This is a genomic window from Xanthomonas hortorum pv. pelargonii (assembly GCF_024499015.1).
Classification (GTDB): Bacteria; Pseudomonadota; Gammaproteobacteria; order Xanthomonadales; family Xanthomonadaceae; genus Xanthomonas; species Xanthomonas hortorum_B.
Genome location: NZ_CP098604.1, coordinates 2,760,498 through 2,817,003, shown reverse-complemented (window position 1 = coordinate 2,817,003; position 56,506 = coordinate 2,760,498). Strand labels below are relative to the sequence as shown.

49 protein-coding genes and 4 pseudogenes (2 of these 53 only partly in view) are annotated in these 56,506 nt (G+C 64.2%); 26 read left to right on the top strand and 27 right to left on the bottom strand.

The annotated features are described in order from the left end of the window. Positions 1-119, top strand: the final stretch of a protein-coding gene (locus NDY25_RS12330; protein ID WP_168958574.1) for a DUF2884 family protein. 724 nt of this gene lie to the left of the window's left edge; 119 of the gene's 843 nt are visible here — the last part of the coding sequence; the start codon falls outside the window, past its left edge; its stop codon occupies positions 117-119. Between the two features lie 9 nt (positions 120-128). On the opposite strand, the gene NDY25_RS12325 is transcribed toward NDY25_RS12330, so the two are convergent. From NDY25_RS12325 to NDY25_RS12315, 3 genes are all read right to left on the bottom strand, one after another. Further along, entirely contained in the window at positions 129-830 is a 702-nt protein-coding gene (locus NDY25_RS12325) for an alpha/beta fold hydrolase (RefSeq protein WP_168958575.1), read from the bottom strand. Between the two features lie 164 nt (positions 831-994). Beyond that, complete coding sequence (locus tag NDY25_RS12320) at positions 995-1,423, bottom strand: organic hydroperoxide resistance protein (RefSeq protein WP_023902199.1); 429 nt, start codon at positions 1,421-1,423, stop codon at positions 995-997. Between the two features lie 106 nt (positions 1,424-1,529). Continuing rightward, a complete protein-coding gene (locus NDY25_RS12315; protein WP_168958576.1) occupies positions 1,530-1,991 on the bottom strand; it encodes a MarR family winged helix-turn-helix transcriptional regulator in 462 nt (153 codons plus the stop codon). Positions 1,992-2,134: 143 nt separating this feature from the next. On the opposite strand from NDY25_RS12315, the gene NDY25_RS12310 reads away from it, so the two are divergent. Both NDY25_RS12310 and NDY25_RS12305 read left to right on the top strand, forming a co-directional pair. Then, entirely contained in the window at positions 2,135-2,671 is a 537-nt protein-coding gene (locus NDY25_RS12310; RefSeq protein ID WP_168958577.1) for a hypothetical protein, read from the top strand. After that, positions 2,668-2,952: a hypothetical protein gene (locus tag NDY25_RS12305; protein WP_168958578.1), complete on the top strand. Its 285-nt coding sequence runs from the start codon at positions 2,668-2,670 to the stop codon at positions 2,950-2,952. The genes NDY25_RS12310 and NDY25_RS12305 overlap by 4 nt, the downstream gene beginning before the upstream one ends. Before the next feature lie 165 nt (positions 2,953-3,117). Here the strand turns inward: NDY25_RS12305 and zapE are convergent, their stop codons facing one another. Together zapE and NDY25_RS12295 are read right to left on the bottom strand one after the other, a co-directional pair. Then, complete coding sequence (gene zapE / locus NDY25_RS12300) at positions 3,118-4,212, bottom strand: cell division protein ZapE (RefSeq protein ID WP_168958579.1); 1,095 nt, start codon at positions 4,210-4,212, stop codon at positions 3,118-3,120. An 85-nt stretch (positions 4,213-4,297) separates the two neighbouring features. Next, positions 4,298-4,960, bottom strand: coding sequence for an alpha/beta hydrolase (locus tag NDY25_RS12295; RefSeq protein ID WP_168958580.1), 663 nt, complete (start codon positions 4,958-4,960; stop codon positions 4,298-4,300). Positions 4,961-5,026: 66 nt separating this feature from the next. Here NDY25_RS12295 and NDY25_RS12290 point away from each other — a divergent pair, with 66 nt between their 5' ends. The 3 genes from NDY25_RS12290 to NDY25_RS12280 all read left to right on the top strand — a co-directional run bounded on the left by NDY25_RS12290 (position 5,027) and on the right by NDY25_RS12280 (position 8,126). Next, positions 5,027-5,899, top strand: coding sequence for a hypothetical protein (locus NDY25_RS12290; protein ID WP_168958643.1), 873 nt, complete (start codon positions 5,027-5,029; stop codon positions 5,897-5,899). A gap of 432 nt (positions 5,900-6,331) precedes the next feature. Then, entirely contained in the window at positions 6,332-6,778 is a 447-nt protein-coding gene (locus NDY25_RS12285; protein ID WP_251754777.1) for a hypothetical protein, read from the top strand. A 229-nt stretch (positions 6,779-7,007) separates the two neighbouring features. Beyond that, entirely contained in the window at positions 7,008-8,126 is a 1,119-nt protein-coding gene (locus NDY25_RS12280; protein ID WP_168958582.1) for a type III secretions system protein XopR, read from the top strand. A gap of 195 nt (positions 8,127-8,321) precedes the next feature. Here NDY25_RS12280 and NDY25_RS12275 read toward each other — a convergent pair whose 3' ends face one another. Further along, positions 8,322-9,647 carry a GTP-binding protein gene (locus NDY25_RS12275; RefSeq protein WP_168958583.1) on the bottom strand — a complete coding sequence of 442 codons (1,326 nt, stop codon included), beginning with the start codon at positions 9,645-9,647 and terminating at the stop codon, positions 8,322-8,324. 61 nt (positions 9,648-9,708) lie between these two features. Here NDY25_RS12275 and NDY25_RS12270 point away from each other — a divergent pair, with 61 nt between their 5' ends. After that, positions 9,709-10,095: a MerC domain-containing protein gene (locus NDY25_RS12270; protein WP_168958584.1), complete on the top strand. Its 387-nt coding sequence runs from the start codon at positions 9,709-9,711 to the stop codon at positions 10,093-10,095. Positions 10,096-10,218: 123 nt separating this feature from the next. Here the strand turns inward: NDY25_RS12270 and NDY25_RS12265 are convergent, their stop codons facing one another. After that, positions 10,219-11,937, bottom strand: a complete 1,719-nt coding sequence (locus NDY25_RS12265; RefSeq protein ID WP_251754776.1) for an ExeM/NucH family extracellular endonuclease — start codon at positions 11,935-11,937, stop codon at positions 10,219-10,221. Between the two features lie 139 nt (positions 11,938-12,076). Beyond that, a complete protein-coding gene (locus NDY25_RS12260) occupies positions 12,077-12,595 on the bottom strand; it encodes a c-type cytochrome (RefSeq protein ID WP_074058609.1) in 519 nt (172 codons plus the stop codon). Between the two features lie 371 nt (positions 12,596-12,966). Between NDY25_RS12260 and NDY25_RS12255 the strand changes: the two genes are divergently transcribed. From NDY25_RS12255 to NDY25_RS12240, 4 genes are read left to right on the top strand one after another with little or no spacing between them, the layout of a single operon-like run. After that, positions 12,967-13,611 (top strand): DUF4198 domain-containing protein, encoded by a 645-nt coding sequence (locus tag NDY25_RS12255; RefSeq protein ID WP_168958586.1) that lies wholly within the window; start codon positions 12,967-12,969, stop codon positions 13,609-13,611. Between the two features lie 25 nt (positions 13,612-13,636). Beyond that, positions 13,637-13,948 carry a DUF3649 domain-containing protein gene (locus NDY25_RS12250; protein WP_128417191.1) on the top strand — a complete coding sequence of 104 codons (312 nt, stop codon included), beginning with the start codon at positions 13,637-13,639 and terminating at the stop codon, positions 13,946-13,948. Beyond that, positions 13,945-15,555: a PepSY-associated TM helix domain-containing protein gene (locus NDY25_RS12245; protein ID WP_168958587.1), complete on the top strand. Its 1,611-nt coding sequence runs from the start codon at positions 13,945-13,947 to the stop codon at positions 15,553-15,555. Before NDY25_RS12250 ends, NDY25_RS12245 begins: the two co-directional genes overlap by 4 nt. Next, the gene (locus tag NDY25_RS12240; RefSeq protein ID WP_168958588.1) at positions 15,552-15,887 is read left to right on the top strand and encodes a DUF3325 domain-containing protein; all 336 of its coding nucleotides are present in this window, start codon (positions 15,552-15,554) and stop codon (positions 15,885-15,887) included. Before NDY25_RS12245 ends, NDY25_RS12240 begins: the two co-directional genes overlap by 4 nt. 39 nt (positions 15,888-15,926) lie before the next feature. Here NDY25_RS12240 and NDY25_RS12235 read toward each other — a convergent pair whose 3' ends face one another. From NDY25_RS12235 to NDY25_RS12225, 3 genes are all read right to left on the bottom strand, one after another. After that, the gene (locus tag NDY25_RS12235) at positions 15,927-16,454 is read right to left on the bottom strand and encodes an RES family NAD+ phosphorylase (RefSeq protein WP_168958589.1); all 528 of its coding nucleotides are present in this window, start codon (positions 16,452-16,454) and stop codon (positions 15,927-15,929) included. Then, positions 16,451-16,825, bottom strand: a complete 375-nt coding sequence (locus tag NDY25_RS12230) for a DNA-binding protein (RefSeq protein WP_104591888.1) — start codon at positions 16,823-16,825, stop codon at positions 16,451-16,453. The genes NDY25_RS12235 and NDY25_RS12230 overlap by 4 nt, the downstream gene beginning before the upstream one ends. A gap of 85 nt (positions 16,826-16,910) precedes the next feature. Beyond that, positions 16,911-17,531, bottom strand: coding sequence for a TetR/AcrR family transcriptional regulator (locus NDY25_RS12225; protein ID WP_168958590.1), 621 nt, complete (start codon positions 17,529-17,531; stop codon positions 16,911-16,913). A 128-nt stretch (positions 17,532-17,659) separates the two neighbouring features. On the opposite strand from NDY25_RS12225, the gene NDY25_RS12220 reads away from it, so the two are divergent. The 4 genes and pseudogenes from NDY25_RS12220 (at position 17,660) to NDY25_RS12205 (ending at position 24,729) form a co-directional block, all read left to right on the top strand. Further along, a complete protein-coding gene (locus NDY25_RS12220; protein ID WP_168958591.1) occupies positions 17,660-18,823 on the top strand; it encodes an isovaleryl-CoA dehydrogenase in 1,164 nt (387 codons plus the stop codon). Between the two features lie 10 nt (positions 18,824-18,833). After that, a complete protein-coding gene (locus NDY25_RS12215) occupies positions 18,834-20,444 on the top strand; it encodes a carboxyl transferase domain-containing protein (RefSeq protein WP_256627472.1) in 1,611 nt (536 codons plus the stop codon). A gap of 65 nt (positions 20,445-20,509) precedes the next feature. Then, positions 20,510-22,525 (top strand): annotated as a pseudogene (locus NDY25_RS12210) (acetyl/propionyl/methylcrotonyl-CoA carboxylase subunit alpha); the annotation flags it as partial. Positions 22,526-22,644: 119 nt separating this feature from the next. Then, positions 22,645-24,729, top strand: a complete 2,085-nt coding sequence (locus NDY25_RS12205) for a S9 family peptidase (protein WP_168958594.1) — start codon at positions 22,645-22,647, stop codon at positions 24,727-24,729. 173 nt (positions 24,730-24,902) lie between these two features. On the opposite strand, the gene NDY25_RS12200 is transcribed toward NDY25_RS12205, so the two are convergent. Beyond that, a complete protein-coding gene (locus tag NDY25_RS12200) occupies positions 24,903-26,111 on the bottom strand; it encodes a putative peptide maturation dehydrogenase (RefSeq protein WP_168958595.1) in 1,209 nt (402 codons plus the stop codon). A 93-nt stretch (positions 26,112-26,204) separates the two neighbouring features. On the opposite strand from NDY25_RS12200, the gene NDY25_RS12195 reads away from it, so the two are divergent. Beyond that, on the top strand, positions 26,205-26,543 hold the full coding sequence (locus NDY25_RS12195) for an NHLP-related RiPP peptide (protein WP_168958596.1): 339 nt from the start codon (positions 26,205-26,207) through the stop codon (positions 26,541-26,543). On the opposite strand, the gene NDY25_RS12190 is transcribed toward NDY25_RS12195, so the two are convergent. The 4 genes from NDY25_RS12190 to aceB form a co-directional block, all read right to left on the bottom strand. Then, positions 26,483-29,134 carry a putative peptide modification system cyclase gene (locus NDY25_RS12190; protein WP_168958597.1) on the bottom strand — a complete coding sequence of 884 codons (2,652 nt, stop codon included), beginning with the start codon at positions 29,132-29,134 and terminating at the stop codon, positions 26,483-26,485. The two genes, NDY25_RS12195 and NDY25_RS12190, sit on opposite strands and share 61 nt — an antisense overlap. Positions 29,135-29,137: 3 nt before the next feature. Then, complete coding sequence (locus tag NDY25_RS12185; protein WP_168958598.1) at positions 29,138-30,214, bottom strand: GGDEF domain-containing protein; 1,077 nt, start codon at positions 30,212-30,214, stop codon at positions 29,138-29,140. Positions 30,215-30,468: 254 nt separating this feature from the next. Then, a complete protein-coding gene (aceA, locus tag NDY25_RS12180) occupies positions 30,469-31,764 on the bottom strand; it encodes an isocitrate lyase (RefSeq protein ID WP_168958599.1) in 1,296 nt (431 codons plus the stop codon). A 192-nt stretch (positions 31,765-31,956) separates the two neighbouring features. Then, entirely contained in the window at positions 31,957-33,573 is a 1,617-nt protein-coding gene (aceB, locus tag NDY25_RS12175) for a malate synthase A (protein WP_168958600.1), read from the bottom strand. Between the two features lie 117 nt (positions 33,574-33,690). Here aceB and NDY25_RS12170 point away from each other — a divergent pair, with 117 nt between their 5' ends. The 4 genes and pseudogenes from NDY25_RS12170 (at position 33,691) to NDY25_RS12155 (ending at position 37,479) form a co-directional block, all read left to right on the top strand. Then, entirely contained in the window at positions 33,691-34,647 is a 957-nt protein-coding gene (locus NDY25_RS12170) for a LysR family transcriptional regulator (protein ID WP_168958601.1), read from the top strand. A gap of 393 nt (positions 34,648-35,040) precedes the next feature. Further along, positions 35,041-36,303: a cation:proton antiporter gene (locus NDY25_RS12165; protein WP_168958602.1), complete on the top strand. Its 1,263-nt coding sequence runs from the start codon at positions 35,041-35,043 to the stop codon at positions 36,301-36,303. Between the two features lie 154 nt (positions 36,304-36,457). Beyond that, positions 36,458-37,059, top strand: a pseudogene (locus NDY25_RS12160) (helix-turn-helix domain-containing protein). Positions 37,060-37,128: 69 nt separating this feature from the next. Beyond that, a complete protein-coding gene (locus NDY25_RS12155) occupies positions 37,129-37,479 on the top strand; it encodes a VOC family protein (protein WP_168958603.1) in 351 nt (116 codons plus the stop codon). A gap of 19 nt (positions 37,480-37,498) precedes the next feature. On the opposite strand, the gene NDY25_RS12150 is transcribed toward NDY25_RS12155, so the two are convergent. Then, positions 37,499-38,131 carry a TetR/AcrR family transcriptional regulator gene (locus NDY25_RS12150; protein ID WP_168958604.1) on the bottom strand — a complete coding sequence of 211 codons (633 nt, stop codon included), beginning with the start codon at positions 38,129-38,131 and terminating at the stop codon, positions 37,499-37,501. A gap of 230 nt (positions 38,132-38,361) precedes the next feature. Here NDY25_RS12150 and NDY25_RS12145 point away from each other — a divergent pair, with 230 nt between their 5' ends. Both NDY25_RS12145 and xopN read left to right on the top strand, forming a co-directional pair. Continuing rightward, complete coding sequence (locus tag NDY25_RS12145) at positions 38,362-39,417, top strand: MBL fold metallo-hydrolase (protein ID WP_168958605.1); 1,056 nt, start codon at positions 38,362-38,364, stop codon at positions 39,415-39,417. 410 nt (positions 39,418-39,827) lie between these two features. Next, a pseudogene (gene xopN / locus NDY25_RS12140) lies at positions 39,828-41,986 on the top strand (type III secretion system effector XopN). A gap of 114 nt (positions 41,987-42,100) precedes the next feature. Here the strand turns inward: xopN and dcp are convergent. The 4 genes and pseudogenes from dcp to arfB form a co-directional block, all read right to left on the bottom strand. Beyond that, positions 42,101-44,193: pseudogene (gene dcp, locus NDY25_RS12135) on the bottom strand (peptidyl-dipeptidase Dcp). Positions 44,194-44,235: 42 nt separating this feature from the next. Continuing rightward, entirely contained in the window at positions 44,236-45,252 is a 1,017-nt protein-coding gene (locus NDY25_RS12130; RefSeq protein WP_168958607.1) for an isoaspartyl peptidase/L-asparaginase family protein, read from the bottom strand. Positions 45,253-45,350: 98 nt separating this feature from the next. Beyond that, positions 45,351-45,980 (bottom strand): lysophosphatidylcholine acyltransferase, encoded by a 630-nt coding sequence (locus tag NDY25_RS12125; RefSeq protein WP_168958608.1) that lies wholly within the window; start codon positions 45,978-45,980, stop codon positions 45,351-45,353. A 2-nt stretch (positions 45,981-45,982) separates the two neighbouring features. Next, positions 45,983-46,414, bottom strand: a complete 432-nt coding sequence (gene arfB, locus NDY25_RS12120) for an alternative ribosome rescue aminoacyl-tRNA hydrolase ArfB (protein ID WP_006449817.1) — start codon at positions 46,412-46,414, stop codon at positions 45,983-45,985. 55 nt (positions 46,415-46,469) lie between these two features. Here arfB and NDY25_RS12115 point away from each other — a divergent pair, with 55 nt between their 5' ends. Continuing rightward, on the top strand, positions 46,470-47,048 hold the full coding sequence (locus NDY25_RS12115; RefSeq protein WP_256627991.1) for a DUF2059 domain-containing protein: 579 nt from the start codon (positions 46,470-46,472) through the stop codon (positions 47,046-47,048). A gap of 398 nt (positions 47,049-47,446) precedes the next feature. Here the strand turns inward: NDY25_RS12115 and NDY25_RS12110 are convergent, their stop codons facing one another. From NDY25_RS12110 to NDY25_RS12100, 3 genes are all read right to left on the bottom strand, one after another. Beyond that, positions 47,447-48,220 carry a pseudouridine synthase gene (locus NDY25_RS12110; RefSeq protein ID WP_168958610.1) on the bottom strand — a complete coding sequence of 258 codons (774 nt, stop codon included), beginning with the start codon at positions 48,218-48,220 and terminating at the stop codon, positions 47,447-47,449. A 96-nt stretch (positions 48,221-48,316) separates the two neighbouring features. Further along, a complete protein-coding gene (gene ubiB / locus NDY25_RS12105) occupies positions 48,317-49,990 on the bottom strand; it encodes a ubiquinone biosynthesis regulatory protein kinase UbiB (RefSeq protein ID WP_168958611.1) in 1,674 nt (557 codons plus the stop codon). Next, positions 49,987-50,631, bottom strand: coding sequence for a ubiquinone biosynthesis accessory factor UbiJ (locus tag NDY25_RS12100; protein WP_168958612.1), 645 nt, complete (start codon positions 50,629-50,631; stop codon positions 49,987-49,989). The genes ubiB and NDY25_RS12100 overlap by 4 nt, the downstream gene beginning before the upstream one ends. A gap of 194 nt (positions 50,632-50,825) precedes the next feature. Here NDY25_RS12100 and ddlA point away from each other — a divergent pair, with 194 nt between their 5' ends. Both ddlA and NDY25_RS12090 read left to right on the top strand, forming a co-directional pair. Beyond that, on the top strand, positions 50,826-51,929 hold the full coding sequence (ddlA, locus tag NDY25_RS12095) for a D-alanine--D-alanine ligase (RefSeq protein ID WP_168958613.1): 1,104 nt from the start codon (positions 50,826-50,828) through the stop codon (positions 51,927-51,929). Next, positions 51,929-52,411, top strand: a complete 483-nt coding sequence (locus tag NDY25_RS12090) for a GNAT family N-acetyltransferase (RefSeq protein ID WP_168958614.1) — start codon at positions 51,929-51,931, stop codon at positions 52,409-52,411. The genes ddlA and NDY25_RS12090 overlap by 1 nt, the downstream gene beginning before the upstream one ends. 118 nt (positions 52,412-52,529) lie before the next feature. On the opposite strand, the gene NDY25_RS12085 is transcribed toward NDY25_RS12090, so the two are convergent. Together NDY25_RS12085 and oleD are read right to left on the bottom strand one after the other, a co-directional pair. Beyond that, positions 52,530-52,688 carry a DUF1328 domain-containing protein gene (locus NDY25_RS12085; RefSeq protein ID WP_003468167.1) on the bottom strand — a complete coding sequence of 53 codons (159 nt, stop codon included), beginning with the start codon at positions 52,686-52,688 and terminating at the stop codon, positions 52,530-52,532. Between the two features lie 64 nt (positions 52,689-52,752). Continuing rightward, positions 52,753-53,763: a 2-alkyl-3-oxoalkanoate reductase gene (gene oleD, locus NDY25_RS12080; protein ID WP_168958615.1), complete on the bottom strand. Its 1,011-nt coding sequence runs from the start codon at positions 53,761-53,763 to the stop codon at positions 52,753-52,755. A gap of 459 nt (positions 53,764-54,222) precedes the next feature. Here oleD and NDY25_RS12075 point away from each other — a divergent pair, with 459 nt between their 5' ends. Continuing rightward, the gene (locus NDY25_RS12075; protein ID WP_180336555.1) at positions 54,223-55,203 is read left to right on the top strand and encodes a serine hydrolase domain-containing protein; all 981 of its coding nucleotides are present in this window, start codon (positions 54,223-54,225) and stop codon (positions 55,201-55,203) included. Positions 55,204-55,863: 660 nt separating this feature from the next. On the opposite strand, the gene NDY25_RS12070 is transcribed toward NDY25_RS12075, so the two are convergent. Continuing rightward, positions 55,864-56,506: the final stretch of a winged helix-turn-helix transcriptional regulator gene (locus NDY25_RS12070; protein ID WP_256627470.1), read on the bottom strand. The gene runs 911 nt beyond the window's last position; 643 of the gene's 1,554 nt are visible here — the last part of the coding sequence; the start codon falls outside the window, past its right edge — the gene reads right to left on this strand; it ends in the stop codon at positions 55,864-55,866.

Here is a 56,506-nt window from a genome sequence, read left to right as displayed (position 1 = left end):
CGCTGGACTATCGCTTTCACGGCGAGCGTTTGCAGATGCTGGAGCTCAAGACGCATCAGCAAAACGAGCAAGACGATGCGCCGGCTTCCAACAGCGTGGTGGTGACGGCTGCGCACTGAGAGCGCGTATCAGGCCAGCAGCCATTCCCGCAGCGCATCCGATACCGCCTGTGGCTGCTCCAATGGCGACAGATGGCCACACGCAGGTATTTGCACCAACTGCGCCTGCACGGCGAGCGCAGCCATTTCCTCGTGCAACGTAGGCGGGGTGATCGTATCGTCCTGGCCGCATAGCACCAACACAGGACCGGTGTAAGCGCGTAGCAACGCGCGACCATCTTCCCGCTCCAGCCGGTTCTGGCGCACGAAGACCTCCACCCCGAGGCGCTGGGTCATGCCGCGCACGCGTTCCAGCAAGGCCGCGTCCTGCCAGCGCGATGGATGCACGTAATGCCGCATCAGCCGTTCGCCGAATCCAAGAAACGTCTTTCCGCCACGCACGCTCGCTTCCTGCGCGCGCCGTTGCGCGACACGCTCGGGCGAATCGGCACGTGCGGAGGTATCCAGCAAGGCCAGGCGCTCCACACGCTCGGGCGCGATGCGCAGGATTTCCTGCGCCACATAGCCGCCCAACGAGAAACCGGCCAATGCAAAACGCGGCGGCATCTGCGCCAGCACCTGCGTCGCCAGCGCGCGCATGTTCTCGCCCTGGGTGATGTCGCCGACCACGCACTCGGCAACGTCGGCCAATGCCACGCGCTGCGCGTGCCACAGCTGCGCATCGTTGAGCAGGCCCGGCAGCAGCAACAAGGTGGGACGCGGCGCGCTCATGCGCAGAAGATTCCGGTCGGCGCCGGCGAAACAAGCACTGTCATCGCCGTAGTGTGCCGCGCGACTGCGGGCATCGCCAGCACGTCCAAACGAACGCGGCCCGACGCATGCGCCGGGCCGCTTCTGACACTGCTACGCGATATGCGCGGCAGCACTGGCGTGGATCAGGCCAGGGTCAGGGTGACGTCGATGTTCCCGCGCGTGGCGTTGGAGTACGGGCAGACCTGGTGGGCCTTGTCGACCAGCGCCTGCAGTTCGGCCTTGTCCATGCCCGGCACCGCGATGCGCAGCTCCACCGCAATACCGAAGCCACCCGGAATCTGGCCGATGCCGACGCTGCTGTCGATGCTCACTTCGCCCGGCAGCTTGAGCTTGTCCTGACCTGCAACGGCCTTCATCGCGCCGATGAAGCAGGCCGCATAACCGGCAGCGAACAGCTGCTCCGGGTTGGTGCCGTCGCCGCCAGCGCCGCCCAGCTCGCGCGGGGTGGACAGCTTGGCGTCCAGCGCCTTGTCCGAGGATACGGCGCGGCCTTCGCGGCCGCCGGTTGCGGTGGCGTGGGCGGTGTAGAGGATCTTTTCAGGTGAGGCCATGGTGGTTCTCCAGAGTGAGCGCTCTCGGCGCAGGATGTAGTTGAATCGTTGACGATTGAATCGTGTGCGACATGTAAATTAAAACCGTAGGCACGGGTGGATCGACTCACGCCGCGCCGAGGCTGGAGCGTAGCTTTTCCAGTTCCTGCTTGAGTTGACGCAGTTCGTCCAGCGAGCACGCCGACGCGCAGAACACCTGCTCCGGCACCGCGCCCGCCTTGCCGCGCAAGGCGCGACCGGCGTCGGTCAGCCCGATGATCACCTGACGCTCGTCGCTGACGGCACGCGTGCGGGTGACCAGGCCAGCGGCCTGCAGGCGCTTGAGCAGCGGCGTCAGCGTGGCCGAGTCCAGGTACAGGCGCTCGCCGATCTCCGACACGCTACGGCCGTCGGTCTCCCACAGCACCAGCATCACCAGGTACTGCGGATAGGTCAGGTCCAGCGCCTTCAGCAGCCCGCGGTAGAGCTTGTGCATCGCCAGGTTGGCCGAATACAGCGCAAAGCACAGCTGGTTGTCGAGCTGCAGCAGCGCGTTGGTCCGGGCGGTAGTGGCTGTGGCGGTGTCCATGGCTGCAATTTACATAGCGAACTATTTAATTGCAAGCGATTTTATTCGCCATTGAAAAATTTCCGCAATTTGCTGTGGCCGTGCAGCTGACGGCCGCCTGAGTTATAAGTAATCGGGAACCCTGCTCGTATCGCCAGAATCGTATGTCCGACCTCACAGCTGTCCTCCGATCACTTCACCTGAAGGGCAAAACATCGCCTCTGGTGAAAGACATGCCGGCCGTAAAGCTGGCGGCGGCCAAAGACCTGGTAGCAGCCGGCGTCATGTCAGACGCGATCGTGCTCGGAGCCGACGATGGCTATGCGGTGCAACTGCTTGCGCGCGACCATAGCCGGCGCCTGCTCATCTCCAAATTGGGAGAGCCGCGCACCTTTGCCGGGATCGAGGCTGCTGCCAAAGCGTTGCACCAGATCGGTATCCACAGCTACCGCGTCGACAATACCCAGAAAGCGGATCCGGCAAACAACGTCCGCATCAAATTGCGCAAGCGCGCAGATCAGCAGAGCCGCATCGCGGGCGTGCACAAGGACGCTGCGTATCTGCGGTTTTTGACAGACCGCACGCGCTCTGCCGTGGAGGCCGCCGATGCCAATCCGGCTGACTCGCTGACAGGCCAACACGCACGTGATCGCTTGCAGGCATTGAAGCAGCAGGCCAGGAAACACATCGCCAAGAGATGACCGTGTACTGGACGCTACGCGCGGACGAAGCCAGGGTCGAGTACTGGGTCGGTTGCGTGGAGGCGACCAACGAAGACACCGCAGATGCACAGGATCTGCGGATCTACGACAAGGGTCAGACCCTTGATGGCGTCATGACCCATCGCAAAGGCGTGCAATCAGGAACCTATCTGGCACCCGCCTGCAGCGGAAAATTCACGCTGATCTATCGCCGATTTCCCAACGGCGATGCCGAAATCCTCGACGTTGTCCCTAGCCGCAGCAACTGGGAAAGTCCCTGACGGCCAAGAGCCACTGACAAACTACTGCGCGGCCGTCAGGTAGGCACTCGCTACGTTTTTAGTCGCTCTAAGGTGCGCAACGATGACGCGGCTGCACCAAGATCCGCCGACCAACAAAGCAATCCGTGCAGTGCGCCTTTGGCTTACGCATGTCACGCATCCAACTCACGCCCGATGCGCGGTTGCCAGATACTCGGCGCTCTGCATCTCGATCAAACGCGAGGCGGTGCGCTCGAAGGCGCCGGCCAGCCGCTGTCCGCTGTACAACGCCGGCGGGGCGTCCTGTGCGGTGCAGACCAGATTGACGTGGCGGTCGTACAGCTCGTCGATCAGATTGACGAAGCGGCGCGCCGCGTCCTCGTTCATGCGGTCGAAGTGCGGAATGCCACCCAGCAGCACCGTGGTGAATTCGCGCGCGATCTCGATGTAGTCGCCCGGGCCGCGCGGGCCTTCGCACAGCGCAGCGAAGTCGAACCAGGCGATGCTTTTGCCGCGCGCACGCACTGCAATCTTGCGCGCCTCGATTTCGATATTGCCGCCACGTGCCTCGGCATTTCCGCTCAATTCGCTCCAGCGCTGGCTGAGCCACTCACCAGACTGCGCATCCAGCGGCGCGCGATACACCGGCGAGCGCGTCAATGCGCGCATGCGGTAATCCTCGGTGCCTTCGGCATACAGCTCGACGCAGAATTTCTGCAGCAAGCCGATCGCCGGCATGAAGCTATCGCGCTGCAAACCATTGGCGTACAGATTTTCCGGCGCGGTGTTGGAGGTGGTCACCAGGGTCACACCTTCGGCGAACAAACGTTCCAGCAGGCGCGCCAGCAACATCGCATCGCCGATGTCGGTGACGAAGAATTCGTCCAGCACCAGCACGCGCAGATTTTCGCGCCACTGCTGCGCGATCTTGGCCAGCGGGTCGCTTTGCCCGGCATGCTCGCGCAATTGCTCGTGCACGCCGCGCATGAACCTGTGGAAATGTGTGCGGTATTTCTGCTTGATCGGCAGCCCGTCGTAGAACAGGTCGACCAGGAAGGTCTTGCCGCGCCCCACGCCACCCCAGAAATACAGGCCGCGCACCGGCTCGGGCTTTTTCCAGAAGGCCGACAGCCGGTCCAGCCAGCCATCCTGCGCGCTGTCCACCAAGGCCTCGTGGATACGGTCCAGCTCCGCCAACGCCGCCTGCTGCGCAGGATCGGCGCGCCAGTCGCCGCGTTGTACGCCGGCGGCGTAACGCTGCGACGGGGTAATCTCAGTCATCGTGTTCTCCGCGGGCCGGCTGCTGCCAAGCCTGCTTAACGGCGCATCGCGGAGCGATACGCCTATGCGTGGGGCCATGCCGCGGTCAGACTGCGGCCGGCAACCAGCGCCGGACAACATGCTGGATCGCACCGCGCAGGTCGATCAATTTGCGGTGGAAGAAGTGGCTGGTGTCGGGCATGCGCACCAGCTCGGGTTGCTGCTCCAACGTATCCAGCCAGTCGTAGACCGCCTGCGGGTCGACGATTTCGTCGGCATCGCCCTGAATCACCAACCAGTGCGCAGGCGGCTGCATGTCGCTGAAATCCCAGCGCCCGGCCGGCGGCGCGATCGAGATCAACACCTGCGGTTCGAGCGAGCCGGCAGCACGTAACGACACGTAGGCGCCGAAGCTGAAACCGGCCAGCCACAGCGTGTCGCCCGGGCGTTGGCTGCGCACCCACGCGGCAACCGCGCGCAGATCGTCCTGCTCGCCTTCGCCCTGATCGAAGCTGCCGGCCGAGCTGCCGACACTGCGGAAATTGAAGCGCACCACGGTGATGCCCAGCTCGCGCAACGCGCGCGCGGCCATGGTGACGACCTTGTTGTGCATGCTGCCGCCCTCGGTGGAGAGCGGATGGCAGACGATGGCGGTGACCGGTTGCACAGCGACGTCCGGCTCGGGCAGATCGACCGCGATATCGAGCGGGCCGACCGGCCCATCCAACGTCAACGCAGCCGATTCGGTGGGGAATGGGAGATTGGACATGCCCTCATAATAGCCGCCCCGCCGGCCGCGTTCATCGCCCTGCCTGCACACTTCGTTGCGTTGCCTATGTATTTCCTGCTGTTTGCCGTTGTTTGCAGTGTCCTGGTGTCGGTGCTTCTCAAGTTGGTGCCGCGCTATCGCCTGGATGCTGCCCAGACCATCACCTGGAACTACGCCACCGCTGCCGTCCTGGCGTGGCTGTTGCTGGATCCTGCGTTGGACACGTTGCATGCGCCGTCCACACCGTGGGCAGCATTGCTGGCGCTTTCGGTTGCGCTGCCGTCGATCTTCATGGTGCTGGCGCGCGCCGTGACCACCGCCGGCATCGTGCGTACCGAGATGGCACAACGTTTGTCGTTGCTGCTGTCGTTGGCGGCGGCTTTCACCCTGTTCGGCGAGCCGTTCAACGGATGGAAGCTGACTGGACTGGGCATGGGCCTGCTGGCCATCGTATGCATCGTGCAACGCGCAGATCCGCGCGACCGCGCTGCGTCGGCTCCCCCGGCTGCGTGGCTGTGGCTACTGGGTGTGTGGATGGGCTTTGCACTGATCGATCTGTTGCTCAAGACCATCGCGCAGGCCGGTACGTCGTCGCTGACCTCGCTGACGCTGTGCTTCGCCATCGCCTTCGTCCTGATGTCGCTGCTGCAGGGGCTGCGCTGGACACGCGGCGTGCGGATGGACGGCCGCAACGTCGTGGCCGGCGTGCTGCTGGGCATGCTCAATTTCGGCAACATCTTTTGCTATGTGCGCGCCCATCAAGCATTGCCGCACAGCCCCGCTACGGTCTTTGCAAGCATGAACATCGGCGTGGTCGTCCTTGGCGTGCTGGTGGGCGCGCTCGGGTTCAAGGAGCGTATCGGTACACGCGTACGCGTGGGTCTGCTGCTGGCGGTCCCGGCGATCGCCGCCATTGCATGGGGCATGTACACCGCTTGAAAACATCAGCCGTTCGGTTAGTGGGCCGTTTGTTCGCAGCGTACCGGGTTCGGTAAAACAAGCTCGATACCGTAGCGACCACACACAGGGCTTGTCGTCCGGTTGGAGTGGGTCATGCGGCTGAATCCCTGGTTGAAAGAACGGCAGGCAACGAGCGCTGCCGCAGATGCAACCGGTGCCTCCGGCTCAGGCGCATCGCGGCTGTTTGCCCAACCGCGCAGGCTGCCTGCGGCGGCTGGCGGCGTAAATTTGCGGCATGCGGCTGCCGCACGACAGGAGCAAGCACCTGCCTGCATGCTTCAACGGACGCAGCAACAGGCAGCGCAGGCCTGGTTTCCATCATCGCCGTGCTTGGCTGGTGTTGCGTCCCACGCATCACCGCCAGGCGCTGTACGATTGCCGCGCGCTGGAATGCGGTCGCTGTTGCAAGGCATGAACCGCCGCCTGATCCAACTCAATACGCAATACCACGCCAGCACCACGCGCTTGTTTCTTGAGGAGCGCCAGGCGATGCCGCAGGAACAACGCGTGCTCGATCAACGCAATCGTCTATTGGCGCGGCGCAATCAGGTACGCGACAGTCAATTGGAGTTTCTGCTGCAGGCACTTGCACCGTTGGAGCAAGTGGATGCCCCGACCACGACAGCCGACCTGCTGACGAATACGCACAACGATGCGATGCATCGCGCTCACGTGCGCTCGCTGGCATTGAACGCGATGGCTCGCTCGACCTGCCTGGCCGAGGTCTTCAGGCATGCCGAAGTGCAGCTGGATGGCTTGCAGGAAAGCGCTGCGCCGTGCGAGCGGATCCTGAAACTGCAACGGCTCATGCAACGCTACCGCACCCTGGCGGCTAGGACTGTCGGCTCCGATAAATGACCTGAAGGAAGTCTGCCAACAGCGGAAGCAAGGCGACGGACATGCATGACCACGTTGTTGGATACCTCGACGCCGAGCGGAAGGCGGCACCTGCAAGCGCGGCGATCGCCTGCGGCGTGCGCATCGATTGAGATTGACATTTCGGCTTGCGCGACGCCGGTTCGCAGCCTGCATCACGCCATCGGACGCGGTCGCTACTGTGGGCGCATACGACCGACAGGAGTTCGTTATGCGCCTGAAACCGTTTTCGAGCAGCCGCAGTCAGATTGCTCCAGAACCGCTCAGCCCCGCCTCGACCACCACTACAAAGCACATTGAGACGACCACGCAGCATCCGCTGTCTCAAGCGCACAAGCGCAGCAAACCGCAGGGCACGGCGAAAACGTCTACTCAAGCCCTTCTTGCGTCCGCGCGCAAATCATTCGAGTCCTTGCGCAAGCAGCTGCCGTCAATGCACATGAGTTCCTCAGCGCTACGGCCAACGCGCACCTCAGCTGCGCCCAGGCCTTATGTGACGCAGGTGGCCACGCCAGCTCGCCCACCGCAAAGGCATGGCGCGCAGCCCGTTGTCGATGCACGCCGGCAGCAGCCTGCTCCACAGGCCACCGGGCCGGCACGCGCCAAAGGACCGGAACCACAGCGGACTGTCTCGATACCGCGGCCAGCTCCGATCAAGCAGGCACCTATCCCGATAGTTTCTCCGCCACAGGCCAGGCAACGGCGCTCATTGCAGAGTTTGAATGAAGAGATTGCGCTGCTGGACAAACGCTGCAGTGAAATCAGCAAGCGTTTGTTCATGGACGATGGCGAAGCAACCGAGCAAGAGCAGCGGCTATTTGACCTGCGGACAGATCTGATCGCGCAGCGCAATCAGATCCGCGACAGTCAGCCCCCTAGTCGTCAGACCGGCCACAGGCAACTCGATGCGACGCTGCATGCACTGGCGCCACTGGAACATGTACGCGCACCGAGCACCACGACCAGCCAGCTGGCCATGGTCCAGAGCGAGGTCATTCACTCCAACCGCAACGCGCTGCTGGAAGCACGCCGTCGGCTTGGCAACACGTCCGATCTCGCCAAGCACCATGACCTCGCCAGGCGACACCTGGCTAAGTTGAGGGCCAGTGGCGCAGACCCCGGCCAGGCAAAACGGCTTGAGCGCATGATGAAGGGCTACGAAAACCTGCTGGAACTCGAAGACATCGTCAAACGTACCGACGACCAGTTGGAAAGGATGGGCGGTCCACGCTTGATGGACAGCATCCCCACCACGCCACAGGAGCGCCGACAACGCCATCGAGACGAAGTGGACGCCCATCAGGAAGCGATCGACAACGGTTACCTCTGACTGTCTCCCATGTCGGCACAGCACGCAGTGCACGGCGCAGCCTGCAGCTGCGACGTATTCGGCGTGAGTGCGTATCGCGTGCAGCTCTTTGCCGTCTCCAGCGTCTTTCCCGCATGTATCAATGCACGGTGCCACCCCGGGTCGGGTGCAGATCACGTGCAGGCTGATGCAGGCCGGTCGCGCGCTTGCGCGAACTCAACGCTCCCAATGCGGAAACGGATCGTCCAGCAGTTGCCATTGCGCCGGGCCCTGGCGCAGTTCGTGATCGCTGAGAAGGCACGCGTCCAGCGCAGCGCGCGTGCCCGGTGCATCCATGTCCACGCCGATTACCGCCAGCTCCTGGCGGCGGTCGCCCCATAGCGGATGCCATAGCCGCTGCATCGCGGCGTATTCGCTGGCATCGCCTACTTCGTGCAATTGCGGCAGCGGCGCGGTCCAGCACTGGGTCTGCTGACGCTGCCAGCCAATGTCGGTGTACGGCAGCGGGGTGATGCTGGTCTGCAGCGGCTCGCCGATCGCGTGTGCATCCACGCGATGGCGTGCGGCAAACCAGAAGCCGGCGGCATTGGTTTGCGTGGCACCGCCCACGCTGGACAACTCGCCCACCCAATCCATGCGACTGGCCAGCCAGAAAAAGCCCTTGCTGCGAATCACTTGCGGCAGACCGCTGTGCACCATCCGCGCGAAGCGCTGCGGATGGAACGGCCGGCGCGCGCGGTACACGAAACTGCTGATGCCGTATTCCTCGGTCTCCGGCGTGTGCTGGCCGCGCAACTCCTGCATCCAGCCCGGCGCCAGCTGCGCACGGGTGAAATCGAAGCGCCCGGTATCGAGCAAGCTGCGCAGCGGCACCTCGCCATGCGTGGCATCCACAATCGCCGCCTCGCGATTGAGCGCACGCAATACCGCGCGCAGCCGCATCAGTTGCTGCGTATCGATACGGTCGCACTTGCTGATCACCAGCACGTCGGCGAACTCCACCTGTTCGCCCAGCAACTGCACCAGCCCGCGCGTATCGTCCGGGCCGGCTTGCTGACCAAGTTCGGCCAACGTGGCGGCCGAGCCGAAATCCTGCAGAAAGCGGCTGCCGTCCACCACCGTCACCATGGTGTCGAGCCGGGCGATATCCGACAGGCTGAAGCCATCGGCATCGCGCACCGCGAAGGTGGCCGCCACCGGCATCGGCTCGGCGATGCCGGTCGATTCGATCAACAGATAGTCGTAGCGCTTCTGTTCGGCCAGCCGCCGCACTTCCTGCAGCAGGTCGTCGCGCAGCGTGCAGCAGATGCAGCCGTTGCTGAATTCCACCAGCGTCTCTTCGGTGCGTCGCAAGGCCGCGCCGCCGTCGCGTACCAGCTGCGCGTCGATGTTGACCTCGCTCATGTCGTTGACGATCACCGCTACGCGCAGGCCGTCGCGGTTATGCAGGATGCGGTTGAGCAAGGTGGTCTTGCCGGCACCGAGGAAGCCGGACAACACGGTGACGGGAAGACGTGAATCGCGCTTGGGGGACAGGGACATCCTGACAGCCTGGCTGGAGTGAAGTGTTACTATATAACACTTACTCGACAGGGCACGCTCCATGCGCGTTACCGCTTCTGTGCTGGATCGCTCGGCCATCGCGCTGTCCAGCCTGTGTCTGTTGCACTGTCTGGCCCTGCCGCTGCTGGCCGCCGCACTCCCGCTGCTAGGCGCCTGGAGCCGGGCCGAATGGGTGCATCTGGTGTTCGCCACCGCCGCCGTGCCGCTGAGCGGCTACGCGCTGTGGAGCAGCCATCGCCGACACGCACTGCCCGCGCCGGTGTGGGCATTGGCGGCCTTCGGACTGGCCGGCCTGGTGCTCGGCGCAAGCGGGGTGGCCGGTGGCGCGCTGGAAACCCCGATCACGGTGACCGGCAGCCTGCTGCTGGCCAGCACGCATCTGGTCAATCTGCGGCTACGTCGCCGCGCGGGGCATTGCGCGAGCTAGGTGCAAGCCCCGCGTGCGCTCGCGGCCTGCTTTTTCCATGGCAGCGCAGCGGCGCGCAAAAACATGTTGCAGACAACACGTATCACGCACGCGCCTGCAGCGGGATTCGAACGCCAGCTTGCGCTACAGCGAAAAGCCCAGCAGCACCGGGTCGTGGTCGGAACTGCGCCACGGACCGGCCAGATTGCGCTTGGCGTAACCGGCATCGTCCATGACATCGGCGTTGATATGCCATTCCACCGCGCCGCGCAGTTGCTTGGCCATCGCTGGGCTTAGCAAGGCGTGGTCCAGCCGCCCGCTCATGCCATCGTAGACGTAGCTGTAAGGCTGTTTCACTCCGGCCACTGCGAACGCGTCCTGCCAGCCGCTGGCGCGCAGGCTGCGCATCGGGCTCTCCATGGCGTAGGCGTTGAAGTCGCCCAGCAGCACGGCAAGTTTGGTCTGCGCGCCGGTGGGGTCGGTCTGCAACCACTGGTGCAGGCGCTTGGCCGACTCGGTGCGGGTGGCGTTCCAGCAAGCCTGGCCGTCGCGCTGGTCGGCATCGGCGCCGCTGGCGGTGCCGCACCCCTTGGACTTGAAGTGGTTGGCAACCAACACGAAGGTCGCGCCGCGGGTGCTGCGAAACGCCTGCGCCAACGGCACACGGCTGTGGCTGTCGAACGGCCCGCCGGTCAAAGTGGCCGGCTTGCCGACCGGGGTGACCTGGGTGCTGCGATAGACGATGCCGACCCGGATCGCATCATCACCCGGGCCGCTGCCGGTGTCGACGAACTGCCAGTCCTTGTCCTTGCCGGCGGCATTGAGCGCGGCCACCAGTTGCGCCACTGCGGCATCGGCACCGTTGCCGTCGTTTTCCAGCTCCATCAACGCGGCTACGTCGGCGCGCAACGGCACGATGGTGGACACCAGCTTGGCCAGCTGCGCCTGGAACTGCTCATGCGTGCGCGCACCGCGCTTGGTCGGAAACCCGCCGCCGCGGCCATTGCCGTTGAAGAAGTTCTCCAGGTTGAACGAGGCAATGCGCAGATCGCCGCCGACCTGCGGCGCCACCGCAGTCGGCATGGCTGGCAGCGTCAGCGGATTCAGCACCTGGATGCGGTAGTTGCCGTCGTAGCGCTGGTCGACGATGCCATCGACCGACTTGAGCAGGCTGCCGGCGCGCAACACCGCATCTGCCGGCAGATAGGCCACCGTCTTGGGGCTGCGGCCATTGCGTGCATCGTCCAGCAGCACCCGGCGGCGTGCGTTCTCCGCCTCCAGCTGCGTGAAAGCCGCAGTGCCGGTCGCGGCCACTTCGCTCGGCTGCCACAAGCGCCCACCGAAGGCGGCGACCAGCTCGCCATAAGTCTCCAGGCGATCGCTGCCGTTGAGCGTCAGCGCAGCGATGCGCACATGCTCGCCTTCGAGCGCTTCCCAGTTGGCCGGCGGCCCGCTGAGCATGCGCACCGGTACCGGCTGGCCGCTGGCGAGCCGCTCGATGCTGCTGGCATCCACCGTGGTCAGGCTCGCCTCGCCGCCTGCCGACACTTCGCGCACCGTGCCGATGATGCGCACGCGATCACCCGCTGCCACCTCGGCATCGCCGGCGCCGGTGACGAACAGGCCGTGCGAGCGCCGCGGCTCAAACCCGGGCTGCTGCACGAACAGGCCGGCAAGGCCGATGCGGGTATCGGCAGTGACGATACCTTCCACCTCCACCACGCGGCCGTCGTAAGGGCTACGCGTGTCTTCGCCCTGCACATCGGCGATCGACAGGCGTTGCGGCGCGCCATCGGCGGCACTGCCCAGCAGCGGAGCCAGCAGACCGATCACACCGAGCACAACAAGCGAGCAACGCGACATCGACACACTCCAGAAAGACGTAGACCAAAATGCAAGCGCCGCCCGGAAGGCGGCGCATGAGCAGCTGAGCGTTGCAACAGGCTAACAAACCGCTGCGAACTGCGACCAGATGGTGCGTGGAGGCGCTTGTTTCAGGCGCCTACTTCAGATTGCCCAGCATCCAATCGACCGTGGCACGGACCTGTTCTTCGGTCAGCGCCGGGTTGCCGCCCTTGGCCGGCATGATGCCGCCGTCCGGGCCGGTGTAGCCCTCGATCGCGTGCTTGTACAAGGTGTCCTTGCCCTGGGCGATGCGCGCGTCCCAATGCGAATGATCCAACGTCGGCGCCTTGCCTACGCCGGTGGTATGGCAGGCGGTGCACAGATTGTCGAAGATGGTCTTGCCATCGGTGCTGCCGCCATAGGCAGACTGCGAGGAGGCCTTGGCCAGTGCTGCTGCCTGAGCCGCCGCTTGTGCGGATGCGCCGGTGGTGCCGGCATATACCGCACCGGCCGGTGCGATGCGTTGCTGCACGCGTTTGGCCGCAGTGGGCGAGACTTCGTCGGGAATGGCGCGTTGCAAATAGGCTGCCAGGGCGATCAGGCCCAGGGTGATCACTACAAGTAGTCCGATCACCATCGAGAATTTTTTCAGGAACTCGAGGTCGTAATTCCGCACGCGCTCACCCCTGGCTGTTGGTCGAAGACCTCTGCTAGCGCCGGAGTATAGAGCACAGTTCGCGCCAGTCTGGCCACTGTGCATGACAGTTATCGCCGCGATGCGTCCTGCAGCTTGGCGGGCTGTACGTCTTGTGTGTAGCCACCTCGCGTGCCGCTGGCAAATTGCCGCGATGCCGCATGACGGAGCCGCTTGGCACTACCCCTTCCGCAGCAGAACCCGCTTGCCCGCGTGATGACCAGGCGCTGGTCGAACCCCGCAGGTCCCGGATGGCGCGTTGGTCTCGTTTCGTGGAATTGCGTATCATTCCCATCAACCCACGGTGACGCGGTTCTCGCTTCGCCCGGTCCCGCTTACGAGGAGTCGCCGCGATGAAGTCCTTTCTGCTGTCCTGCCTGGCCTTGGCCAGCATCAGTCTGTCTGCCCAGGCCCATGAAATCTGGATCGAGCGCGACGGCAGCGGCCCGGTGCGCATCTACTTCGGCGAGCCGGCGCAGGACACCCTCGACCACGGCGAAGACGAGATCAAGCGCGTGGTCAAGCCGACCGTGTTCGGCACGGCCGGCAAGGCCGGTGCGTTACAGCGCGGCAGCGAGTTCCTCACCGCGCCGCTGTCCGGCACCGGCGATGCCTGGTTGAGCGACGACAGCGTATTCGAGCCTTGGAAGGGCGAAGCCGGCGGTTTCGAGACGGTGAGCTATTACGCCCGCGCCGGCCGCGCCACGCCCGCGGCCAAGCTCGATTTCGAACTGGTGCCCACTGCCGCCAACAGCAACACGCTAACCGTGCTCTATCGCAACAAGCCGCTGCCCAAGGTCGAGGTGACGGTGATCGATCCGCAGAAGTGGCAGAAGACGCTGACCTCCGATGCCAAGGGCCAGGTGACCTTGCCCAAGCTGCGCGCCGGCCGCCACATCCTGGTCGCCACCAACAAGGAGCCGGTGAAGCGCGAGATCGCCGGCAAGCAGGTGGCGATGATCCACCACATCAGCACGTTGACCTTCCTGGCCGAGTAAGTCGGCCGCACATGCAGCACAGCTGATGTCTACCGCACCGCCCCTGTCGCTTCCCTGGTTCAGGCGCCCCTGGCTGGGCGTGCTTGCGCGCACGCTGGCCGCGATCTTTGGCGGCTATGCATTGGCCAGCGCCACCAATCTGTTGCTGGCGCTGGTACTGCCGATGCCGCCCAGCGAAGCGGTGCTGACCAGCATGCTGGTCGGCATCGTGGTGTGCGCGTGTGCCCCGCTGTGGGCCTTTGCCACCGCCAGCGTGTGGCGGGCGTGGGCAGGCATCGCGGTGCCGGCGGCGCTGATGTTTGCGCTGGCCGCATGGCTGCAACGGAGCGTGGCATGAAGCAGGGATTCCGCCAGTCGATGGCGTGGCTGCACACCTGGACCGGCCTGCTGGTCGGCTGGGTGTTGCTGCTGATCTTCATGGGCGGCACGGCGAGTTATTACCGCGACGAAATCAGTCGCTGGATGCGCCCGGAACTGCCCACCACCACGGTGAGCAACGCGACCGCACTGCGCAGTGCCGAACAGTATCTGCAAGCGCATGCGGCCGATGCGCAGAGCTGGAACATCACCTTGCCGGACACGCGCAATCCGGTGGTGAGCATGTACTGGCAAAATCCTGCGCCGGCCGATGGCAAACCGGCCAGCCGCCGCGAGATGTATGGCAATGCCATCATCGACCCGGCCACCAGCAAGGAGATCGCCGCACGCGACACCCTGGGCGGCGACTTCTTCTATCGGCTGCATTTCGATCTGCATTATCTGCCGGTGATGTGGTCGCGCTATATCGTGGGTTTCTGCGCGATGTTCATGCTGGTGGCGATCATCAGCGGGGTGATCACGCACAAGAAGATCTTCAAGGATTTCTTTACCTTTCGCCCGGGCAAGGGCCTGCGCTCGTGGCTGGATTTCCACAATGTCAGCGCGGTGACCGCGTTGCCGTACCACGCGATGATCACCTACACCGGCATCGTGACCTTGATGTTCATGTACCTGCCGTGGGGCATCAAAGCGCAGTACCCCGACAACGAAATGCGTTTCTACGAAGAATCCGCCAACCGGGTTGCCGATACGCGGAAGGCATCGGGCACACCGGCGCGCATGCTGCCGCTGGAACAGTTCATGGCGCGTGCGCGCAGCGACTGGCGCGGTGGCGAGATCGGCAACGTGGCGGTGTCGCTTCCCAACGATGCGCATGCCGCGGTCGGCGTGACTCAGGTGGCCGGCAGTCTCTCGACCGATGCGCCGTCCATTCTGTTCGATGCGATCAGCGGCCAGCGCCTGCAGCGTAGCGGCGCGCCAGGCGGTGCCAGCCAGACGCGCGGCACGATGGTGGGCCTGCATATCGCCCACTTTGCCGGGCCATGGATGCGCGCGCTGTTCTTCGGCTCCGGTTTGCTCGGTTATTTGATGGTGGCCAGCGGTGTGGTGATGTGGGCGGTGAAAGAACGCCCCAAACATCTCAAAGCCGGGCGCATCGGCTTCGGGCTGCGTCTGGTGGATGCGCTCAACATCGGCGCGGTTGCCGGCTTGCCGATCGCCTTTGCCAGTTTCTTCTGGGCCAACCGATTGCTACCGGTGACGTTGGACGCACGCGCGGCGATGGAGGCCAATCTGTTTTTCGCTGCATGGGCCACCGCATTGCTGGCCGCCTTCGTCTGGCCACGGCGCGCGATGTGGAGCTGGCAGCTGTATCTGGGCGCAGCCTTGTTCGCGCTGGTGCCGCTGCTCAATGCGATTACCACCGATGTGCATCTGGGCGTGACGTTGCCGGCCGGGCAATGGGCGCTGGCCGGTGTCGATCTGGTGTGCCTGTTCCTTGGCGTGTGTCTGGGGATCGCAGGTTGGCGTTTGCAGCATTGGAAGGCCCCGCAATCGGCATCTGCGCGACGCGCGCGCGCCGCTGCGCCTGCGCAGAACAGCGTGCCGATACAGGAAAGCGCATGAGTGTATTGCTGTTGCTGGCACTGAATTTTTCGGGATTCGCTGCGTTATGCCTGGCGATGGACAAGCATCAGCAGGAGATACGCGGCCGCATGCTGGGCGCTGCGCGCTCGCGGCAACTGCGCGTGCTGGGTTGGCTGCTGTTGCTGCTCACCTTTGGCCTGGCGGTGCACGCGCAGGGCTGGGGCATCGGTTCGGTGTTGTGGATTGGCACCTTGACCGGTGCTGCGGCGTTGCTGTCGCTGTGGTTGCTGCCGTATCGGCGTGGATTGATTCTGCCGACAGCTGTGGCCGCGCCAGTGCTGGCCGGTGTGGTGCAGCTGTTGGTTGGTTGAAAATTCGAGCGTGGCGTCATGTCTCGCGCGCGCAACCCGTTACACCACGATGGGCGGAGCGCCCCAACTCCGCCCGTCGCGCGGCAGGCGGCCATCGTCGAGCACGTGCAGCACCTGCTCGGGCTGCAGCATGTCCAGGAACAGCACCACGTTGATGCCCTCCGGCAGCGCCATGCTGGGAAAGATCACGCCGGGAATCCCTGCCTCGCGCAGCATGTCGCCGAGTACCCAGCTCACCGGTTCGATCTTGTTGACCATTGCCTTGCGCCAGTCCTCGGTCCAATCGGCCCAGAGCGGATCCCAGCTTGCATCGAGCAGGCGCAAATCGGCCAACGCGGGCAGATCGGCGGCGTAACTGACCAACGTAAACGGTGGTAGAAACGGCGCGGCCTGCGCGTATTCGGCGGCAGCGGTTTCCAGTTGCTGCGAGAGATACAAGGCGGGTTGACCGAAACGATTGAAGCGCCCGCCCGAGCGCGCGGCACCGGCGCCGCTCAGCGGTTCGGCGGCCCAGCGCGGGGTGAAGGCGCGATACAACGTGCAGTGCGCCGGGGCGCTCAGCTTCAACCGGCAGCCCCCGCTTCAACGGTGCGCAGGTAGGTCAATGCATCGTCGGTGCGGCCCTGTTTGACCACCTCCAGCAAGGTGGCGAATTCGAATGCGGGGATCGGCGTGTTCTTGAGGTGGAACACCACCTGACGTTCGTCCGGCTGGACTTGCGTCATCGCCACCAGCAAGCGCGACAGGTTGCGCAGCAGGTCCTGCACGCGCGGGCTTTCCGGGTGCACGCGCAGGCTGTTGCGATGCACGCCGGCCAGTTCGGCCAGCTCCTGTTGCGATAGATCCAGCAGGCCGGCCATCGCCGACGGCGACAGGATGGTGCGATCCGGCACGCGCAGGCGTTCGGTCAGGGCCAGGGGATTGAGGACGGCGACCATCGCACGACTCCAGCAAGGGGTTTGCACAGTATATGCACAGCCAGGTGCATCAATGAAGCACAGCTGGTGTGTGGTCAGTGCACCGTCAGCTGGCCGGCTGCCGCGCACCCACCGCGCGCAAGCAGAAGCCGCAGATCGCCTCGACCAGTTGCTCGCCCTGTTGCGGATCGCCGCGGCTGGGGGCAACCGGGCCCACCAAGGCCTCGGTGAAGGCGCCGACGATGCAGGCCGCCGCTGCGTCCAGCGATTGCTGCGGGAACTCACCGGCGGCCACGCCTTCGGCGAGCAGCTGGCGGAACACCTCGCCAAACAGGCGCCGGCCGCGGATGCGCTCGGCATCCACTTCGCTTTCCACCGGCTCGGCGATGAACGCATAGGCCAACGCAGGGCCGGCCAGCGCACGCCGCACGAAGGTGGCAATGGCGCTGCGCAGGCGCTCGGCGGCACTGGCCTGGGTGGTGGCGATGGTGCGCAGGATGGTCATCTCGCGCTGCACGGCTTCGTTAAGAACTTCCACGAAAAGGTCAGCTTTCGAAGGGAAATGTCGGTAAATCTGCCCGGTCGAGACGCCGGCTGCGGCGGCGACGGCGGTCACCGGCGCATTGCGGTAGCCGCCTTCGGCGATCAGGGCGCGGGCCGCGTGCAGGATGCGTTCGCGGTTGCCGGCCAGGCGTTCTTCCATCAGGGCGGAGCGTCGATAAGCCATGGTGTGATTCTGGGTTCAATAGTTGAATTTTAGTTCACTTTTTCACTGCGGACCGCTAGGCTGCGCACAAACGCCGTGCGGCCTACCCGCTCCCACCCGGCACATCCCGATCCCTGCGGAGTCGTTCCATGCACGTGCCGTCCTTGAACTTCGCGCTTGGCGAAGAAATCGATCTGCTGCGCGAAAGCGTGGCGGCCTTCGCCAACCACCATATTGCCCCGCTTGCGGCCGCTGCCGATCAGGACAATGTCTTCCCCGCGCAGCTGTGGCGCCTGTTCGGCGAGCAGGGCCTGCTCGGGCTGACCGTGGAAGAAGAGTACGGCGGCAGCGGCATGGGCTACCTGGCACATGTGGTGGCGATGGAGGAAATCTCGCGGGCCGGCGGCGCGATCGGGCTGTCCTACGGCGCGCACTCCAACCTGTGCCTCAACCAGCTGCGCAAGAACGCCACGCCCGAGCAGAAGCAGCGCTACCTGCCCAAGCTGTGCACCGGCGAGCATATTGGCGCGCTGGCGATGAGCGAGGCCGGCTCCGGCTCGGACGTGGTGTCGATGAAGCTGCGTGCCGACGCGCGCGGCGACCGCTTTGTGCTCAACGGCAACAAGATGTGGATCACCAACGGCCCGGACGCCGATGTGCTGGTGGTGTACGCCAAGACCGATCCGGCCGCCGGCGCACGCGGCATCACCGCCTTCATCGTCGAAAAGGGCATGCCCGGCTTTTCCACCGCGCAGAAGCTCGACAAGCTCGGCATGCGCGGCTCCAACACCTGCGAATTGGTGTTCACCGATTGCGAAGTGCCGGCCGAGAACGTGCTGGGCACGCTCAACGGTGGCGTGCGCGTACTGATGTCCGGATTGGATTTCGAACGGGTGGTGTTGGCCGGTGGCCCGTTGGGATTGATGGCCGCCGCGATGGATGTGGTGCTGCCGTACGTGCACGAGCGCAAGCAGTTCGGCGAGCCGATCGGCACCTTCCAGTTGATGCAGGCCAAGCTGGCCGACATGTACGTCGGGCTCAACGCCTGCCGCGCGTACGTGTATGCGGTGGCGCGCGCCTGCGATGCCGGGCAGACCACACGCCAGGACGCGGCCGGCGCGATTCTCTACGCCGCCGAAAAAGCGACCTGGCTCACCGGCCAGGCGATCCAGGTATTGGGTGGTAACGGCTACATCAACGACTACCCCACCGGGCGCCTGTGGCGCGATGCCAAGCTGTACGAGATTGGTGCAGGCACCTCGGAGATCCGACGCATGTTGATCGGCCGCGAGTTGTTCGAACGCACCGCCTGATGGAGCCATCATGAGTGTGATCACCAGCCAGCTGCAGATCAGTAGCGAGAGCTTCCAACACAACGCTGCCGCACTGCGCGCAGTGATCGAGGATCTGCGCCGCACGCTGGCGCAGACTGCATTGGGCGGCAGCGAAGCCGCTCGCGCCAAGCACACCGCCCGCGGCAAATTGCTGGTGCGCGATCGCATCGATGCTTTGCTTGATCCGGGCAGCGCCTTGCTGGAAATCGCGCCGCTGGCCGCGCACGGCATGTACGACGATCAGGTGCCCTGCGCCGGCGTGGTGGCCGGTATCGGGCGCGTGTCCGGGGTGGAATGCGTGATCGTGGCCAACGATGCCACGGTCAAGGGTGGCACCTATTATCCGATGACGGTGAAGAAGCATCTGCGCGCGCAGGAAATCGCGCAGCAGAATCGCTTGCCGTGCATCTACCTGGTCGATTCCGGCGGCGCGTTCCTGCCGCTGCAGGATGAAGTGTTTCCCGACCGCGATCACTTCGGGCGCATCTTTTACAACCAGGCCAATCTGTCGGCCAACGGCATTCCGCAGATCGCCTGCGTGATGGGCTCCTGCACCGCCGGCGGTGCGTACGTGCCGGCGATGAGCGATGAGACGGTGATCGTGCGCGAGCAAGGCACCATCTTTCTTGGCGGCCCACCGCTGGTGAAAGCCGCCACCGGCGAAGAGGTCAGTGCCGAAGAACTTGGCGGTGCGGATGTGCATACGCGCATCTCCGGGGTGGCCGATCACTTTGCCGACAACGATCTGCAGGCCTTGGCGCGCGTGCGCGCCATCATCGCGCAACTCAATTGGCGCAAGCCGGCAGCAACATTGGCACTGCGTGCACCACTGCCGCCGCGGCATGCCGCCGACGAACTGTATGGCGTGATTCCTGCCGATACACGCAAGCCGTTCGATGTGCGCGAAGTGATCGCACGCATCGTCGACGACTCGCAGCTGGACGAATTCAAACCGCGCTATGGCAGCACTCTGGTCACCGGCTTTGCGCATCTGCATGGCTACCCGGTGGGCATCATCGCCAACAACGGCATCCTGTTTTCCGAGTCTGCGCTCAAGGGCGCGCACTTCATCGAGCTGTGCACGCAGCGCGGCATTCCGCTGGTGTTTTTGCAGAACATCACCGGCTTTATGGTCGGGCGCAAATACGAGCACGGCGGCATCGCCAAGGACGGCGCCAAGCTGGTGATGGCGGTGGCCTGCGCCAAGGTGCCCAAGTTCACCGTGGTGATCGGCGGCTCGTTCGGTGCCGGCAATTACGGCATGTGCGGCCGCGCATACTCGCCGAACTTTCTATGGATGTGGCCGAATGCACGCATCGGCGTGATGGGCGGCGAGCAGGCCGCCAGCGTCTTGGCCACCGTGCGCCGCGACGGAATCGAAGCCAAGGGCGGTGCGTGGTCGGGCGAAGAAGAGGACGCGTTCAAGGCGCCGATCCGGGCGCAGTTCGAGCAGCAAGGGCATCCGTACTACGCCAGTGCGCGCTTGTGGGACGACGGCATCATCGACCCGGCCGATACGCGGCGTGTGCTGGGGCTGGGTCTGTCGGCTGCGTTGAATGCGCCGATCGAAACGACACGCTTTGGCGTGTTTCGGATGTGAGCTGGTGAACAGAACCGTTTTTTATCGCAATACCGCCGCCATGGCGACGTGCAGAGAACTTCGTCATGACCCAACGCGAATCCAACGCCACAGCAACACAGCCGTACTTCGACAAGATCCTGATCGCCAATCGCGGCGAGATCGCGTGCCGGGTCATTGCCACCTGTCGCAAGCTCGGCATCGCGACGGTGGCGGTGTACTCGGATGCCGATCGCGACGCACGGCATGTACGTCTGGCCGATGAAGCGATCCATATCGGTCCGGCACCGGCGCAGCAGAGTTATTTGCGCGGCGAGGTCATTCTCGATGCCGCACGCGCAAGCGGCGCGCAGGCGATCCATCCGGGTTATGGGTTTCTTTCGGAAAATGCGGCGTTTGCCGATGCCTGTGCGCAGGCCGGCATCGTGTTTATCGGCCCACCCGCAGCCGCGATTCGCGCGATGGGCGACAAGAGTGCGGCCAAGGCGCTGATGCAACGCGCCGGCGTGCCGTTGACGCCGGGCTACCACGGCGACGAACAGGCGCCGGCTTTCCTGCGCGCGCAGGCCGATGCGATCGGCTATCCCGTCTTGATCAAGGCCAGTGCTGGCGGCGGTGGCAAGGGCATGCGCCGCGTGGATGCCAGCGCTGCCTTCGAAGAGGCCTTGGCCAGCTGCCAGCGCGAGGCCCAGTCGGCGTTCGGCAATGCGCAGGTGCTGGTGGAAAAGTATGTTGAACGACCACGGCATATCGAGATCCAGGTGTTTGGCGATACGCAGGGCGAGGTGGTGTATCTGTTCGAACGCGACTGCTCGGTGCAGCGCCGCCATCAAAAGGTGCTGGAAGAAGCGCCCGCCCCCGGCATGAGCGAACAACGCCGTGCAGCGATGGGCAAGGCCGCCGTGGACGCCGCACGCGCCGTGGGCTATGTCGGTGCGGGTACGGTGGAGTTCATTGCAGGCCCGGATGGCGATTTCTATTTCATGGAAATGAACACCCGGCTGCAGGTCGAGCACCCGGTGACCGAGTTGATTACCGGTACCGATCTGGTCGAGTGGCAGCTGCGTGTGGCTGCCGGCGAGCCGTTGCCGCAGCGTCAGCACGAATTGCGAATCCACGGACATGCGCTGGAAGCGCGCCTGTATGCAGAGGATGCCGAGCGCGGCTTTCTGCCTTCGACCGGCACGCTGCGGCAGCTGCAGCTGCCTGCATCCAGTGCGCATGTGCGCATCGATGCGGGTGTGGAGCAAGGCGACACCATCAGCCCGTATTACGACCCGATGATCGCCAAACTGATCGTGTGGGATGTGGATCGCCCCGCTGCGCTTGCACGCATGCGTCAGGCGCTTGCGCAGTGCCACGCGGTCGGCGTCACGACCAATAGTGCATTTCTGTCGCGTCTGATCGGTACCAAGGCGTTTGCCTCGGCCGATCTGGACACCGCATTGATCGAACGCGAGCATGCGGCCCTGTTTCCGCAAGCGCATGCGCCAGACAGTGCGTGGTGGTGCCTGGCTGCCGTGCTGATGGCCGAGGCGGTACCCAACGCCACGCCCGATCCGGCCGACCCGTTCTCGCCATGGGGAAACACCGATGGATGGCGTATCGGCGCGCATGCGGCCCAGGCCATCACGCTGGAGGCCGCAGGCGAGCGGCGCCAGCTAGGCGTGCGTCGGCTGGCCGATGCTTGGCAGGTCACTTGCCTGGGCAACACGCACGCACTGCGCTACCAAACGCAGGGCACCGCGCTACGCGTGGAGATGGATGGACGGCAATGGCGCGCACAGGTGCTGCGCGACGGCAGCACGCTGACCCTGATCGGCGCTGAAGACCGTGCGGTCTTCCGCCACCACGACGCATTGGTCGAGGCAGATCAACCCGCGCATGAAACCGGCGGCCTGACCGCACCGATGCCGGGCCGCATCGTGTCGCTGGTTGCCGCGGTCGGCCAGCCGGTCACGCGCGGGCAAGCCCTGGTGGTGCTCGAAGCGATGAAGATGGAACACACCCTGCACGCCCCCGGCGATGGCACCGTGCAGGCGTATCTGGTCGCAGAAGGCGATCTGGTCGCCGATGGCGTCGCGCTAGTGGAATTTGTGTCCGTCCGCGTCTGCGTAGCGCCGCACCAAAGGGTGACCAACGGCACGCTCGTGTGCGCGGGCATTGCGCCTAGCGTTAGGAAAAGCGGCCGGCGTGGCCGCGATTCTCACCGGAGGCTTTCATGCAACGCCTGCTTCTTGTTTCCAGCATCGTGCTGGCGCTGGCTGCCTGCAGCGACAAAACCGCGTCCACGACCGATCAGGCCGCACCGCCCGCAGCAACCGCGACAGCGCCGGCAGCACCGCCGGAACTGATCACCCGCGATGCGCTGTTCGGCAATCCCGAGCGCGCCAACGTGACCATCAGCCCGGGTGGCAAATACCTCAGCTGGGTGGCACCGCTGGAGGGCGTGCTCAATGTCTGGGTCGCGCCGGTGGATGCGCCGGATCAGGCGCGTGCAATCACCAAGGACACCGCCCGCGGCATCCGCAATTATTTCTGGACGTATCAACCCAATACGCTGCTGTATCTGCGCGATGACGGCGGCGATGAAGACTTCCATCTGTTCTCGGTCAATCTGACCGATGGCAGCAGCAAGGACCTCACGCCGTTCAAGAAGACCACGGCCGAGATGTACCGCGTCAGCGCGCAGCATGCCGAATCGATCATGGTCGGCATGAACGACCGCGACGCCAAGTGGCACGATCTATACCGGGTCGACCTGGCCTCGGGCAAGCGCACCCTGGTGCAGAAGAACACCGACAGTCTGGAAAGCTATCTGCTCGACGGCGACTACCGACTGCGCTACGCCACCCGCGCCACCGACGATGCCGGCAGAGAACTGCTGGTGCCCGACGGCAAGGCATGGAAGAGCGTGGACCGCATCCCGTTCGAAGATGTCACCAATACCGCGCCCGAGGGGCTTACCGACGACGGCAAGACGCTGTACATGCAGGATTCGCGCCACCGCGACACCTCGGCGCTGTATGCGATCGACACCGCCAGCAATGCACGCACGCTGCTGTTCGAAAACCCGCGCGCCGATGTCGGCACCACCTTGAACGACCCCAGAACCGGCGTAGTGCAGGCGGTGTCCACCGACTACCTGCGCGAAGAGTGGAAGGCCTTGGATACCGGCATCGCCGCCGATCTGCAGAAACTCAAATCACTTGGCGCAGGCGATGCCAGCATCGCATCACGCACGCTCGATGACCGCACCTGGATCGTGGCGTATTCGGCAGCGGAAACACCGCTCACCTACTACCGCTACGATCGCGCCGATGGCGGCAAGCTGACCAAGCTGTTCTCCGCCCGACCTGCGCTGGATGGCAAACCGCTGGTGCCGATGTGGCCACAGGAACTGACCTCGCGCGACGGCCTCAAGCTGGTCAGCTATCTCACCCTGCCCGCCGAGGCCGACGCCAACCACGACGGCAAAGCGGATAAACCGGTGCCGCTGGTGCTGTTCGTGCATGGCGGCCCGTGGGCGCGCGATAGCTACGGCTACGGACCGTACGAGCAATGGTTGGCCAATCGCGGCTATGCGGTGCTGGCGGTCAATTTCCGCGGCTCCACCGGCTTCGGCAAGGCGTTCACCAATGCCGGCAACGGCGAGTGGGGCGGCAAGATGCACGACGACCTGCTCGACGCGGCGCAGTGGGCAGTCAAACAGGGCGTGACCACCCCCAACGAGGTCGCCATCATGGGCGGCAGCTACGGCGGCTACGCCACGCTGGCCGGCATGACCTTCACCCCGGACGCGTTCAAGTGCGGCGTGGACATCGTCGGCCCGGCCAACCTCAACACCTTGCTCGCCACCATCCCGCCGTACTGGGCCAGCTTCTACAAGCAGGCGACCAAGCGCATGGGCGACCCGGCCACCGCCGCCGGCAGGCAATGGCTGACCGATCGCTCACCGCTCACGCATGTCGACAAGATCAGCAAGCCGTTGTTGATCGGCCAGGGCGCCAACGACCCGCGCGTCAAACAGGCCGAGAGCGACCAGATCGTCAACGCGATGAAGGCCAAGAACATTCCGGTGACCTACGTGCTGTTCCCGGACGAAGGCCACGGCTTCCGGCGCCCGGAAAACAGCAAGGCCTTCAACGCAGTGACCGAAAGCTTCCTGGGCCAATGCCTGGGCGGCCGCGTGCAACCCATCGGCGAAGACCTGACCGGCTCCAGCATCACCGTCCCGGAAGGCGCCGACAAGGTGCAAGGCTTGAGCGATGCGTTGAAGACGCATACGCAGGCGATTCGGCGGTAATCGGCCAAAGGGGTCGCTCGCTTTACAGTGATGGCACCTGCTACTGCGCTCGCCTGCAAAGGCGAGCGCTGACGCATGCACCTCCGGCGTTCGAAGCACGCAGCACGCAGCACGCAGCACGCATAAAATCGCCTCAACGCACGATAGATGTGTCGAGGCCCGATGCTTGCTCGCTACTGTTGCCCGATCTCTCTGGAAGCCTCTCGATCAAGATCGATCGACCACACTGCGCCACCAGGATCCAGCTCCGTATTCCTCATTTCCTCGGCACGCCAACCGAAGCCGCAGATGGCCAACGGGCCATCCTGCAGGCCATCCAGGCCTAGCGCGTGTTCGATATCCACCTCGTTGATTGCCGAGGTGACAAACGCTCCCAGCCCCAAATCGGTCGCGCTCAAATAGAGCGTCTGTGCAATATGGCCCACGTCCAGAATCATTGCGCGGTAAGCCTTGGCATGGTTCCGATATTTCCAGAAGCTACGTAAAAACCGCGGCGCCAGAATCAACAGCACCGGCGCATCGGCAAACCAGTGCTGCCCCGACACTGCCTTGCGTGCGAAGTCCGCGAGCGGCTGTGCAGGCGATGGCAAGGGGTGCAACGCATGGTCGAGCGGGCGGTAGTGATAAAGGCCGCTGGCCATATCCTCGACCCGCTGCACCAGCAGATAGGTTTCGGTGGGATGCAGGCTGCCTCCCGATGGCACTGGCTTCTTCAAGAATGCGGTGTCGTGCCCGACCTCGATCCGCGCGCTCGCCATGACGCTGCGTTCGAGCATCTGGGCCAATAATTCGCTTGATAGAGGGCGCTGCGTATCGAAATTGCGGCAGGTCACGCGCCGCGCCAGCAGTTGATCGAACGTACCCGGCGTTGCGCGCGGCAACGCTATTCGGGCCTCGGCGCCTCCTTCGCCGCGGCTAACGACTTCTGCCGGCGGCGCACCCAGGCGCTCCACCATGCCTTCTGCAGTCGTCAGACCTTGCGCCTCCATCGTCGCCACGCTGTCCTCGCCTTTCCAACGCGCGAAGCGGTGCCACAACGCAGCCAATGGCCACCAGCGCTGCTGCTGCACCCGCTCGTCATTGTTGCGATGCGCTGCATGCTCCGGTTGATCGCTGATCACAAGCCCCTGCTCGATCAACCCATCGAGCCAGGCCGGTGGTGGCTGCGTCTGATCGATTGATCGCCAGCGCGTCGGGCTCAACTCGCTCAACCACTCGCGCTCGGCTGTGCCGACCTCCACTTCTGCATCGAGATGCGGCGCCAGTGCCAGCCATCGTGCGCGACGACGCAGCCCATCGCCGCCAGCAAGCAAGTGAGCAAGATCGAACACCGCATCGTTGCGAAGTTCGAAGAACAGCGTGGCACAGCGACGGATCTGCATAGGAACATCTCAAGGACGCATGAGCATGGTCGATATTGTGTCAGCTCTCCTGTCACACCACGCACCACACTCCCTCATTCTGCAGGCAAGACCATGACCGACTCAGCCGACAACGCACATCCTCCGCTCGATGCATCCATTGCCGACAAGCTGCTGGAGCTGCTGTCCAGCGACGACGACTTCCGCGAATGCTTTCAATGTAATCCGGCTCAAGCGCTTGCCCGGATTGGCGCAGCCGGCGCGAACGCCGACGACAGCGTGCCCAGCGTGGGAGAGCCATACTTCTGCATGACCACCAATCAGCTCGCCTCGAAGGAAGAGATTGCGCTGGCCCGCGCCGAGTTGCATAGCTACCTGACCCAGAACGCCAATCACACCGTGATCTTTGCCTTCGAATCGGAGAGCATCCGTTCTACCCTGGTGCGCAGGTAAGCGGGCAGACGCGACACAGGCCACGCACGTACAAATGCCTGCGCCTGTTCGCGTGCCTCGTGGGTGCGGCCGAGTGCATGCAACGACTCGGCCATCCATAGCTGTGCCAGCCGCGCATCGGCCACATTGAGCGGCTGCAGCGTTTGTGACGCGTTCGCCTCGATGTAAGCGCGACCTCGGCGCAGGGATAGCCAACGTGCTTGTTGCAGCGCTTCGGCATGCCGTCCGCTGTCGGTCAGCAGCGCATACAGCGCAACGCGGGTCTGGACGAGCGTGTCGTCACCGACTGACAGGTGCGCAATAGCCGCCGCACGGTCGCCCGTCAGCGCAAGATGTTGGGCTTCGACAATCGCGCGAAGGTCGGCAAGTACCGGCGTTTCATGTACCAGTGCCGGCTTGATCGCCTCAAGCGCGCGCGCGGTCAGACTATCGTCGCCGCTGCGTTGTGCGTGGCTGGCCACGATCAAGACCATCGCTGCATTGTCTTGCTGGTTCGCCATCGCCAACCTGTCGTCGGTTACTGCTGATGTCAACCGATCGAACGTCGGCTTCAGCTTGGTTGGGGTGGCCGGATCGGTTAGGGCGTCCGTCGTCAACGCAATGACCAGGAACTGCCGATAAAGGAAATCGTCGGCCTGCTTGCTACGCGTCAGAGCTTGCGCAATGGAAGCGCGCGCAGCCATCCAGTCGGCCTGATCGATCGCAATACTGGTGCGGTCGATCAACGGCACCACATCGTCGTTGACATAGCCGCTCCTCACGATCGTATCGAGCGCTTGCTGTGCTTCGGCGTAGCGATTCAGTGATGCTAATGCGCTGGCCCGCCGCCGTAGCGGACCGGCGCGATCAACGTCATCAGGGACAAAATATTTTAATGCGGCCTCGGCTTTTCCCTGAGCCAGCAAAATGCGTCCAACCCGATCCGTGGCGATCGCACGTAACGGATCCTGCGGAACATCGGCTGCCTGCGCATAGGGAAGCGCCTCGGCAAAACGATTGGCTACGAATAGATGCCAGGAGGCATTGGCGGTTCCAGCGAAATTGTCCGGATACAGCGATGCCAGAGTTCGCCACAGCGGCAACGCTTTCTCGGGCGCACGCAACTCGGCCGCCCAGGCATCCAGATAGAGCTGGTCACGCTCCGGCAAACGCCGGCGGAAACGGATCGCTTGATCCAGATACGGCAGCGCGCCATCGCGGTCGGAGATGGCGACCTTGATGCGTGCTGCGCCCAGATAGGCCAAGGCAAATTCCGGGTCGATGCCAACTGCGCGCTCGAAGAGTTCCATGCCTTGGCTCCACTGGCCTTTCACCGTGGCGTCGACACCGAGGGCATAGGCACGCAATGCATCCAGGCTTGAGGTGGTGACGGCGGGCAATGGCACCGAATGCTTGTCGATCGAAGCGACAACTTCGCCAAGTCCCTGCCTCAACTTACGGGTGACCTGATCTACGGACAACAGCGCAGACGGTAAGCCATCGCCTTGCACAAACTCCGAGTACACCGTGGTCTGCGTGCGTGGATCCACCAACTCCACACTGAAGCGGAGCTTGCCCCCAATCTCGGCCACAGTCGGCAGAATGACTGCACTGGCGCCATCGCGCATGGCCACTTCCGAGGCGATGGCACGATCGACGACAACGCTGTCCGGATCGCGCTTCATCCGGGTCATTGTGTCGCGCACTTTCATATCGCTCAGGACATTGACGTAGCGCGACTGCTCCAGGCTGATGCGTAGCGCCTGCTCCAGCGAACTGTCGAGCAGCGTATTGCCCGTCAGATTGCGCAAGTCGCCCACCACCACCCAGCCGCGTTCGGCGAAAGCGATTGCGGGCTCGGCGCGAGTGAAAAACCACACCGACACACAGACAGTGACGACCAACAAGGTTTCCGCCAACAGCGCTGCCGGCCGGCGCCATAACGGAATATCGCGCCATGCCTTGGGCGAATGCCTGGGCGCGCGCAGCGGCGTGACATCGATCTCGCCGACCTCGTAAATCTCCATTGGCGTAGGCACGCCCTTGAAGCGCCAGCGACCGTGGGATTTCCACAACAGTCGCTCAGCATGCGTGCCAAGTTCGCGCGCAGCACGATGCGTCAGCGACTCGGCCACCGCCGAGATCAGGATCTGCCCGGGCCGTGCCATCGACATCAGGCGGGCGGCGGTGGGCTTGGCCAGGCCTTCCACTTCCAGCGGTTTGGCGCCGATGCTCACCGCTTCGTCGCTGTTGCGCCAGGTCAGCACTTCGCCGACGTGCAGACCCTGGCGCGCGCATAGCGTCAGCGCGCGGGCATCGCCCATCGCCTTGAGTCCACGTGCGTAATCCAGTGCGAAGCCCAGGCCATCGATAGGGCGATCGAACAGCAGCAACAACCCGTCCGAGCGGTCGATCAGACGGCCGCGCCATTGCTGCTGCAGTTTGACCACCCGACGGTCATGCTCGCGGAACAATGCGGCGGCGGCGTTGTCACCAATACGCTCGACCAGTGCGGTGGAATCGCATAGATCGGTCAACAGCAAGGTGCGCAGACGCGGGGCCTGGATCGCTTCCGACGACGCATCCTTGCGTGCGTGGGTGCGCGTGCTCATTGCTCAGTGATTGCCAGAGGCGAGCGTGTTGCCCGATACCAGCGTACTGCCCGGCGCAGCTGCTTCGTGCATGCACAACACGTTACCGCCCTGCCGCTTGGCCTGGTACAACGCGCTATCGGCCAGCGTGTACCAGTCGTTCCATGCCGCATCCGCATCGATCATGCACAGGCCGAGACTGACCGAGCAGCCTTGCTCGCTCTGGGTGTTGCCCAGGCGTGCTTCCACCGCACGCACGATGCATTCCCCGATGTGGTGCATCAGTTCCCGCGTGCCTTGCGCGACCAGCACGCAGAATTCGTCGCCGCCCAGCCGGCAAGCCAGATCGCCATCGGCGATCACCGAGCGCAGTGCATGGGCAACGTTCTGCAGCACACGGTCGCCGGCCAGATGACCGAATTCGTCATTGATGCGCTTGAAACGGTCGCAATCGATCAGGATCAGGCCCACACCGGGCACCGCGCCGGAACGCCGACATTCCTGCAGATGCAGCGCCAAACCGCGGCGGTTGTGCAGGCCGGTGAGCTCGTCGGTGCGACTCAACTCTTCGGTGTGGTTGAGTTTGTGCGAGGTGACATAGAGATTGTCCAGCGCCGCTTCCAGATCGTGGTTGCGACGGCGCAGCTGACGGATCAGCAACTGCTCGTTGTTGACCACACGCACGATGGAGCGGCGCAGAAAATGCGCCACCATCGACGGGTCGTGATCGACCAGGCGCTGAAAATCGTCGTGGGCCAGTTCGATCAGACGGCTGTCGGTAGAGGCACTGGCGCCGGCACTGCGTGCGTGGTCGCCGATCAGCAAGCCGAGTTCCCCGAAAAATTCGCCCGGGCCCAGATGCTTGAGCATCAGGTCCTCGCCAAAATCCAGATCGATCTGGCCGCTGACAACGATGAACATCTGCGTGCCCACGGCACCACGCTCGAACAGCGCCTGGCCCGCCGCCAACTCGCGCGCACGGCCGAAGCGGGCGAAAAACGCCAGCTCTTCGGCAGTCATCAGCGCATGCAGCCCGTCGGACAACGTTTTGGCAACGCCTCCAGTCGGTTCGACCGCGCCTGCGGTGTTGTAGCAAGTCATCCAGATTCCCTTAGGCTGGCCTACAACGTTAGCCCATGGACAAATCCTACAGGACCCCTTTGTTCAGCACCAGGTCACACTATTTCTCACGAATGAAGAGACGGAATGACGGGTATGAGGTGACAAAAAGGGCCCGGTTTCCCGAGCCCTCTCCCTCCCGAGCTGCACATGGCGGCTTGCTGCAGGCTAAGAGCGGCTAACAAAAACTACTGCGCGGCCGCCAGGAAGGCGCTCGCCACGTTTTGTTAGTCGTTCTAAGCCGCTTTTTCACTGTGAAACTGCTCTTCCTCGGTCGACCCACGCAGCGCGGTGGTGGACGACTGCCCCTGCTGAATCGCCTGCGTCACCGCGTCGAAGTACCCGGTGCCCACCTCGCGCTGATGCTTGACTGCGGTAAAGCCCATGTCCGCCGCTGCGAACTCGGCCTGCTGCAGCTCGACGAAGGCGCTCATCTGGCGGCGCGCGTAACCATGGGCCAGGTTGAACATGCCGTAATTCAAGGCATGGAAGCCGGCCAGGGTGATGAACTGGAATTTATAGCCGTAGCTCGCCAGTTCGGTCTGGAATCTGGCGATGGTGGCGTCGTCCAGGTGCTTCTTCCAGTTGAAGCTCGGCGAGCAGTTGTAGGCCAGCAATTTGCCGGGGAACTTGGCATGGATAGCTTGGGCGAAGGCGCGCGCGAATTCCAGATCCGGCTTGCCGGTTTCGCACCAGATCAGATCCGCATACGGTGCGTAAGCCAGCCCACGGCTGATCGCCTGATCCAGCCCGTTGCGGGTCTTGAAGAAGCCTTCGACAGTGCGCTGCCCGGTGGTGAACGGCTGATCGTTGGCATCCACATCGCTGGTGATCAGATCGGCCGCTTCGGCATCGGTGCGTGCGATCAACAGCGTAGGCACGCCCAACACATCGGCCGCCAGACGCGCGGCATTCAACTTTTCGATCGCCTCACGCGTAGGCACCAGCACCTTGCCGCCCATGTGGCCGCACTTTTTCACCGACGCCAATTGATCTTCGAAATGCACGCCGGCCGCGCCGGCTTCAATCATCGCCTTCATCAGCTCGAAGGCGTTGAGTACGCCGCCGAAGCCGGCTTCGGCATCAGCCACGATCGGCTGCAGGAAGTCGATGTCATCGTTGCCTTCGGCGTGGTGCAATTGATCCGCACGCAGCAAGGTGTTGTTGATGCGCTTGACCACCGCCGGCACCGAATCGGCCGGATACAGCGATTGGTCCGGGTACATCTGCCCAGCCAGATTCGCATCGGCGGCGACCTGCCAACCGGACAGGTAAATCGCCTTCAAACCGGCCTTGACCTGCTGCATCGCCTGATTGCCGGTCAACGCGCCCAGCGCATTGACGAACGGCGTGGTGTGCAGCGAGGCCCACAACTTGTCCGCGCCCAATCGTGCCAGCGAATGCTCGACATGCACGGTGCCGCGCAGGCGCACCACATCGGCCGCGGTGTAATTGCGGGTGATGCCGGTCCAGCGTGGGTTGCTGGCCCAGTCCTGCTGGATCTGTTCGGCGGTCTGCAGTGTGTTGCTCATGGTGCGTTCTCCTGACAGGGATACGGCGGATGCAACGAGGAAGGAATCGCGCGGTGTGCTGTGCGCGGGGCATGGCATGGCCGTCGTTGCGCGTGGGCGCAATCGGGCGGTGTGCGGTGTTGACGTAGTGCGTTGCGTTGATGGGTTGCAGCGACAGCACGCGTGCTGTGGCCTGTCGCTGCAGCGGATAGATCAATCGATCAATCGGTACGCCGGCACGGTAAGGAAGTCGGCCAGTTCATCGGCGCGGCTGAGTGTTTCCAGCAAGGCGATGGCGTCGTCGATGCGCGCAGCGCCAGGCAGTGCGTTGGTCGCGCCCAGGCGTGCCGGCAGCGCACGCAACGCGGTCTGCAATAACTGCTGATCGATCACAGTGCCGTCGTCCAGATGCTGGCCGTGATGCAGCCACTGCCATAGTTGCGCACGGCTGATTTCTGCAGTGGCGGCGTCTTCCATCAGGTTATGGATCGGCACGCAGCCATTGCCGTCCAGCCAGGCGGCCAGGTAGCGCACGCACACTTCCACATTGCCCTCAAACCCTGCGCGGGTGACGTTGCCCGGCGAGGGGGCGATCAACATGTCGCGCGTCACCTGCACGTCGTTGCGCAAGACGTGATGCTGATGCGCGGTGGGCATGTGCTCGTCGAACAATTTCATCGCCACCGGAATCAAGGCCGGGTGCGCCACCCAGGTGCCATCGTGGCCTGCGGTGACTTCGCGCAGCTTGTCGGCGCGCACGCGGGCCATCGCCTGCTCGTTGGCGGCTTCGTCGTGATTGATCGGAATCTGCGCGGCCATGCCGCCCATGGCATGCGCACCACGGCGATGACAGGTCTTGATCAACAGTTCCGAATACGCCTTCAAAAACGGCTGGGTCATGGTGACCTGACCACGCTCGGGCAGTACGCGGTCGCGGTGCGCGCGAAAGGTTTTCAGATACGAAAAGATGTAATCCCAGCGCCCGCAGTTCAGCCCGACGATGCGATCGCGCAGCGCGTGCAGGATCTCGTCCATCTCGAACACCGCCGGCAGCGTTTCGATCAGCACGGTCACCTTGATCTGCCCATGCGGCAGGCCGAGCATCGCTTCGATATGCGCCAGCGCGGTCTCCCACAGCGCGGCTTCTTCCATGCTCTGCAGCTTGGGCAGGTACAGATACGGGCCACGGTCTTTGGTCAGCAGCGCGCGGCCGTTATGGAAGGCGAACAACGCGGCATCGAACAGACCGCCGGCCAGCGGCTGACCATCGACGAGCACATGCTTCTCGTCCAGATGCCAGCCACGCGGGCGCACGATCAACACCGCACGTTCGGCTTCCGGCCGCAATGCGTAATGCTTGCCGTTGGGCGCATCGAAGCTGAGATCGCCGCGGACCGCGGCGGCCAACGTGCGCTGCCCGGCCAGCAGGTTGCGCCAGGTCGGCGCGGTGGAATCTTCGAAGTCGGCCATGAACACCTTGGCGCCGGAATTCAGCGCGTTGATGACCATCTTCGGATCGGTGGGGCCGGTGATCTCGACGCGGCGGTCCTGCAGCGCCGCCGGCAGTGCGGCCACGCGCCAGTCGCCGGCGCGGATGGCGCGGGTGTCGGGGCGGAAGTCCGGCAACTGGCCGGCGTCGAACTCGGCCTGGCGCACCCGCCGCTGGGCGAGGCGCTGCTGGCGACCGGGTTCGATCGCGCGGTGCAGCGACACCAGCAACGCCAACGCGGCGGCTGGCAGGAGTTCTGCCTGGCCAGCCAACTGCGTGGTCAGCGACAGACCGGGAGTGGCGCGTTCGGTGGAGCGTGGAGCGAAAGCGGTGGCAGACATGGCGTAAGTCCTTTGCATCCGGACCTGCACCGTGCGCCGCCAACAACTATTTGACAAAGCAGTTTTATCAATGCTGTAAATAAGCCGAGCTTATAGTGGATTTTCGTACCCACCCAAATGGCGCCAACCCCTCGATTTTCCTACAAATCCGACCGGCTCAAGCCGCTGCGTGCGTTCTGCCAGACGGTTAGATTAGGCTCGGTCTCACGGGCGGCTGAGGCGCTTTATGTCAGCCAGCCGGCAGTGACGCTGCAATTGCAGGCGCTGGAGCGCGACCTGGGCGTGGCCTTGTTCGAGCGCTCCGGGCGCCGGATGGCACCCAGCCGCGAGGGCCAGCTGCTCTACGACATGGCGCTGCCGCTGGTGGAAAGCCTGGACGGGCTGGAAGCGAGCTTTCGCGAGAAGGTGCGCGGGCTGGATGCGGGCGAGCTCAATATCGCCGCCAACAGCTCCACCATCCTGTACCTGCTGCCGCGCATCGTGGCGAACTTTCGCGCGCGCCATCCGGACGTGCGCCTGACACTGCACAACGCCATCAGCGCCGATGGCACCGATCTGCTGCGCGAGGATGCGGTGGACCTGGCAGTCGGCTCGATGCTGGACGTGCCGGCCGACCTCAACTATGCGCCGGTCTATCGTTTCGAACAGTTGTTGATCACCCCGCCCGATCACCCGCTGGCAAGCAAGCCCACCGTCACGTTGCAGGATCTGTCGCCGTATCCGCTGATCCTGCCGCCGCGCCGGCAGGTGACCTATCGGCTGGTCGATCTGGTCTTCCAACAGGCACGCGTGCCCTACACCGTGGCCTTGGAAGTGGGCGGTTGGGAGGTGATCAAGCAATACGTGGCGATGGGCATGGGCATTTCCATCGTCACCGCGATCTGCGTCACCGACGCCGACCGCGACAAACTCGCCACACGCTCGCTCAAGGATTATTTCCCCACCCGCAGCTACGGCGTGGTGGTGCGCAAGGGCAAATATCTCTCGCCGCAGGCGCGTGCGTTTATCGAGCTGATCCAACCGGATCTGTTCACGCCGCGCGGGTATGACGAAAGTGGCGATTCGGAGCGGTGAGTTTCTTCTGCGTGCTGCGTGCGTGTGAGTTCGAATTATGTCTGACCTTGCTCGACAGGAATTGAGTATGAGTTCGTCATGCATCCTCCATCGAAGTTGCAGTGTTCGGCATGGGCGTCGTCATTTCGAGGGCGTCGCTCGATCAAGCCGTGCAAGCGCAAGGAAGACAGCACTGAAGATCGGTTCCTGCATGCAGTACCGGCCACTCCGCATCGCGCAGAGTTTTTGCCAGCTCGCTAGCACTGCACGGCATTTGTCGTCATAGACTAGGCCGATGCTGCAGGCAGCAATGCATTGCAGTGCCCGGTGCTCAGTCCAGGGGAACGACTGACCGCAGCACAGCAGTCCCGCACTGCGGGGCGAGCCGACTCAACCGATGCAAAGGCTGACGCAATGAATCCGACCACGTTGTTGCTGGTGCAGTTGGCGGTGATCCTGGGCGCGGCACGTGCATGCGGCGCGCTGTTGCAACGCGTCGGGCAGCCGCCGGTGATCGGCGAAATGGCGGCCGGGTTGTTGCTGGGGCCGATCGCATTCGGCGCATGGTTGCCGGACTTGCACGGCGTGTTGTTCGCTTCCAACAGTTTGCCGCCGCTCTCGGGCCTGGCCACTATCGGTGTGGTGCTTTTCATGTTCATCGTGGGAGTGGAGCTGCGCGCGCCGGAAGGCACCTCCGCGCAGGTGCGTGCATCGATCCTGGTAGGCTTGTCGGGCATCGTGCTGCCGTTGTCGCTTGGCCTGGCCGCGGCTCCGTGGTTATTTGCGCGGTTCGCACCGCAGGGCATCGCGTTCTGGCCGTTTGCGTTGTTCATCGCCGCGGCGATGTCGGTGACCGCATTTCCGGTGCTGGCGCGCATCCTCAAGGACCGCAATCTGACCCGCACGCCTGCGGGCCGGTTGGCGCTGGGCGCGGCGGTGATCGACGATGCCACGGTGTGGATGTTCCTGGCGATCGTGCTCACGCTGACCGGCGGCAACACGCATGGCGGTGTCGGCTTCACCGCCGCCGGTGCGTTGGGGTTGATTACGGTGGTTTTCGGCCTGTTGAAGCCCGCTTACGCGCGCCTGCTGCGGCCACGTGTGAACGATGGGCGCTATGCGCCAACTGCGCTGGTGTGGGTGTTGATCGGTTTGCTGGCTTGCGCCGCAGTGGCCGAATGGATCGGCCTGCATGCGATCTTCGGCGCGTCCCTGTTCGGCATTTGCGTGCCGCGCGAAGACCGCTTGCTGGAACACCTGGCTGGGCGCATCGAGCCATTGGCGATCACCTTGCTAATGCCGGTGCTGTTTGCGGTCGCCGGCCAGGCCACCAGCCCGGGCGTCTTCGTGGGCGCCGGCATCGCCGGCTTTGCGCTGGTGGTCGGCGTGGCGGTGACCGGCAAGCTGGTCGGCTGTACGCTGGGCGCGCGCCTGAGCGGTCACGATTGGCGCGACAGCCTGACCGTGGGCTCGCTGATGAACGCGCGCGGCCTGATGGAGTTGGTGGTGATCAAGATCGGCCTGGACAGCGGCGTGATCGGGCCGGACCTGTTCACGCTGCTATTCGGCATGACCCTGGTGACCACAGTGATGACCTCACCGATGGTGGCCTGGTTGCAACGCGGCAGGCAGACGGGCAATGCCAACGGGTTGGGTGCGGGTAACTCAACGCATTGACGCTGCAGCACTGGCAGACTGCGTGTGGCGCCGGTCGCCGCGTTACGTACTTCCGTATTGGCATTTCGTGTCGAATGCATGCGATTGGCAATGTGCATTCTCAACGCTGCAGTCGCTGAGCAGCACCGCATCCACTTCTTTACATGGCGCAGTGATGTCCGACCCCTCTGAGTCCTGTTATGCCGAAAGCGCAGCGCCTCCTGCGTTGCGTGCGCAACTGCAGTGCAGCTGGCGATTTCGCCAGAGCACGATTTCGATGGAACCCGTACTGATATTGCCCGATGGCAGCGTCGATCTGATCTGGGATGGCACCACGGTTTTCGTTGCCGGGCCGGATCGCCGCTATGGGGCGTGCAGGGCCGCACCTGGCAACATCGCCTGGAAGATGGCGCCGATCCACTGCATACCTTGCACGCGCTCTGCCAACAGCACACCACATCGCAAGATCAACAGATGGCATGGCTGTTCGATCAGTTGGCTGTCGGCAGGCCGATGCGGCTTGCCGAGCTGACCCAATCGCTGGGCATCAGCGAGCGCTCGTTGCGCCGCCGCTGCCAGGACGCGTTCGGCTACGGCAGCAAGACCTTGGAACGGATTCTTCGGTTGCAGCGTTTTCTGCGTATCGCCCGCCAGCACCGCACGTTGACCGACGCTGCGCTGGACGCAGGCTATGGCGATGCGCCACATCTGGTGCGCGATGCACGCCAGCTCAGCGGCCTGAGCCCGCGCGTGTTGGTACAGCAGCACGCGCGCTGAGCTGGCCGTTTTCGCCAAGCCACGTGCATGCACCGATTGCATGCTGTGCCTCCATTCCAGGAGCACGCCATGACCGACAACGCGCCACAGCACCGCATTGATTACCTTGAATTCGCCGTCGACTCGATCGCCATCGCCAAGACCTTTTACGCGCAAGCATTTGACTGGACGTTTCAGGATTACGGCCCGGACTATTGTGAATTCCGCGACGGGCGCCTGACCGGCGGCTTCTTCCACGGCCCTGCGCAGCCCGGCGGCGCGTTGGTGGTGCTTGCCTCCGATGACCTTGACCATAGCCAGGCCCGCATCGAAGCGGCTGGCGGAAAGATCACCAAACCGCTATTCGCGTTTCCGGGCGGGCGACGCTTTCATTTCGCCGATCCGCACGGCTACGCATTGGCGGTGTGGTCGAAGGACTAAAGGCGCATCACGAGCGCACTCACTCGCGCCCGTACAACCCCAAAAACATCGCCACCGCCGATTCGGCCACCTGGGTCTGTTGCTCCGGCGACAACGGCGGCTGGCCCATGGTGAGCTGCGGCCAGAACGCGAAGCCTTTGATCAGCGCCTGCAGTTGCTGTGAGGCGAAGTCCGCCTCCACGCCGGCCAGGCGGCCGTCGGCCAGTGCGGCGCGCAGCCAGGTGGTGGTGCCTTCTTCCTTGCTGCCCAACTGCGATATCAGTTCGCGGGCACGCGCCGGCGAGTGGATGCCCTCGGCGAGGGCCACACGCGACAGATCGATAAATGCCGGGTCGTCGAGCAGGCGCAGCTTCTGCTGCAGCAACGTTATCAACTGCGCGCGCAACGGCTGGTCGGGCCGGTAAGCCAGGTTCACCGCATCGGCGCTGCGCTGCCACAGCCCGCGCAGGATTTCGCCAAACAACGCGTCCTTGCTAGGGAAGTGGTTGTAGACGGTGCGTTTGGAAACGCCGGCAGTGGCCGCCACGCGGTCCATGCTGGTGGCCTCGAAACCGTGCTGGCGGAACTCGGCAATGGCCGCCTCCACGATGGCGTGGCGCTTGCGGTCGGTCAGCCGCTGCGGTGCGGCTGGAGGGGAAGAGGCAGTCGACATTTGCCGATTTTACACCGGACAGTTTACTTTCACGCAAATAAAACTACACTGTGTAGTGTAATGACGATGGTCGGCAACGTGACGCGCGATTGTCACGCGGGCGCAGCCGGCGCATAGGAACCTCAGCGTACGAACGGTACCTGCAGATCCTGAGCACCGAGCACAGCCCAGTCGTCTGTTGGCCGCTCGCATTCCTTATCGCTACTCCCACGTCTCGCTCGGACTTTCCTATGGCTCCCCCTCGCCCTTCCCCGTATGCCGCCTCGCCGCAGTTCCGCGGTGGCCGGTTTCGCAATGTGCTGCCGTTGCCGACTGTCACGCTGAGCCTGCGCGAGCAGATCGGCCTGCTGTGGACGGTCTTGTTCGCCAAACCCAGCACCACGGTGCCGTCCGCACCGTTGCCGGTGCAGCCGTTGACGCGCGCGCAGTTGCTTGCCGCGCCCGATCGGAGTTTGTATCGCCTGGGCCATTCCACCGTGCTGATGAAGCTGGCCGGCGGGTGGTGGCTGACCGACCCGGTGTTCTCCAAGCGCGCCTCGCCGGTGCCGTTCGCCGGGCCAAAGCGTTTCCACGCGCCGCCGATTGCACTGGAAGAGGTGCCACCGCTGGCCGGGGTGATCCTGTCGCACAACCATTACGACCATCTCGACCGCGCCACCATCCGCGCGCTGGCCGACCGCGTCGGCGTGTTTGTCGCACCGCTCGGCGTGGGCGATCTGCTGGTTAGCTGGGGCGTGGACCCGGCCAAGGTGCGTCAGCTGGATTGGTGGGACTCCATCACCGTCGGTGGCGTGCAACTCACTGCTACTCCATCGCAGCATTTTTCCGGGCGCGGGTTGTTCGATAGCGGGCGGTCGCTGTGGTGTTCCTGGGCGATCCAGGACCGCGACCTGCGCGTGTTCTTCAGCGGCGACGGCGGCTATGGCCCGCACTTCAAGACCATCGGCGAGCAGCTCGGCCCGTTCGACGTGGCGCTGATCGAAAACGGCGCCTACGACCAGCAGTGGCCGCATGTGCACATGCAACCGGAGCAGAGCCTGCAGGCGTATCTGGACGTGGGCGGGCAGACGCTGCTGCCGATCCACAACGGCACCTTCGATCTGGCCATGCATGCGTGGCAGGAGCCGCTGGACCGCATCGTGGCACTGGCCGACAGCGCTGGCGTTGCGGTGGTCACGCCCTGCATGGGCGAGCGGGTGGATCTGCAGGCGCCGGCTAATCGCGTGCGTTGGTGGCGGCAGGATGCGGCATCACAGGCGTCGGATGGGTTGGTGGCGACACGGTAACTGGCCTGAGGCATGCCGATGCGTGCCATCACGTTTTGATGGCGCACCTCGCACGCGGATGCGGGCGTCACCCGCCGCCGCGTGACGCCTTCACCAACCCTGCCATGGGAAGCAGCGCACCCGACCTTGGCGCCCACACCTCCGGGGGATTCGGGTGCAGCGACGTCGGTTCCGCTATCCGGCAAAGATGTCCCCTGTAGAGTGGTTCAATCCCTGAGCAATACGATCCGCAGTTTGATCTTTCATCGGCAACGGTTTCGTCGCGTGCTTGAACTCGGTGCTCTTTTCGAGCCATGGCGACCACGCCGCCCCTCGACAATGCGCCCAGCTCAGGGCTGCGAGGCGATCGCATTCCTCGGCACCGGCCATTGATCGATGCCGCCACTGCATCAAGCGCCAGGAGAAATCTGATGACACCTGCTGCATCCGCCAATCCGCTCAGTCGCACTGTGTCAGCGTCAAGTGCGAACATCCATGAGATCGAAAAGAAACGTCCCCGGATACCCCGCCCAGCCGCTCGGATGCCCAGCCCGATGGCGCATTGACCATGCTATCCCGCGCCCCGAGCAAGCGCGGCAAGGAGACCGCAGATGCCACTGCGCACGCATCTCATACGGCTAGCCACCTGCACACGGTTGGTCTGCAGATTTCGCAGCCTGTAATGCCGTCGCATCCTGGCAAAGCGTCGCTGGTGCGACTCAAAGAGAAACTGGCTGCCGACAACCACCGTGCCGTCGAGCCGCGACTGGCCGCCGAATTGATCAACAAGGTCAGGCCGATGAAACTGCCGGACACCACCGGCGTGCAGAAACGCGCAGCGACACACACAGATTTGTTGAGCCGCATCCACGAAACGGATGCGATGGCTTGGTACAAGGCGCAGGGATTGAGCGAAGTCGAGGTTTCCGACTTGCGACGCACCGCGCTGTTGTCCGGCATGCCCAATCCCACCGGTAGTTTTCTAAACAATGCGATGCAGTTCATCGTTTCGCCGTGGATCAACTACGCAACCCGTCAGCCATGGGCAGGCGCAGGGTTCGGCTTTGCAACAGCGGCCATCGCCGCACCGATGAATGCGGTCCAGCAGTCGGCGGTGGTCAGTCTATGCGAATCCATCCGCGAGCATGGCGGTCACGTCATCGTGCCGGACAAGAATCAGATCAACGATAAGCATTGGCTACCGGACCTCGCGAAGGCACTGGAACGCCACATCGAAGAATTCAGTGGGTGCTGCGACAGGTTCCGAGAACTCAAGCACGCCGCAGACCAGCGACCAACGGCGGCGTCAGCTGAACAGCTTACCGAGGCCGCTGACCACTTGCTGCAAGCCGAAGCGCGCCTGCATCAGGCCCAGCACGACTTTGTCATGACCCAGGGCGCACACGACCGGCAATGGATGGGCAATCGCTGGCAGGCCGTCCCGCGCATCCTGCGTTCGCCATTGGCGGGCACGCTGGGCCTGCTCAGCAAAACCGGCGCAATGCGGGCGCTGTCGCCGACCGCGCAGACCGTCGGTGCCCTGTTGATGACAGCTGCGCAGCACGTGGCCGCCGGCTTCGACGAACAGGCAAAACAGGACTACAACAACAAGCTCAATCTGCTGTACGCCGATGTATTGACCGAGACAGGTAAATTGAAACTTGCACGTGGCGAGCCGGTTGCGGCAGAGGAGATCGATCAGACCAAACTGCGCAAACTGATCCAGTCGCCCACGCAGGCTCTGGTGAAACGCGTCATCAACGGACTGGTGTCGATGGAAAAAGCGCTCAACACGGAACTAGCCACGTCGCCCTCGCCGCAGGGGACGGCGGACGCCGACAACCTGGATCTGGAATCGGGCCACGGCACCGGCCCGGCGAAGGCGCTGAATTTGCTGCGCCAGGATCTGAAAGCCTTGCGCGAAGGCAAGTTGGACGAACTCCATCCAGACGGTGTCGCTGCAGCGGTGCTGCTCGGCGCCGAGAAGTCGGTGGTGTCGGAGCAACTGATCAACGATATCGCCAAGAAGTACACCTCGCGCGAGTTCTCCGCACAGACCGCCCAACGCATTGGCCAGATGTTCCATCTCGGCGTGCTGGGCAGCGCGGCATCCTCGGTGATCGGCAAGGCCAGCTCTGCGGCGCAGGGTGGAACGCGCAACGTGCCGACCGCACAGACCCTGGCGATCTCTGCCCTGTCCGGAACCATGGCTACGGTCGGCGCGCTGAATCAGCACACCGCCATCACCGTCAAGAACAATCGCCGCGAGGGCGACACCGACATCGGATTGAAGCAGCAAGTCTTACGTGGCGTGATGGGGGGCGCCAACGAAGCGCTGTCCCAGCGTCGGGCGACCACGGCGAGCCGAGCGATCAACGCGCTACTGCAAGGCAACGATGTGGAACAGCTGTTGGGTCAGGCCAAGGCGCTCACCCAACCGCCCGGTGCCACGTCCTCCGCAGCGCAGGGCGCGCCGTCGCTGACCCTGCCGCAGGCGGTGGAGCGGCTGCGTCCGGGAGCAGCGTCCACATCGCAGTCGCACGAAGTGATCGTGCAGATCGGGGACGATCAGGCGCCGCAACCGGCATGATGCGGCACCGACCGCGGCGATGCATCAAAAGCGACGCAACAAAAACGGGATGGCCGCAAGGCCATCCCGTTTTCGATCATCGCTGCATCCGCGTGCGTCGTGCACGCGGGTGTCTCACTCCGTCAAACCACGATTCTCCAGCAGCGCCTTGACGCTGGGATCCTTGCCGCGGAAATCGCGGTACAGCGTGGCAAGGTCCACGGTGTTGCCGCGCGAGAGGATCTTGGCGCGGAAGATGTCGCCGTTCTTGCGGTTCAAGCCGCCGTTCTCCTTGAACCATTCGAACGCGTCGTCGTCGAGCACTTCCGACCAGAAATACGCGTAGTAACCGGCCGAATAACCGCCGCCCCAGATGTGGTCGAAATAGCTGCTGCGATAGCGCGGCGGCACTTCGGCCAGGTCCACCTTGAAACGCTTCAACGCGTCGGCTTCGAATTTGCTCACGTCCTGCAACGATGCATCGGCCGGTTGGGTGTGCCAGGCCAGATCGAGCAGCGCAGCCGAGAGGTATTCGGTAGTCGCGTAGCCGCTGTTGAAGGTCTTGGCCTTCTTGATCTTCTCCACCAGCTCGGCTGGCATCGCCGCGCCGGTCTGGTAGTGCTTGGCGTAGTTGGCGAAGACCTTGGGATCGGAAGCCCAGTGCTCGTTGAACTGCGAGGGGAACTCGACAAAATCGCGCGAGGTGCTGGTGCCGGCGATCGAGGGGTACTTCACCGTGGAGAACATGCCGTGCAGCGCGTGGCCGAACTCATGGAACAAGGTGGTGACGTCGTCGAAACTCAGCAGCGCCGGCTGGCCGGCGGCCGGCTTGGTGAAGTTGCAGACGTTGTAGACCACCGGCTTGGCACCGGTGAGGCCGTCCTGTTCAACGAATACGTCCATCCAGGCGCCACCGGACTTGCTGTCGCGCTTGAAGTAGTCGGTATAGAACAGCGCCATCGAGGTGCCGTCCGCGTCGAACACTTCATACACCTTCATGTCCGCGTGATAGGTCGGGATGTCGGTGCGCTGCTTGAAGGTGATGCCGTACAGCTGCGTGGCCGCGTAGAAAACGCCGTTCTGCAGCACGTTGTCCAGTTCGAAATACGGCTTGATCTGCGACTCGTCCAGGTCGTACTTGGCCTTGCGCACCTGCTCGGCGTAGAAGTCCCAATCGGACGCGGCTAGTTTGAAGCCGCCTTTGAATCAGCACGCTGTGCATCGATCACCTTCTGCATCTCGGCCACTTCGCGGCGCGCCTTGGCAGTGGCGGCCGGCACGGTGTCGGTCAGCAGCTTGAGCGCGGCGGCCGGGTTCTTGGCCATCTGGTCGCCCAGGCTGTAGGCGGCGTAGCTGTCGAAGCCGAGCAGCTTGGCCTTTTGCGCGCGCAGTTGCGCCAGGCGCTGGATGGTCTGGCGGGTGTCGTTGGCATCGCCTTTTTCTGCGCGCGTTTCCGAGGCCTTGAGCACCTCGGCGCGCAGCTGGCGGTCCTTCAGCGACGCCAGCACCGGTTGCTGGGTGGTGTTCTGCAAGGTGAGCAGATACTTGCCGTCGAGCTTGCGCGCCTTGGCCGCATCGGCGGCGGCGGCGATATCGCCTTCGCTCAGGCCATCGAGCCTGGCCTTGTCGTCCACCACCACCGCACCGGCAGCCGAAGCGGCGACCAGACGGGTATGGAACTGGGTGGAGAGCGTGGTCTCTTCGATATTGAGCTTGCGCAGGCTGTCCTTGTCGGCATCGGACAGCTGCGCACCGGCGCGCACGAGTTCTTCGTAATCGCGCTCAAGCAGACGCTTCTGCTCCGGGTCCAGGCTCAGCGTGTCGCGCTGGTCGTAGAGGGTTTTGACGCGTGCGAAGAGCTTGGGATCAAGATTGATTTCGTCCTGGTGCGCGGCCAGCTTGGGCGCGATCTCTTCCTGGATCTTCTGGCGTGCGTCGCTGGTATCGGCCTGCACCAGTCCGAAGAAAATGCGCGACACGCGCGAGAGCGTTTCGCCACCACGCTCCATCGCTTCAATGGTGTTGTCGAAGGTGGGCGGTTCGGGGTTGTCGGCAATTTTGCGGATCTCGGCCAACTGCAGGCGCATGCCTTCTTCGAAGGCCGGCAGGTAATCGCTGTCCTTGATCTTGTCGAACGGCGGCGCCTGGAACGGCAGCGCGACATGGCGTGTGATTCCTGAGTGGGTAGAGCAGCCGGCCACGCTAGCGGGTTTACCGGCCGCTGGCATGTGCCGTTGGATTGGATGGACGGGTTCGGTTGAGGATGTGCGCTACAACGTCTCGTCCTTGAAGATCGCCACGTGCGGCGCGCCATCGGCGCCGATCCAGCCGCGATACATGCCCTCGGTGTTGAACGGGAACGCGGCATTGCCCTGCGCGTCCAGCGCGATGGCGCCACCGTCACCACCGGCCTTGGGAATCTCCTGGTCGATCACTGCTTCGGCCGCCTGTTGCAACGACTGGCCGGCGTATTTCATGCGGGCGCAGATATCGTAGGCGGCCACCGCGCGGATATAGAACTCGCCCCAACCGGTGCCGGACACCGCGCACTGGCTGTTGGCGTAGGTGCCGGCGCCGATGATCGGCGCATCGCCGACGCGGCCATAGCGTTTGTTGGTCATGCCGCCGGTGGAAGTGCCGGCGGCCAGATGTCCTTCGCGATCCAGCGCCAGCGCACCGACAGTGCCGAAGTGCTTGGCGGTTTCCAGATCGAGTTCGGCCTGGGCCTTGCGGTCGCCGGCCTCGGCCTTGAGCGCTTTCTGCAGTTGCTGCCAACGCTTGTCGGTGCGGAAATAGCTTGGGTCGACCAGGGTGACACCTTGCTCGCGCGCGAACTGTTCGGCCCCAGCGCCGGCCAGCATCACGTGTTTGGAATGGTCCATGACGCTGCGCGCCAGCTGGATCGGATTCTTGACCGTGTGCACGCCGGCAATCGCGCCGGCCTTGCCGGTGGCGCCGTCCATGATCGCCGCATCCAGTTCGTTCTTGCCGTCATGGGTGAACACCGCACCGCGCCCGGCGTTGAACTGCGGGGCGTCCTCCAGCACGGTGATGGTAGCGGCCACCGCATCCACTGCGCTGCCACCGCGTTGCAACACCGCGTGACCGGCTCGCAGCGCGCGTTGCATCGCCTCGCGCGCCTGCGCCTGTTCCTCGCCGGAAAGGCTGGATTTCTCCACGCCGGCGCCGCCGTGGATTACCAGCATCGGCGTGGCCGCCAGCACCGGGCCGGCAGCAAGCAGGAGGGAGAGCGACAAACACAGTGCGCGTGCGGACAAGCCCATCATGGTGTTTCCTCGGTGAAGGCAGCGAGGTGCCCGGCGGCGCCGGTCATGAATGCAGGCGACCGGCAGTGACAAAACCTTTCAAGCGCGTGGCCGCATCATCACAACGTATCGCGATGCTTACCGCGCCACGGCCGGTACCAGGTGCGGATGGCGGCGATATCGGCGGCCATGTCTGTGCCGGTCCAGAACGGCTCGCCGATGCCCACGGTCTTGCTGGGATAGTCGAAATACACCGGCAGGATCGGCACCTTGGAGTCGGAGGCGATCTTCCAGAAGCCGGCCTTCCAGTTCTCCACCCGCTTGCGGGTGCCCTCGGGGGTGATTACGTACCACATCTGTTCGGAGTTGCGGATCAGCCGCACCGCCTGGCCGATGGTGCCCTGCGGCGAGCTGCGGTCCAGCGGGATGGCGCCGAGTTTGCGCAGCAGCGGCCCCAGCGGCCACCAGAACAGCTGCGCCTTGCCCAACACGCGCACATCGAAGCCCAGCGCGAACTTGGCCGCAAAGCCCAGAAAGCCGTCCCAGTTGGACGAATGCGGGGCGACGATCATCACCAGCTTGGGTTCGTCGGGCAGCCGCCCGAGCAGACGCCAGCCGGTCAGGCGCAAGGCGGTACGGCCCAGCCAGCGACCGAAGCGGCCGTGTGCACGCGGCATTCTGGGTGGGGTTGGCTGCAGCAGGATGTTGGCCTGTGTTACCGGTGGCAACGACGGGTCGGTGTGACTCACGCTTACTCCCAGTGGGACGCAGAGCGTCCACGCTTGATATGGCTGCGCTCACGCTTGGCATCCAGCCGCCGCAGCTTGGCACCATGACTCGGTTTGGTGGCGACCCGGCGCTTGGGCACCGACAGGCACGCACTGATGATTTCGACCAGCCGCTCGCGCGCATCCTCGCGGTTGCGGTCCTGGGTGCGGAAGCGCTGCGCGTCGATCACCAGCACGCCATCGGCGGTCATGCGACGGTCGCGCCGCGACAGCAGCCGCGCGCGCAGGGGTTCGGGCAGCGACGGCGATCCAGCCACGTCGAAACGCAGCTCCACCGCGGTGGAGACCTTGTTGACGTTCTGCCCGCCCGCGCCACTGGCGCGCACGAAGCGTTCGACGATCTCGCTGGGCGGGATCGTCAGGCTGGGGGTGATCTGGATCGGGTCGCTGGCCATGCGCGCCGATTGTATCGGCAGCGGCGTGGACGCGCGCGCGAACGCCGGCTCCCGTATGCTGCGGCCGGTCCCCCGTGTGCAGGATGCTCCGATGACACCACCTCGTTCCGTTGCCGCCGTCCGCGCCTTCGCGCGCCGTCTGATCGTGCTGGCTGCGCTGGCACTCGCCACACCTGCCGCATTCGCGCAGGCGCCCAGCGATGCCGACGTCAACCGATTGCTGGCCGCCTCACGCGCGCAGACCATGCTGGACACGATGCTGCCGCAGATCGAAGCGATGCAGCAGCAGCAATTCGCCCAGCTCACCGCGCAGCGCCAGCTCGATACCGGCCAACAGGCGCAGTTGCAGCGCATCCAGGACCGCACCCGCCAGACCGTACGCAAGGCACTGTCGTGGTCGGAGCTGCGCCCGATGTATGTGGACATCTACAAGCGCTCGTTCTCGCGCGAGGACGTGCTGGCCATGGCCGAGTTCTACGAGAGCTCGGCCGGCCAGAGCCTGCTCGACAAGACCCCGGCGCTGACCCAGAACCTGATGGGCGCGATCCAGCAGAAGATGCTGCCGCTGTTTGCCGATCTGCAGAAGGATCTGGAAAAGATCGTTAATGAGCCGGCGGCGGCGCAGAAGCCCTGAAGGGCGGGGATTGGGGAATTGGGATTGGGGATTCGTAACAGCGTGATCCCTACGGCGAATGCGGATGCTAGGTCGATTGCGTTGACGATTCCGGCGGTGCCCCAGCTTTCCTCCAGTGGGAGAAGCTTGCTCCAGCCCCTCTCCGCCGGGAGAGGGAGTTGGGGTCAAGGCGGTAAGCGGCGAAGCAGCACGTGCATCCAAACTCCACCAGGCTTCGCTCGCACCCTCATCCGCCCCTCTGGGGCACCTTCTCCCGATAGGAGAAGGAACAGTCAAGCCCCTCTCCCGTCGGGAGAGGGGTTGGGGTGAGGGTACGGCTGCCTGAAAACGTTGCCGCTCGACGTTGGTGCACTGACAGATCGACGTTGATGCACTGACACATCCATGACCACGTCGCATCACTGCACGTGTGTCGTGCCTTGCAACCCCGCCACGTCCCACCCGAACAATGCACACGCTTTCGCAAACTCCACATCCAGCGGCGCCACCACGCTGAGACGCCGCCCATCGGCCGGATGCGGAAACCCCAAGCGCTCGGCGTGCAGCAACATGCGGTGGATCCCCAGCATGCGAAAACTCCGGTTATGCCGGCCATCGCCATGGCTGGTGTCGCCGATCATGTGATGCGACAGGTGCTTCATGTGCCTTCGAATCTGCCGAAAACGCCCGGTCTGCGGCTGGCAGCGCAGCAGCGCATAACGTGAGGTGGCAAAGCCGGTGGAGGGAATCTCCAGCTCGCCGGTGGCCAGCCGCTGGAAATGGGTCACCGCCGGCTTCTTGACCGGCTTGCCGGGGCCGCCGTCCAGATCGTGATCGACGATGAACTGCTGCTCGGCCGGCCAGCCGCGGCACAACGTCAGATAGTCCTTCTCCAATTCGCCGGCCATCAAAGCCTTGCCCAGCGCGCTTGCGCTCTCGCGATCGAACGCAAGCAGCAAGCAACCGCTGGTCGCGCGATCGAGCCGGTGCACCAGAAAGATCGGCCGGCCCAGCTGCTCGCGCAGGCGGTCGGCCAGAAAGTCGTCCTCCCCGCGCGCCAGCTTGCTGTCGTGGACCATCAGGCCCGCAGGTTTATTGACAACGGCCAGGACATCATCCTGGTGGAGAATCTGCAGCGGGTCGGTCGATATGCTCACCGGCCGATTATCCGCATCGCTGACAGCGCATGCCACTGCGTTGCCGCGCCACGACTCGAAGGCCGCATTGGTGCCCCGCTGCAGGCACTGCCGAAATGCAGCCGAATGCAGCGGGCCACCTATCGCAATGTGTCAGCGGCGCAGCCAGGCGATCAGCAAAGCGACCGAACCGGCCGTGCCGCTGACCCAGCTCCACACCGGCACCGTGCCCAGATACCAGCCATTCGGATGCAGGCCATACAGCACAGCGGCGACCACCAGCAGCCCGCTGCCGGTGATGGCAGTGACCACGCGCGTCTGCAACTTGCGCAGGCTCACATCCAGCGCGCGCAACTCGGCCGAGCGGATATCGAGCTGATGGCGGCCTTCCACCTGCTGCTTCAACCAGCTGTGCACCAGGCGCGGCATGTCCGGCGCGTGGGTCATGATTTCAGGTAGCCGCTTGCGCAATTCGCCCAGCACCCGGCGCGGGCTGTAACGCTCGCGCAGGATGCGTTCGAGCACCGGCCGCGCCACTGCCCAGATATCCAGCTTGGGATCGAGCTGGCGGCCGACGCCTTCGATGTTGAGCAAGGTCTTCTGCAACAGGATCAGCTGCGGCTGCAGCGTCAATTCGTAACGCTGCGCGACGCGGAACAATTTGATCAGCACTTCGGCCAGCGAAATCTCCGACAACGGCCGGGTGAAGTACGGCTCGCACACCGAGCGCGCGGCCGCTTCCAGTTCGTCGATGCGCACGTTGTCCGGCATCCAGCCCGCCTCCACGTGCAACTCGGCCATGCGGCGATAATCCTTGTGGAAGATCGCCATGAAGTTCTCGGCCAGGTAGTACTGATCTTCCTGCGAGAGCTGGCCCATGATGCCGAAATCCAGCGCGATGAAGCGCGGATTGAGCCGGCGCTCCGGGTCCGAGTCGACCCAGATGTTGCCGGCGTGCGCATCGGCATGGAAGAAATTGTCGCGGAACACCTGCGTGTAGAACACGCGCACGCCCTTGGCCGCCAGCGCCCTGCGATCGATACCGGCCGCATCGAGCTTGACAATGTCGTCGGAGGGAATGCCGTACACGCGCTCCAGGGTGAGCGCGCGCTCGGCGGTGTGCGACCAGATCACCTCGGGCACGTATAGATCGTCCGAGCCTTCCCAGAACCGGCGCAGCACGCTGGCGTTGGCGCCTTCGCGTTGCAGATCGAGTTCGGCCGACAAGGTGGCTTCGATCTCGGCCACCACTTCGCGCGGGCGGATCTTGTCCGCACGCGGATGGGTGCGCTCGACCAGGGTGGCCAGCGAATGCAGCAACGCGATATCGGCATCGATCTGGCGCTCGATGTCCGGGCGCAACACCTTGACCACCACTTCGCGGCGCACGCCATTGGCGTCCGGCGGTAGCGTGGCCGCATGCACCTGCGCGATCGAGGCCGAGGCCAACGGCACGGTGTCGAATGCGGCGAATGCCACGCTCACCGGCAGGCCCAGCGCGCGCTCCACGATCAGCCGCGCAACGTCGCCATCGAACGGTTTGACCCGGTCCTGCAGCAGGGTCAATTCGTCGGCCACGTCGGCCGGAATCAGGTCGCGCCGGGTGGACAGGATCTGCCCGAACTTGACGAAGATCGGCCCCAGCTCCTGCAGCGCCAGGCGTAGGCGCGCACCACGCGATTGCGCGGCGATCTCGGCGCTGGCACGCGGCACGAATGGCTTGGCCAGGCGCAGCCAGCGCTCGGCCGGCGTGCCTTGCAGCAAGACGTCCAGCCGATAGCGCAGGATCACCCGGCCGATGCGGCTGGCCCGCAGCAGCGCCTTCATGCCGCACCTCCGGCAGCACGCAAACGGGTGACGCGTGCGGCCAGACGTTCGACGTCGTCGCGCAGTTCGTCGACATCGTCGTGGAAGGCTTCCAGTTCGGCGCGTGGCACCACATCGCGCGATTCTTCGGTAACGAATTCGGCCGCGCTGTGCGCCAGATCCACCGCGCTGCGACGCGCCTGCTGCAGCGCTGCACGCACCGCGCCGGCGATCTGCACGCCCAGGATGTCGCCGAACACCGCCACGAACGGCAGTTGCCAATCCGGATCGAACCGCCCTGCCAGTTGTTGCAACTGGCGCGCCAGCTCGGCATCGCCGGAGACCTTGAGCCGCCCGGCCGGCGCGCCGCTACGGCGCGCATTAACCAGAAACGGCAGCTGGCCGAGCAGGCCGGCCAGCGTGCTGCGCACGGCAAGGTCCGGCTCGCGCGCCTGATCCACCGGGCCGACCAGCAGCCGGCGCTCGTGCACACGGATCTGCAAGGCCAGTGCGGGGGCTTCCAGGGTCAGCGCGATGCGCTGGCCTTCCAGCGGCAACAGGGCGTCGCGGGTATCCGGGTCCAGCGCCAGCGCGCGATTGAGCGCGGCTTGCAGGGCCTGGCCGGCGAGCGGCTTGAGTGAGTTGAGCAGTGATCCGGGCATGGGCCCATTCTACCGTCCCTGCATGTCGCAACTGCTTGACGGTGGTGTGGCGGATGCACGCCGGAGCCTGGCGCGGCGGTCATGGCAGGTCGCCTTGCTGGCAAGGCCGCTTGCGTCGGTCGTGGAGGACTTCCTTCGGCGCGCCTGCCGCGGGCATGCTGGCGACCTCATTGAACAGGTGGCAGGAGCAGGCGATGCGCAAGATCCGGGTCGGTCTCATCTTCGGCGGCAAATCGGCCGAACACGAGGTCTCGCTGCAATCGGCGAGAAATATTCTGGATGCGCTCGATCCGCAGCGCTTCGAGCCGGTGCTGATCGGCATCGACAAGCAAGGCCAGTGGCACGTCAACGACCCCGACAGCTTCCTGCTCAATGCCGACGACCCGGCGCGCATCGCCTTGCACCGCAGCGGTCGCGGCGTGGCGCTGCTGCCGGGTGCACAGCAGCAGCAATTGCGTCCGACCCAGCCGGAGCAGGCGCTGGCGCAGATCGATGTGGTGTTTCCGATCGTGCACGGCACGCTGGGCGAAGACGGCTCGCTGCAAGGGTTGTTGCGCATGGCCAATCTGCCCTTCGTCGGCTCCGGCGTGCTCGGCTCAGCAGTGGCGATGGACAAAGACATGGCAAAACGCGTGCTGCGCGATGCCGGGCTGGAGGTGGCGCCGTTCGTGTGTTTCAACCGCCACACCGCCGCACACGCCGACGTGCATGCGTTGGTTGCGCAGTTCGGTTTGCCGTTGTTCGTCAAACCGGCCAATCAAGGCTCATCCGTCGGCGTCAGCCAGGTGCGCACTGCGGAGGAGTTTGCCGCCGCACTCGCGTTGGCGCTGGCGTATGACCATAAGGTGCTGGTGGAAGCAGCGGTGACCGGGCGCGAGATCGAATGCGCCGTACTGGGCAATGCCACGCCGCAGGCCAGCGCATGCGGCGAAGTAGTGGTGCACGACGCGTTTTACTCTTACCAGACCAAGTACATCAGCGAACACGGCGCCGAGATCGTGATTCCGGCCAACATCGATGCGCAGACACAGCAGCGCATCCAGCAGATCGCGGTGCAGGCTTATCAGGCGCTGGACTGCGCCGGCATGGCGCGTGTGGACGTGTTTCTCTGCGCAGATGGCCGCATCGTGATCAACGAGGTCAACACGCTGCCGGGTTTCACCCGGATCAGCATGTATCCCAAACTATGGCAGGCAAGCGGGCTGGACTATCGGAGTTTGATCACGCAGTTGATCGAGCTGGCGTTGCAGCGGCACGCTGACGATCAACTGCTGCGTAGTGCGGTGGAACCGCGCTGATGAATCCATCGCAGCTGCGCGAGGTGCAGTTGCACGATCACCCGGCACTGCTTGCACTCAACAATGAGCATGCCACCGAATTGTCGTTGCTGGATGCCGATGGACTGGCCGCATTGTTGCAACTGGCCTGGCACGCACGCATCGTCGCGCCAGCGGATAGCTTGTTGATCGCGTTGGATCAAAATGCGGCGTACGCCAATCCGAACTTCGCGTGGATGGCGCAACGCTTCGCGCGCTTCGTCTACATCGACCGCATCGTGGTTGCTACGCATGCGCAGGGGCGCGGCCTTGCCAGGCAGTTGTATGACGACCTCATCCGCGTCGCACGCGCGACAGCGCAACCGCGGTTGGTCTGCGAGGTCAACCTGCTCCCACCCAATCCGGCATCGCTGGCGCTGCATCTGCAGTTGGGTTTCCTGCCGATCGGCGATGCGCTACTGGCAAACGGCAAGCACGTGCAATATCTCGAAAAACTGCTTTAAAACAGCCACAACACAGCTGTAGATCCCTCATAACGCAGATGGCCCGCCTCCTTGCGGAAGCGGGCCATCTGCGCGTCAATCGGCAGCGCCGCTGCCGTGACGTATCGCGGCTAAGTGGTTAAACCTTGCCGCGACGGAACATCGAGATCACTGCCAGGATCAGGAACACCACAAACAGGATCCAGGCGATGTTGGTCGCCGCACCGGCGATACCACTGAAGCCCAGCACAGCGGCGATGATGGCGATGACGAAGAAAATGATGGCGTAATGCAGCATGGCAAGGATTCCAGAAGTTGTCGTGCCGAATCGGCGCAGACGTATCCTGAAGATATGGCGGTCTTTACCGGGTGATGGCGATGTCGTTGGAAGATGAGGATCGCAGCCGCTGTAGGCCTTCTTCGATGCTGATACTAGGTATATAACCAAAGTCGCGACGCGCCGGTTCCATGCTGTACCAATGCGGCGTGCACAATTGTTCCACCAGAAAACGCGTCAACGGCACTTCGCCTGGCAGACGCAACAGTGGCCACAGGGTCTCGCACACCGCACCGATTCTGTAGGCGGTCTTGAACGACAGCGAACGCGTCACTGCCGGTGCATCCACTGCGGCCAGCAAGCGATTGAGCAACTCGCGCATCGGCAACGGTTCGCCATTGGAAATGAAGTACGCCTTGCCTGCGCAGGCAGCCCCGTGTGCAAGGTGCTCGAACGCATCGAAGTGCGCTTGTGCGGCGTTGTCGATGTAGGTGCTGTCCACCAGGTTGCTGCCATCGCCGACCATGCGCAGTCGCCCGGCGCGCGCACGTGCTGCCAGGCGCGGCAGCAGATGATTGTCGCCCGGCCCCCAGATCAGACGCGGACGCAAGGCCACCGTCGCCAGCTGCGCATCGTTGGCCGCCAGCACCGCACGCTCGGCGATCGCCTTGGTGGCTGCATAGGCTGCGCGAAGGCCTTCGCCGTAGGGCACTTCGTCGGCGCCCAGACCTTCCACCGGATTGGTGGCGCGATGGGTGACGCTGGGTGTGGAGGTGTAGATCAGACGCGGCACGCCATTGGCCCGACACGCGTCGATCACGTTCTGCGTACCGACCACATTGGCCTGGTGATAGCTGTCGTAGCTGCCCCATGCACCGGCCTTGGCCGCGTTGTGGAAGACCGCATCGATACCGACGAAGGCGTGCCGCACCGCTTGCGGGTCGGCCAGGTCGCCACGGATCTGGCCCACGCCCAAGGTCTGCAGAATCGGGTAATCGCCGCGCTGGAAACTCACCACCTCATGCCCACGCGCGCGCAGGCCGCGGCATAACGCCTGGCCGAGAAAGCCACCACCACCGGTCACCAGCACCTTCATTGCGCCACATCCATTGTTCCTGCAGGGCGCACACAATAGCCGGACCGGACCGTTATCGCGATGCGAAGCGCGCGGCCGGTCGCCTGCGGCTTGCGCAAGCCATTGATCGCAAAGAGCTTCATAAATCTTCATCGAGACATCAGGCAGTTCATTCGCGCTGCTGGCGTCATGGCCGGACCCTGGATCGCTGGAGTCACCATGACCCGCCTGTCGCTGCTGTTGTCCGCCCTGCTCGTCATCTTCCCGCTGCATGCCGCCCTGCCTATTGCTTCTCCAGGAGCCGCTTCTCCAAGAGCCGCCTCTGCAAAAGCCGCCACTCCAGGCATTGCCACACCAGGTCCATCGGCTGCCGCGTCACCGGCTGTGCCTGCAGCGACCACCACGCCACCCGCGCTGGATGACGGCTGGCCAGTCGCCAGCGCTGCCGCTGGCGGCTGGAACCTGCCCGTGCTGGCGCAGATGGAACAGGCACTGGCTGCCGATCTGGCGCCATCCACCACCAGCGTGCTGATCGTGCGCGATGGCGTACTGGTCTACGAACACTACCTGGGCGATGCCGATCGCCAGACCTTGCACGACACCCGCTCGTTGACCAAGAGCGTCACCGGGCTGCTGGTCGGTGCGGCGATCGAGCGCAAGTTGATCACCAACGCGCAAGCCAAGGTCTACGACTACTTCGGCGATCGCCAATGGCAGCATCCCGATCCGCGCAAGCGCGACATCACCCTCGAAGACCTGCTCACGATGAGCTCGCAGCTGGAATGCAACGACGACAATGAATTCTCCGCCGGCAACGAAGAGCGCATGTACGTCAGTGCGGACTGGACGCAGTTCGCCCTGGATCTGCCGATCCGTGGCTATGCGCCGTGGATGCAGCGGCCCGCGCAAAGCCCGCATGGCCGCGCGTTTTCGTATTGCACCGCAGGCTCCTTCCTGCTCGGTGCGGTGCTGGAAAAAGCCAGCGGACAGCGGCTGCAGGCGTTCTCCGCACAGGTGCTCGAAAAGCCGCTCGGGATCGATCAGGCGCAGTGGAATGTGTCGTCCGAAGGAGTAGGAATGGGCGGTGGCGGCACCCGTTACCGTAGCCGCGACCTGGCCAAATTCGGCCAGTTGCTGCTTGCACAGGGACGTTGGCAAGGCCGCCAGGTGATTGCCGCCAACTGGATACGCGCGATGACCAGCGTGCATGCGCAGGCACGCGACGATGCCGACTATGGCTACCAACTCTGGCACTTCCTGTTTCCGGTGCGCGGCGTGCAACGCGACACCTGGGCGATGTCCGGCAATGGCGGCAACTACGTCTTCGTCGTGCCCGAGGAGCGGTTGGTGGTGGTGCTCACGCGCAGCGCGTACAACACCCGGCAGATGCATCAGCAATCGCATCGGTTGCTGACCGACTACGTGCTCAAGGCGCTGCCTGAGGGCAACCAGACGCGCTGAAAAACATCTTTGACGCTGTATCGGTGGCAGCAACGTGTTGACCGCACTCGCCTGCGTTGACGCGTGGAGTGATGTCGGGAATGGCAGTGACATTGCAGATCGAAAGGAGCCGATCAGACCGCACCGCATCTGAAGGCAGCGCTGCACGCAATGCTCGCAATACTGCTTGCAAGCACGCATACCGACCATCTCCACTGGTCCTTGGCCGCTCACCGTCGCGGGACCTTACGCGGCATGGATGCCGCGTAAGAGCTTACAGGGACGTACTTGCAGCGTGTCCCGCGATGGTGGGCGGGCAAGGGCCCTGCAACCAAGCCGCAGATCATTCGCTCTACACCCGAGGCATCCGCACCGCTCGATCACCTTTCAAGGCAACCGAGAGCTTGCGCCTCGGCGCAGTTTGATGCTCCCAAACCGAGCGAGTCGAGGGCGCGATGCCCTCACCGCTTGCAGGACACGCCGTGAACCCATCCCTGGGGCTCGGTGGCGGCATCCATGCCGCCACACGGTCCCGCAAGCGGTGAGGACATCGCACCTGCCAACGTGGTCGTGTGCTGATGGAAACCACAAACCCGGCCGCGCAGTTGTTCGATACGGAATGCGATAGGCATGCACTGCGATGCACGCGTGCAGCCCACTCACCTTACCTATTACGGCGTGTCAGCCACGCTCGGAAGTCGCATCTGCCGGCAACAGATTACGAGCACGCAGTTGCGTGCGCTGGGCAGCAAGATCGGTATCGATACGTGCCAGCAACGCAGCAAATTCCGGCACGGTGCGCAGCGGTTGCAGCAGCGGCGACTGACGCAGATAGCCGGCGTTGCGGTAGCCGGCGGCTTCGGCATGCTGCAGGGCGCGCATCGCCGCGTCAGGCGCATCCGCACACAGCAGCAGTAATGTCGCATCGACTGCATCGAACGGATCGCCGCCACGCTCCACGCTGACCAACAATTCCTGCGCGCGCACATGCAGCATTGCGGCTTCCGGTAGCGGCTGCGCCTGCAGCGTCCACGCCACGGTCTGCGCGAAGCTGCCCTGCGGTCGAAGCTGCACCGCTCGCAGCGCCGCTGCGCGCGCAAGCGCCTTGTCGCCACGCAGCCACGCAAGCTCGGCCTGTAGCAACGACAGCCCTGCGTACTCGGTACCGCGGCTCTGCGCCTCGCTCAACGCCATCTGCGCTTCGGCCGCGCGGCCATGTTCGAACAGGAACGTAGGCCAGGCCAGATTGGAGAAAGGATCGTCCGGGTACAGCTGAAAATTCTTTCGGTAGCGCGCCTCGGCTGCACTCGCATAACCGAGCAGA

Excerpts from the sequence above, each read along its gene's own strand:
- NDY25_RS12325 (WP_168958575.1), bottom strand. The coding sequence starts at position 830 with ATGAGCGCGCCGCGTCCCACCTTGTTGCTGCTGCCGGGCCTGCTCAAC.
- NDY25_RS12320 (WP_023902199.1), bottom strand. The coding sequence starts at position 1,423 with ATGGCCTCACCTGAAAAGATCCTCTACACCGCCCACGCCACCGCAACC.
- NDY25_RS12315 (WP_168958576.1), bottom strand. The coding sequence starts at position 1,991 with ATGGACACCGCCACAGCCACTACCGCCCGGACCAACGCGCTGCTGCAG.
- NDY25_RS12310 (WP_168958577.1), top strand. The coding sequence starts at position 2,135 with ATGTCCGACCTCACAGCTGTCCTCCGATCACTTCACCTGAAGGGCAAA.
- NDY25_RS12305 (WP_168958578.1), top strand. The coding sequence starts at position 2,668 with ATGACCGTGTACTGGACGCTACGCGCGGACGAAGCCAGGGTCGAGTAC.
- zapE (WP_168958579.1), bottom strand. The coding sequence starts at position 4,212 with ATGACTGAGATTACCCCGTCGCAGCGTTACGCCGCCGGCGTACAACGC.
- NDY25_RS12295 (WP_168958580.1), bottom strand. The coding sequence starts at position 4,960 with ATGTCCAATCTCCCATTCCCCACCGAATCGGCTGCGTTGACGTTGGAT.
- NDY25_RS12290 (WP_168958643.1), top strand. The coding sequence starts at position 5,027 with ATGTATTTCCTGCTGTTTGCCGTTGTTTGCAGTGTCCTGGTGTCGGTG.
- NDY25_RS12285 (WP_251754777.1), top strand. The coding sequence starts at position 6,332 with ATGAACCGCCGCCTGATCCAACTCAATACGCAATACCACGCCAGCACC.
- NDY25_RS12280 (WP_168958582.1), top strand. The coding sequence starts at position 7,008 with ATGCGCCTGAAACCGTTTTCGAGCAGCCGCAGTCAGATTGCTCCAGAA.
- NDY25_RS12275 (WP_168958583.1), bottom strand. The coding sequence starts at position 9,647 with ATGTCCCTGTCCCCCAAGCGCGATTCACGTCTTCCCGTCACCGTGTTG.
- NDY25_RS12270 (WP_168958584.1), top strand. The coding sequence starts at position 9,709 with ATGCGCGTTACCGCTTCTGTGCTGGATCGCTCGGCCATCGCGCTGTCC.
- NDY25_RS12265 (WP_251754776.1), bottom strand. The coding sequence starts at position 11,937 with ATGTCGCGTTGCTCGCTTGTTGTGCTCGGTGTGATCGGTCTGCTGGCT.
- NDY25_RS12255 (WP_168958586.1), top strand. The coding sequence starts at position 12,967 with ATGAAGTCCTTTCTGCTGTCCTGCCTGGCCTTGGCCAGCATCAGTCTG.
- NDY25_RS12250 (WP_128417191.1), top strand. The coding sequence starts at position 13,637 with ATGTCTACCGCACCGCCCCTGTCGCTTCCCTGGTTCAGGCGCCCCTGG.
- NDY25_RS12245 (WP_168958587.1), top strand. The coding sequence starts at position 13,945 with ATGAAGCAGGGATTCCGCCAGTCGATGGCGTGGCTGCACACCTGGACC.
- NDY25_RS12240 (WP_168958588.1), top strand. The coding sequence starts at position 15,552 with ATGAGTGTATTGCTGTTGCTGGCACTGAATTTTTCGGGATTCGCTGCG.
- NDY25_RS12230 (WP_104591888.1), bottom strand. The coding sequence starts at position 16,825 with ATGGTCGCCGTCCTCAATCCCCTGGCCCTGACCGAACGCCTGCGCGTG.
- NDY25_RS12225 (WP_168958590.1), bottom strand. The coding sequence starts at position 17,531 with ATGGCTTATCGACGCTCCGCCCTGATGGAAGAACGCCTGGCCGGCAAC.
- NDY25_RS12220 (WP_168958591.1), top strand. The coding sequence starts at position 17,660 with ATGCACGTGCCGTCCTTGAACTTCGCGCTTGGCGAAGAAATCGATCTG.
- NDY25_RS12215 (WP_256627472.1), top strand. The coding sequence starts at position 18,834 with ATGAGTGTGATCACCAGCCAGCTGCAGATCAGTAGCGAGAGCTTCCAA.
- NDY25_RS12205 (WP_168958594.1), top strand. The coding sequence starts at position 22,645 with ATGCAACGCCTGCTTCTTGTTTCCAGCATCGTGCTGGCGCTGGCTGCC.
- NDY25_RS12200 (WP_168958595.1), bottom strand. The coding sequence starts at position 26,111 with ATGCAGATCCGTCGCTGTGCCACGCTGTTCTTCGAACTTCGCAACGAT.
- NDY25_RS12195 (WP_168958596.1), top strand. The coding sequence starts at position 26,205 with ATGACCGACTCAGCCGACAACGCACATCCTCCGCTCGATGCATCCATT.
- NDY25_RS12190 (WP_168958597.1), bottom strand. The coding sequence starts at position 29,134 with ATGAGCACGCGCACCCACGCACGCAAGGATGCGTCGTCGGAAGCGATC.
- NDY25_RS12185 (WP_168958598.1), bottom strand. The coding sequence starts at position 30,214 with ATGACTTGCTACAACACCGCAGGCGCGGTCGAACCGACTGGAGGCGTT.
- aceA (WP_168958599.1), bottom strand. The coding sequence starts at position 31,764 with ATGAGCAACACACTGCAGACCGCCGAACAGATCCAGCAGGACTGGGCC.
- aceB (WP_168958600.1), bottom strand. The coding sequence starts at position 33,573 with ATGTCTGCCACCGCTTTCGCTCCACGCTCCACCGAACGCGCCACTCCC.
- NDY25_RS12170 (WP_168958601.1), top strand. The coding sequence starts at position 33,691 with ATGGCGCCAACCCCTCGATTTTCCTACAAATCCGACCGGCTCAAGCCG.
- NDY25_RS12165 (WP_168958602.1), top strand. The coding sequence starts at position 35,041 with ATGAATCCGACCACGTTGTTGCTGGTGCAGTTGGCGGTGATCCTGGGC.
- NDY25_RS12155 (WP_168958603.1), top strand. The coding sequence starts at position 37,129 with ATGACCGACAACGCGCCACAGCACCGCATTGATTACCTTGAATTCGCC.
- NDY25_RS12150 (WP_168958604.1), bottom strand. The coding sequence starts at position 38,131 with ATGTCGACTGCCTCTTCCCCTCCAGCCGCACCGCAGCGGCTGACCGAC.
- NDY25_RS12145 (WP_168958605.1), top strand. The coding sequence starts at position 38,362 with ATGGCTCCCCCTCGCCCTTCCCCGTATGCCGCCTCGCCGCAGTTCCGC.
- NDY25_RS12130 (WP_168958607.1), bottom strand. The coding sequence starts at position 45,252 with ATGATGGGCTTGTCCGCACGCGCACTGTGTTTGTCGCTCTCCCTCCTG.
- arfB (WP_006449817.1), bottom strand. The coding sequence starts at position 46,414 with ATGGCCAGCGACCCGATCCAGATCACCCCCAGCCTGACGATCCCGCCC.
- NDY25_RS12115 (WP_256627991.1), top strand. The coding sequence starts at position 46,470 with ATGCTGCGGCCGGTCCCCCGTGTGCAGGATGCTCCGATGACACCACCT.
- ubiB (WP_168958611.1), bottom strand. The coding sequence starts at position 49,990 with ATGAAGGCGCTGCTGCGGGCCAGCCGCATCGGCCGGGTGATCCTGCGC.
- NDY25_RS12100 (WP_168958612.1), bottom strand. The coding sequence starts at position 50,631 with ATGCCCGGATCACTGCTCAACTCACTCAAGCCGCTCGCCGGCCAGGCC.
- ddlA (WP_168958613.1), top strand. The coding sequence starts at position 50,826 with ATGCGCAAGATCCGGGTCGGTCTCATCTTCGGCGGCAAATCGGCCGAA.
- NDY25_RS12090 (WP_168958614.1), top strand. The coding sequence starts at position 51,929 with ATGAATCCATCGCAGCTGCGCGAGGTGCAGTTGCACGATCACCCGGCA.
- NDY25_RS12085 (WP_003468167.1), bottom strand. The coding sequence starts at position 52,688 with ATGCTGCATTACGCCATCATTTTCTTCGTCATCGCCATCATCGCCGCT.
- oleD (WP_168958615.1), bottom strand. The coding sequence starts at position 53,763 with ATGAAGGTGCTGGTGACCGGTGGTGGTGGCTTTCTCGGCCAGGCGTTA.
- NDY25_RS12075 (WP_180336555.1), top strand. The coding sequence starts at position 54,223 with ATGGAACAGGCACTGGCTGCCGATCTGGCGCCATCCACCACCAGCGTG.